Annotated in this window: 48 protein-coding genes, 3 pseudogenes and 1 riboswitch (2 of these 52 only partly in view); of the genes and pseudogenes, 24 read left to right on the top strand and 27 right to left on the bottom strand. The window is 62.4% G+C overall.

Annotated elements, in window-relative coordinates:
- Both HAP54_RS16195 and HAP54_RS16190 read left to right on the top strand, forming a co-directional pair.
- Positions 1–1,011, top strand: the 3' portion of a protein-coding gene (locus HAP54_RS16195) for a L,D-transpeptidase family protein (protein WP_166301609.1). The gene continues 465 nt to the left of window position 1, outside the view; 1,011 of the gene's 1,476 nt are visible here — the last part of the coding sequence; the start codon falls outside the window, past its left edge; its stop codon occupies positions 1,009–1,011.
- A gap of 990 nt (positions 1,012–2,001) precedes the next feature.
- Positions 2,002–2,397 carry a nuclear transport factor 2 family protein gene (locus HAP54_RS16190; protein WP_166301606.1) on the top strand — a complete coding sequence of 132 codons (396 nt, stop codon included), beginning with the start codon at positions 2,002–2,004 and terminating at the stop codon, positions 2,395–2,397.
- Between the two features lie 39 nt (positions 2,398–2,436).
- Here the strand turns inward: HAP54_RS16190 and HAP54_RS16185 are convergent, their stop codons facing one another.
- The 9 genes and pseudogenes from HAP54_RS16185 to HAP54_RS16145 form a co-directional block, all read right to left on the bottom strand.
- Complete coding sequence (locus HAP54_RS16185) at positions 2,437–2,667, bottom strand: hypothetical protein (RefSeq protein WP_166301603.1); 231 nt, start codon at positions 2,665–2,667, stop codon at positions 2,437–2,439.
- A 63-nt stretch (positions 2,668–2,730) separates the two neighbouring features.
- Complete coding sequence (locus tag HAP54_RS16180; protein ID WP_166301600.1) at positions 2,731–3,432, bottom strand: ABC transporter ATP-binding protein; 702 nt, start codon at positions 3,430–3,432, stop codon at positions 2,731–2,733.
- A pseudogene (locus HAP54_RS16175) lies at positions 3,425–4,158 on the bottom strand (ABC transporter ATP-binding protein). The gene HAP54_RS16180 and the pseudogene HAP54_RS16175 overlap by 8 nt, the downstream one beginning before the upstream one ends.
- Positions 4,145–5,263, bottom strand: coding sequence for a branched-chain amino acid ABC transporter permease (locus HAP54_RS16170; protein WP_224741910.1), 1,119 nt, complete (start codon positions 5,261–5,263; stop codon positions 4,145–4,147). Before HAP54_RS16170 ends, HAP54_RS16175 begins: the two are co-directional and overlap by 14 nt.
- A gap of 7 nt (positions 5,264–5,270) precedes the next feature.
- Positions 5,271–6,491: a substrate-binding protein gene (locus HAP54_RS16165; RefSeq protein WP_166301594.1), complete on the bottom strand. Its 1,221-nt coding sequence runs from the start codon at positions 6,489–6,491 to the stop codon at positions 5,271–5,273.
- Between the two features lie 4 nt (positions 6,492–6,495).
- Positions 6,496–7,353: a branched-chain amino acid ABC transporter permease gene (locus HAP54_RS16160; RefSeq protein ID WP_166301591.1), complete on the bottom strand. Its 858-nt coding sequence runs from the start codon at positions 7,351–7,353 to the stop codon at positions 6,496–6,498.
- Positions 7,354–7,395: 42 nt separating this feature from the next.
- The gene (locus tag HAP54_RS16155; protein ID WP_166301588.1) at positions 7,396–8,910 is read right to left on the bottom strand and encodes an amidase; all 1,515 of its coding nucleotides are present in this window, start codon (positions 8,908–8,910) and stop codon (positions 7,396–7,398) included.
- 160 nt (positions 8,911–9,070) lie between these two features.
- On the bottom strand, positions 9,071–10,234 hold the full coding sequence (locus tag HAP54_RS16150) for a substrate-binding domain-containing protein (protein WP_166301585.1): 1,164 nt from the start codon (positions 10,232–10,234) through the stop codon (positions 9,071–9,073).
- A 90-nt stretch (positions 10,235–10,324) separates the two neighbouring features.
- A complete protein-coding gene (locus HAP54_RS16145; RefSeq protein WP_166301583.1) occupies positions 10,325–11,506 on the bottom strand; it encodes a substrate-binding domain-containing protein in 1,182 nt (393 codons plus the stop codon).
- A gap of 178 nt (positions 11,507–11,684) precedes the next feature.
- Between HAP54_RS16145 and HAP54_RS16140 the strand changes: the two genes are divergently transcribed.
- The 3 genes from HAP54_RS16140 (at position 11,685) to HAP54_RS16130 (ending at position 13,349) form a co-directional block, all read left to right on the top strand.
- Positions 11,685–12,128, top strand: a complete 444-nt coding sequence (locus tag HAP54_RS16140) for a MarR family winged helix-turn-helix transcriptional regulator (protein ID WP_016847408.1) — start codon at positions 11,685–11,687, stop codon at positions 12,126–12,128.
- Between the two features lie 203 nt (positions 12,129–12,331).
- Positions 12,332–12,766, top strand: coding sequence for a VOC family protein (locus tag HAP54_RS16135; protein ID WP_166301580.1), 435 nt, complete (start codon positions 12,332–12,334; stop codon positions 12,764–12,766).
- A gap of 202 nt (positions 12,767–12,968) precedes the next feature.
- Positions 12,969–13,349 (top strand): cupin domain-containing protein, encoded by a 381-nt coding sequence (locus HAP54_RS16130; RefSeq protein ID WP_166301577.1) that lies wholly within the window; start codon positions 12,969–12,971, stop codon positions 13,347–13,349.
- Between the two features lie 85 nt (positions 13,350–13,434).
- On the opposite strand, the gene secA is transcribed toward HAP54_RS16130, so the two are convergent.
- Complete coding sequence (gene secA, locus HAP54_RS16125) at positions 13,435–16,299, bottom strand: preprotein translocase subunit SecA (protein ID WP_166301574.1); 2,865 nt, start codon at positions 16,297–16,299, stop codon at positions 13,435–13,437.
- Positions 16,300–16,670: 371 nt separating this feature from the next.
- Here secA and HAP54_RS16120 point away from each other — a divergent pair, with 371 nt between their 5' ends.
- Positions 16,671–17,600, top strand: a complete 930-nt coding sequence (locus HAP54_RS16120; RefSeq protein WP_166212088.1) for a peptidylprolyl isomerase — start codon at positions 16,671–16,673, stop codon at positions 17,598–17,600.
- Positions 17,601–17,750: 150 nt separating this feature from the next.
- Here the strand turns inward: HAP54_RS16120 and HAP54_RS16115 are convergent, their stop codons facing one another.
- Positions 17,751–19,085 carry an IS1182 family transposase gene (locus HAP54_RS16115; protein ID WP_166301571.1) on the bottom strand — a complete coding sequence of 445 codons (1,335 nt, stop codon included), beginning with the start codon at positions 19,083–19,085 and terminating at the stop codon, positions 17,751–17,753.
- Positions 19,086–19,091: 6 nt separating this feature from the next.
- Between HAP54_RS16115 and HAP54_RS16110 the strand changes: the two genes are divergently transcribed.
- Positions 19,092–19,820 (top strand): tyrosine-type recombinase/integrase, encoded by a 729-nt coding sequence (locus HAP54_RS16110; RefSeq protein WP_248114494.1) that lies wholly within the window; start codon positions 19,092–19,094, stop codon positions 19,818–19,820.
- 245 nt (positions 19,821–20,065) lie between these two features.
- Here the strand turns inward: HAP54_RS16110 and HAP54_RS16105 are convergent, their stop codons facing one another.
- Positions 20,066–22,495, bottom strand: coding sequence for a type IA DNA topoisomerase (locus tag HAP54_RS16105; protein ID WP_166301565.1), 2,430 nt, complete (start codon positions 22,493–22,495; stop codon positions 20,066–20,068).
- Between the two features lie 345 nt (positions 22,496–22,840).
- On the opposite strand from HAP54_RS16105, the gene HAP54_RS16100 reads away from it, so the two are divergent.
- Entirely contained in the window at positions 22,841–23,815 is a 975-nt protein-coding gene (locus HAP54_RS16100; protein ID WP_166301562.1) for an AAA family ATPase, read from the top strand.
- 3 nt (positions 23,816–23,818) lie between these two features.
- Positions 23,819–24,361, top strand: coding sequence for a hypothetical protein (locus HAP54_RS16095; protein WP_166301559.1), 543 nt, complete (start codon positions 23,819–23,821; stop codon positions 24,359–24,361).
- 56 nt (positions 24,362–24,417) lie between these two features.
- On the opposite strand, the gene HAP54_RS16090 is transcribed toward HAP54_RS16095, so the two are convergent.
- From HAP54_RS16090 to HAP54_RS16070, 5 genes are all read right to left on the bottom strand, one after another.
- Positions 24,418–27,597, bottom strand: coding sequence for an efflux RND transporter permease subunit (locus HAP54_RS16090; protein WP_166301556.1), 3,180 nt, complete (start codon positions 27,595–27,597; stop codon positions 24,418–24,420).
- A 30-nt stretch (positions 27,598–27,627) separates the two neighbouring features.
- On the bottom strand, positions 27,628–28,605 hold the full coding sequence (gene ihpB / locus HAP54_RS16085) for a divalent metal ion exporter adaptor subunit IhpB (RefSeq protein WP_166301553.1): 978 nt from the start codon (positions 28,603–28,605) through the stop codon (positions 27,628–27,630).
- Complete coding sequence (gene ihpA, locus HAP54_RS16080; protein ID WP_166301550.1) at positions 28,602–29,876, bottom strand: divalent metal ion exporter subunit IhpA; 1,275 nt, start codon at positions 29,874–29,876, stop codon at positions 28,602–28,604. The genes ihpB and ihpA overlap by 4 nt, the downstream gene beginning before the upstream one ends.
- Before the next feature lie 54 nt (positions 29,877–29,930).
- Positions 29,931–30,254 carry a hypothetical protein gene (locus HAP54_RS16075; RefSeq protein WP_029079118.1) on the bottom strand — a complete coding sequence of 108 codons (324 nt, stop codon included), beginning with the start codon at positions 30,252–30,254 and terminating at the stop codon, positions 29,931–29,933.
- A gap of 251 nt (positions 30,255–30,505) precedes the next feature.
- Entirely contained in the window at positions 30,506–31,135 is a 630-nt protein-coding gene (locus HAP54_RS16070; protein WP_414646197.1) for a cation diffusion facilitator family transporter, read from the bottom strand.
- Between the two features lie 16 nt (positions 31,136–31,151).
- On the opposite strand from HAP54_RS16070, the gene HAP54_RS16065 reads away from it, so the two are divergent.
- Positions 31,152–32,588 carry an IS701 family transposase gene (locus tag HAP54_RS16065; protein ID WP_166306603.1) on the top strand — a complete coding sequence of 479 codons (1,437 nt, stop codon included), beginning with the start codon at positions 31,152–31,154 and terminating at the stop codon, positions 32,586–32,588.
- Between the two features lie 205 nt (positions 32,589–32,793).
- Here the strand turns inward: HAP54_RS16065 and HAP54_RS16060 are convergent, their stop codons facing one another.
- Positions 32,794–32,991, bottom strand: a complete 198-nt coding sequence (locus HAP54_RS16060; protein WP_166071913.1) for a hypothetical protein — start codon at positions 32,989–32,991, stop codon at positions 32,794–32,796.
- Between the two features lie 226 nt (positions 32,992–33,217).
- Between HAP54_RS16060 and HAP54_RS16055 the strand changes: the two genes are divergently transcribed.
- The 3 genes from HAP54_RS16055 (at position 33,218) to HAP54_RS16045 (ending at position 37,001) form a co-directional block, all read left to right on the top strand.
- The gene (locus HAP54_RS16055; RefSeq protein ID WP_166301547.1) at positions 33,218–33,421 is read left to right on the top strand and encodes a hypothetical protein; all 204 of its coding nucleotides are present in this window, start codon (positions 33,218–33,220) and stop codon (positions 33,419–33,421) included.
- Positions 33,422–33,674: 253 nt separating this feature from the next.
- Positions 33,675–33,889, top strand: a riboswitch (cobalamin riboswitch).
- A 209-nt stretch (positions 33,890–34,098) separates the two neighbouring features.
- The gene (locus tag HAP54_RS16050) at positions 34,099–35,937 is read left to right on the top strand and encodes a ribonucleoside-diphosphate reductase subunit alpha (RefSeq protein WP_051346844.1); all 1,839 of its coding nucleotides are present in this window, start codon (positions 34,099–34,101) and stop codon (positions 35,935–35,937) included.
- Complete coding sequence (locus HAP54_RS16045; RefSeq protein ID WP_198031293.1) at positions 35,928–37,001, top strand: ribonucleotide-diphosphate reductase subunit beta; 1,074 nt, start codon at positions 35,928–35,930, stop codon at positions 36,999–37,001. Before HAP54_RS16050 ends, HAP54_RS16045 begins: the two co-directional genes overlap by 10 nt.
- A gap of 741 nt (positions 37,002–37,742) precedes the next feature.
- On the opposite strand, the gene HAP54_RS16040 is transcribed toward HAP54_RS16045, so the two are convergent.
- Positions 37,743–39,077, bottom strand: a complete 1,335-nt coding sequence (locus tag HAP54_RS16040) for an IS1182 family transposase (RefSeq protein ID WP_166202952.1) — start codon at positions 39,075–39,077, stop codon at positions 37,743–37,745.
- Positions 39,078–39,411: 334 nt separating this feature from the next.
- Between HAP54_RS16040 and HAP54_RS16035 the strand changes: the two genes are divergently transcribed.
- Both HAP54_RS16035 and HAP54_RS16030 read left to right on the top strand, forming a co-directional pair.
- Entirely contained in the window at positions 39,412–40,206 is a 795-nt protein-coding gene (locus HAP54_RS16035; protein WP_224741914.1) for a helix-turn-helix domain-containing protein, read from the top strand.
- A 26-nt stretch (positions 40,207–40,232) separates the two neighbouring features.
- Positions 40,233–41,297 carry an IS630 family transposase gene (locus tag HAP54_RS16030; protein WP_166204319.1) on the top strand — a complete coding sequence of 355 codons (1,065 nt, stop codon included), beginning with the start codon at positions 40,233–40,235 and terminating at the stop codon, positions 41,295–41,297.
- Positions 41,298–42,213: 916 nt separating this feature from the next.
- Here HAP54_RS16030 and HAP54_RS16025 read toward each other — a convergent pair.
- From HAP54_RS16025 to HAP54_RS16010, 4 genes are all read right to left on the bottom strand, one after another.
- Positions 42,214–44,778: a cation-translocating P-type ATPase gene (locus HAP54_RS16025; protein WP_166301544.1), complete on the bottom strand. Its 2,565-nt coding sequence runs from the start codon at positions 44,776–44,778 to the stop codon at positions 42,214–42,216.
- Between the two features lie 306 nt (positions 44,779–45,084).
- A complete protein-coding gene (locus HAP54_RS16020; protein ID WP_166301541.1) occupies positions 45,085–46,197 on the bottom strand; it encodes an ABC-type transport auxiliary lipoprotein family protein in 1,113 nt (370 codons plus the stop codon).
- 30 nt (positions 46,198–46,227) lie between these two features.
- Complete coding sequence (locus tag HAP54_RS16015; RefSeq protein WP_166301538.1) at positions 46,228–46,971, bottom strand: ABC transporter ATP-binding protein; 744 nt, start codon at positions 46,969–46,971, stop codon at positions 46,228–46,230.
- A 2-nt stretch (positions 46,972–46,973) separates the two neighbouring features.
- Entirely contained in the window at positions 46,974–48,095 is a 1,122-nt protein-coding gene (locus HAP54_RS16010) for an MlaE family ABC transporter permease (RefSeq protein WP_224741915.1), read from the bottom strand.
- Between the two features lie 123 nt (positions 48,096–48,218).
- On the opposite strand from HAP54_RS16010, the gene HAP54_RS16005 reads away from it, so the two are divergent.
- The 5 genes from HAP54_RS16005 to HAP54_RS15985 all read left to right on the top strand — a co-directional run bounded on the left by HAP54_RS16005 (position 48,219) and on the right by HAP54_RS15985 (position 50,765).
- Entirely contained in the window at positions 48,219–48,629 is a 411-nt protein-coding gene (locus HAP54_RS16005; RefSeq protein WP_166301532.1) for a hypothetical protein, read from the top strand.
- Positions 48,630–48,694: 65 nt separating this feature from the next.
- The gene (locus tag HAP54_RS16000) at positions 48,695–49,678 is read left to right on the top strand and encodes a zinc-dependent alcohol dehydrogenase family protein (protein ID WP_166301529.1); all 984 of its coding nucleotides are present in this window, start codon (positions 48,695–48,697) and stop codon (positions 49,676–49,678) included.
- Positions 49,678–50,226 (top strand): hypothetical protein, encoded by a 549-nt coding sequence (locus tag HAP54_RS15995; protein WP_248114495.1) that lies wholly within the window; start codon positions 49,678–49,680, stop codon positions 50,224–50,226. Before HAP54_RS16000 ends, HAP54_RS15995 begins: the two co-directional genes overlap by 1 nt.
- A 267-nt stretch (positions 50,227–50,493) precedes the next feature.
- Entirely contained in the window at positions 50,494–50,637 is a 144-nt protein-coding gene (locus HAP54_RS15990) for a hypothetical protein (protein WP_166293481.1), read from the top strand.
- Complete coding sequence (locus HAP54_RS15985; protein WP_312022833.1) at positions 50,634–50,765, top strand: hypothetical protein; 132 nt, start codon at positions 50,634–50,636, stop codon at positions 50,763–50,765. Before HAP54_RS15990 ends, HAP54_RS15985 begins: the two co-directional genes overlap by 4 nt.
- A 175-nt stretch (positions 50,766–50,940) precedes the next feature.
- On the opposite strand, the pseudogene HAP54_RS15980 reads toward HAP54_RS15985, so the two are convergent.
- Positions 50,941–51,057: pseudogene (locus tag HAP54_RS15980) on the bottom strand (ATP-binding protein); the annotation flags it as partial.
- Between the two features lie 32 nt (positions 51,058–51,089).
- Between HAP54_RS15980 and HAP54_RS15975 the strand changes: the two are divergent.
- Complete coding sequence (locus HAP54_RS15975; protein WP_224741917.1) at positions 51,090–52,400, top strand: recombinase family protein; 1,311 nt, start codon at positions 51,090–51,092, stop codon at positions 52,398–52,400.
- A 78-nt stretch (positions 52,401–52,478) separates the two neighbouring features.
- Here HAP54_RS15975 and HAP54_RS15970 read toward each other — a convergent pair.
- Positions 52,479–53,608, bottom strand: a protein-coding gene (locus HAP54_RS15970) for an IS3-like element ISRj2 family transposase (RefSeq protein WP_166204126.1) whose coding sequence is annotated in 2 segments (ribosomal slippage) — positions 52,479–53,356 and positions 53,356–53,608 — 1,131 coding nt in all. Because the reading frame shifts where the segments join, the coding sequence is not laid out codon by codon here.
- Positions 53,609–53,680: 72 nt separating this feature from the next.
- Here HAP54_RS15970 and HAP54_RS15965 point away from each other — a divergent pair.
- Positions 53,681–55,039 carry a recombinase zinc beta ribbon domain-containing protein gene (locus tag HAP54_RS15965; protein ID WP_175619434.1) on the top strand — a complete coding sequence of 453 codons (1,359 nt, stop codon included), beginning with the start codon at positions 53,681–53,683 and terminating at the stop codon, positions 55,037–55,039.
- 6 nt (positions 55,040–55,045) lie between these two features.
- Here the strand turns inward: HAP54_RS15965 and HAP54_RS15960 are convergent.
- Positions 55,046–55,634: pseudogene (locus HAP54_RS15960) on the bottom strand (ATP-binding protein); the annotation flags it as partial.
- Here HAP54_RS15960 and HAP54_RS15955 point away from each other — a divergent pair.
- Positions 55,578–55,700, top strand: coding sequence for a hypothetical protein (locus HAP54_RS15955; protein ID WP_312022856.1), 123 nt, complete (start codon positions 55,578–55,580; stop codon positions 55,698–55,700). The pseudogene HAP54_RS15960 and the gene HAP54_RS15955 overlap by 57 nt on opposite strands.
- Here HAP54_RS15955 and istA read toward each other — a convergent pair.
- Positions 55,697–57,193 carry an IS21 family transposase gene (istA, locus tag HAP54_RS15950; protein WP_224742069.1) on the bottom strand — a complete coding sequence of 499 codons (1,497 nt, stop codon included), beginning with the start codon at positions 57,191–57,193 and terminating at the stop codon, positions 55,697–55,699. The two genes, HAP54_RS15955 and istA, sit on opposite strands and share 4 nt — an antisense overlap.
- Between istA and HAP54_RS15945 the strand changes: the two genes are divergently transcribed.
- A protein-coding gene (locus HAP54_RS15945) for a hypothetical protein (protein ID WP_224742088.1) crosses the window boundary here: on the top strand, positions 57,084–57,671 show its 5' portion. Its footprint extends 42 nt past the window's final position; only the first 588 of its 630 coding nucleotides appear in the window; the start codon lies at positions 57,084–57,086; its stop codon lies beyond the right edge, outside the window. The genes istA and HAP54_RS15945 overlap by 110 nt on opposite strands.

Here is a 57,671-nt window from a genome sequence, read left to right as displayed (position 1 = left end):
TGTTCGTCGCGCGGCTGCTACGCGATGACCGACGAGCAGATCGCGGAAATCTATTCGCTCGGCCGCGAGTCGTTCTTCGGCGGCCAGAAGGCGTTCCAGCTGCAGGCCTACCCGTTCCGGATGACGCCGGTGAACATGGCCAAGCACCGCAACAATCCGAACATGCCTTTCTGGAAGATGATCAAGGAAGGCTATGATCATTTCGAAGTGACGAAGCACGAGCCGAAGGTCGACTTCTGCGAGAAGAAGTACGTGTTCGACGCGGTCAAGGCACCGAACGCGACACGAGATCCGGTGTTCGATGCCTCCGCGAAGTGCCCGGCCTATGTGATCCCCGACGAGATCGCGAGCGCCGTGCGCGAGAAGGAGCAGCAGGACGCCGCCGAGACCGCCAAGCTCGTCTCCAAGGGCACGCCGGTGGCGCGCCTCAACACCGGCATCGACGGCGGCATGAACGCGATCTTCGCCTCGAAAATTCCGGAAGGAAACACCGGTCTGTCCGAAGGCGGCGACAGCCAGTCGCTGCAGTCGATGTCGCTGGCACGCGCGCCCGGCACGATCCCCGGCACGGTCAATCCGCCGCGGCCCAATCTGGCGGTCCAGCAGGAACAGCCGGTCGTGGCGACGACGTCGTCGACCACGCCATCGCCCACCACCCGTGTTGCTTCGGCCAACGTGTCCGACAAGTCCGAAGGCTTCTTCTCCAGCTTTGCCCGTAAGGTCGGGATCGGCGGCACCGCTGATGCGACCCCGGCAGCCGCGGCCAAGCCGCCGGCTGCAGTCGCTGCCGCGCCGGCCAAGCCGAAGGTCGCCGAGGCCAAGCCGCAATCGGTGGTTCGCGTCGCACCGAAGGCGGAGCCGAAGCAGGCCGCCAAGCCCGCGCCAAAACCGTCGGTCACCGACACTGCCGCAGCCGCGCCGGCCCCCGCAGCCACCGGCGCCCAGCTCGCCGGCTCCGCGCCGGTGGTGCAGTCGAACTCGTTCGACACCCGCTTCTCGGCGGTGAAGTAAGCGCGGCGCGACTGCGTCGCGACGCTGGTCGGTACCGATCAACTTTCCAGACAAGACAGTGTCGTCCCGGCGCAGGCCGGGACCCATAACCACAGGATTGAGTTGGTGAGGAAAGCTGTGGCCCCAGCGTCGCAACAATCACCTTCGGTGGCTATGGGTCCCGGCCTGCGCCGGGACGACACCGAATTTGTTGCGCCACTTGTGGCTCACACATGGCTCACACATCCGCATTCTCGCGACATGATTTGTCCGAGTCGTGCTTTTCGTTCCGCCCTCTCTTGAACAGAGGGCGCAGGGAAAGCCGGGCGACGATCGCACCCATGGGCCCCGTGCAAAGGTAGAAAGCACGGGGGTAGGACCACAGGTGTAACCGGGAACATCCCGGCTTTCCCTGCGCGATGGGTTACGGCTTACTTCGTGCTCTCCCCGGCGAGACTAGGCTTGCTTGTTACCGTCTTCGCGAAAACGCTTGCGCGTCTTGCGAGAGGACACCTGCCACTAGGGCGTCAGGACCACACGACTTCACCGTCCGCTTCAGTCACGTTCGTCAGTTGTGACATCAGCGTCCACCGCATCTCACCACAACACCCGTGACGATGCGCAGCGCCCGTGACGATGCGCAGCGCCCGTCGATCGGGTGAGACGGGCAGACCATACATCGAGTTTAATTTCTGATAAAGCGAAGTATTTTTTCGCGATGGGCTTGCGCCGTCGGGCAACCCAGTGATTGGCGCGTGAGGGAGCCACCGGCAGAAGGGTTCCCTCCCCCCTCTTGTCCGCCGAAGACTCTTGGCGAAGGCGGATGCGGGGGAGGGAGCCCGCGCCGCGTGCTCACCTAATAGTCATTCCGGGTTTTCGCTTCGCGAGCCCCGGAATGACGAAGGAGGCGGCGATTGGCCTCGCATCATCGCCGCCCGCCACCACATTCCTCTTGCCAATCACGCGGCAACGATCGTGAGATGCGGCACGAGGCACAGCCGGGAGGTAGCGATGGATGATCGAGCCGTGCGGGCTGCGCTGCAGCGCCATTGGGAGGCGTCGGACGCGAGCGATTTCGCGCGCGAGCATGAGATCTACCACGAGGATGCAGTGCTCGATTATCCGCAATCGGGCGAGCGGATCCGGGGCCGGCGCAACATTCAGGAGAGCCGCACGGTGCAGCCGAACAGGAAGCGCTTCACGATCCAGCGCATGATCGGCGGCGGTGACCTCTGGGTCACCGAATTCGTGCTGACCTATGACGGCATCCCGTCCTATACGGTGAGCATCATGGAATTCCGCGACGGCCAGGTCGTGCACGAAACGCAGTATTTCGCCGACCGGTTTGAGCCGTCGCCCTCACGCGCACACCTTGTCGAGCACGTCGGCGGAGCACCGTCGCACTAACCTGGCAAGGACATTTGCGACCGCACCGGCCGGTGATCGCTACATGCCGTGGCTTTCAAAGACCTTCTTGCAGCTTGAGCTCAGGCTGGCCCGCTTCATCTGCAGACAGTTTTGCACGGCTCCGTCATTGCCGAGGTCCTTGCGGCAGAAGCGCTGCGCATCGCGCGAGCACGCATTCTGTTCCGCCTTGGTGCCGGAATGCTGCGCCAGCGCGACGCCGCTGCTCATCATGGCAACAGCACTAAGGATTACGATCGAAAGATAACGCATGGATGAACTCCTCCCGCTGCCCAACGGCAGCCGGAGCCGTTCGTTCCTGTGGAACCACGGATTCTACGGCGCCAGATACCGCAGCAATTCCGGATCGTTGCGCACCTCGCCCGCCCCGCCCTGCAGCGCGACGCGGCCGCGGTCCAGCACATAGGCATAATCGGCGACGCGCAGCGCGAGGTCGAGATGCTGCTCGACGATCACGACCGAAATGCTCTTGGCGAGTTCGATCAGCCGCTCGGTGATCTCCTCGATCACGCCGATCCAGACGCCTTCGGTCGGCTCGTCCAGCAGCAGCAGTTTTGGATTGCCGAGCATGGCGCGGCCGATCGCCAGCATCTTGCGCTCGCCGCCGGACAGCGTGCCGGCCGGCTGGTCGAGCCGCTGGCCGAGCTTCGGGAAGATCGCGAGCACGCGATCGACCGCGCTGGCATCCGAATTGGTCAGCGAGCCGACCGCGAGGTTGTCGCGCACCGACAGGCGGGCGAACACCGAATGCTCCTGCGGCACATAGCCGATGCCGGAGCGCACCCGCTCCTCGGTGCGGCGCCGCGTGATGTCGCGGCCGTCGAAGAACAATTCGCCCTGCGAGCTCGCGAGCTCGCCGACGATGGTCTTCATCAGCGTGGTCTTGCCGGCGCCGTTGCGGCCGAGCACCGCGACGCCGCCGCGCCAGGGAATGCCGATGTTGACATCGAACAGAACCTGGCTGCGGCCATAACCGGCATCGAGATGCCTGATATCGAGGAAGGACTGGTCAGGCACGGCGAAGATAAATCTCCTGGACGCTCTTGTTGGCCTGGATTTCCGCGACGGTGCCCGACGCCAGCACCTTGCCCTGGTCGAGCACGGTGAGGCGGTCGCAGATGTCGCGGATGAAATCGAGGTCGTCTTCGACGATGACGAGCGAGCAATGCTGCTTGATCGGCTGCAACAGCTCGCCGGTGACGCGGCGCTCCTCGAGGCTCATGCCGCCGGTCGGCTCATCCAGCAGCAACAGCCGCGGCTTGCCGGCGAGCGCCATCGCGATCTCGAGCCATTGCTGCTGGCCGTGCGACAGCGCCGCGGCCGCGTCATGCGCGCGATCGGCGAGACGGAACTGGGTCAGCATCGTCATCACCTGATCGTGCAGGCTCTTGCGGGTGCGCGAGAGCACCAGATCGAACAGCGAGGACTGCGCCTGCAGCGCCAGCAGGATGTTGTCGTACAGCGTCAGCGTCGGCAGCACCGAGGTGATCTGGAATTCAGGCTCATGCCGGCGCGGGCGCGCTCGGTCGGCGTGAACGCGGTGATGTCGGTGTTGATGAAGGAGACCTTGCCCGTGGTCGGCACCTCGGCGCCGGCGACGCATTTCATCAGCGTGCTCTTGCCCGAGCCGTTGGGGCCGATCAGGCCGTGAAACTCGTTCTCGCCGACGGTCAAGCCTGCGCCGTCCAGCGCGGTGAGCTTGCCGTACACCTTGCTGATGCCTGACGCCTCAAGGAGCGGCATTGCCGGTCTCCTTTGGCGCCTTGTTTGGTCCCTTGCTTGGCCCTTTGCCGAAACTGCCGACCCGCTCGCGCTCGCCGAGCACGAAGGAGATCAGCCCGAGCGGACGGAACATGATCACGAGCAGTAGCAGCACGCCGAGGATGATCGGCCAGACGTCGCGGTAATTGTCCGACAGCCAGAAGCTGACGCCCTCGATGATCACGGTGCCGATCACGGCGCCGATCAGCGTGCCGGAGCCACCGAACAAGACGTAAAGCACGACCTGGGTCGAGAACACGACGCCCAGCATGTTGGGCCAGACGAACCCCTCGTGGAAGGCATAGAGGCTGCCGGCCAGACCGGCGATGGTGCCGCCGACCGCGAAGATGATCGCCTTCAGGTGCTGCGCCTTGTAGCCGAAGAAGGCGATGCGCTGCTCGTTCTCGCGCAGGCCCGCCAGCGCCAGCCCGAATTGCGAACGGACCAGGAAGCGGCTGAGCAGGTAGACGACGACCAGGATGCCGAGCACCATGTAGTAGTAGACCGGCCCCTCCTCGAACTCGTAGCTGCCGAGTGTGAGAGGCGGGATCGACGGGATGCCGTTCTGGCCGCCGAGATAGTACCAGCCGCGCGCCAGCCGGTCCGCGGCATAGGAGCCGGTCAGGGTGCCGAGCGAGACGAAGATCACGCTCGAGGGATAGCGTCCGAGCAGGAGGAAGCCGCCGAGCAGCAGCGACGCGGTGAGCCCAATCAGCGCGCCCGCCGGCAGGATCAGCAGGATCGACGTGACGTTGAGGTCGCGCGCCGTCAGCGCCACGCCGTAGCCGGCGGCACCAAAGAACAGCGCCTGGCCGAAGCTCATGATGCCGGCATAGCCCCACACCAGGTCGAACGACAGCGCGAACAGCGCAAGGATCACCACGCGGGTGGCGAACACCGTGAGATAATCCTGAAGCACCCACGGCAGGACCAGTGCGATCAAAAGCACCAGCCCTTCCACGATCGGCAGGACCTTCCATCCTGCCGATGCCTGTCCCGGCGGCGCGCCTGCGGCCGGTGCACCCTCACCCGTCACGACATCTGGCTCCTCGCCGAGGCGTGCGACGGCCTGCTTTGCTCTACTCATCGATCGCTCAGCATTCCTTGGGATCAACGAGACCGTTGCTGCGCGCCACGATCTCATAGTTCCCGCCTTTGGCAACAGCCGTGTACATTTTCATCTTGCAGTGACGCTTGCCGGGAACCATCTCGGCGGGGCCGCCGGGCCCTTCGGCGATCTTGGCGTGGTCGAGGGCGGCCGCGACCGAATCGCGGTCGACCTTGCCGGCTTCCTTGACCGCCGCTTCCCACAGCTTGAGGCCGCGATAGGTTCCGGTCGCGGCGCTGCCGGCGGCGAACAGGATGTTGCCGGGAAACTCCTTATCATAGGCCGCCTGGAGCTTGGCGTTGAACGGATCGTCCTTGGTCAGCACCTTGAAATAGTCGAGGCAACTCGCCAGCCCCTCGATCTCGTTGGCCTGATTGATGTTGAGCGTGTTCTCGTCATAGTAGACGCAGGCGAGCCGCCCGCCATTCTTCAGGAAGCCGGCTTCATAGAGCTGCTTGAAGAACGGGCCGACGCCCGGCGGGATCACGGTGTTGAAGACGACATCGACCTTGTTGGAGACGATGCGGTTGACGGTCGACGAGAAGTCGACCTGGTCGAGCGGGTAGTATTCCTCGAACACGACCTCGCCGCCGTTCTGTTCGATCACCTTGCGGGCGTAGACGTTCAGCGTATGCGGCCAGACGTAGTTGGCGCTCGGCAGCGCGAACTTCTTGCCGCCGTTCTTGATCAGCCAGGGAATGAACTCGTCGCATTGCTGCGCCGGCGTCGGCCCGGTGCAGAACAGATAGGGCGTGCACTCCTTGCCCTCGTAGAGCTGCGGATAGATGTAGAGCGTCTTGCCGCGCGCCACGATCGGATCCTTGATCGCGTTGCGCATCGACGAGGTGATGCCGCCCAGCACCATGTCGACCTTGTCGCGCTGGATCAGCTTGCGGACATTGTCGACCGCGACCGATTCGTTCGAGGCGGTGTCCTCGATATAGAGCTCGAGCGGCCGGCCAAGCAGGCCGCCGCCGGCGTTGATCTCCTTGATCACCATCTTGGCGACGTTGGCGTCGGCGTTGCCGGCATAGGCGATCGGGCCGGTCAAATCGGTCGCGATGCCGACCTTGATCGGGCCGTCGGCGGCGTTGGCCCAGTCGGGCCTGACCACCCAGCTGCCGACGCCGGTTGCGAGCGCGCCGGTCGCGAAGGCAAAGTTGCCCATGAAGCGGCGGCGCGTGAGATTGGTGCGGTCGATGGACATCTGTCTAAACCCCTTTTCCAGCAATGAGGCCCTGCGGCCGAAATTTGATGAAGGCAATCGCGAGCACGAAGACGAGGACGTCGGCGACGACGGGCGACATCACCCATGGCAGCGCCGCGCTGAGCGTGCCGATCAGACCGGCGCCGGCGACCGGACCGATGAAGGAGCCGACCCCGCCGACCATCACGGCGACGAAACCCTGGATCAGGAATCGTATGCCGAGATCGGCAAAGAGGCTGAACACCGGCACGATCAGCGCGCCGGCAAGCCCGGCCAGCGCCGCGCCGAACGCGAAGGTCGCGCCGTAGATCAGGGGCGTCGAGATGCCCGAGGCGCGCGCCAGCGCCGGGTTCTCCAACGTGGCGCGGACCCGCAGCCCGAAGCTGGTGCGCGCCAGCAAGAGATAGCAGCCGCCCATCACCAGGAGCGTGATCACAATGATGGTGAAGCGCCAGGCCGAGATGTGGATCGAGCCGAGGTCGATCGAACCGCCGATCGGCTCCGGCACCGTGAGATAGAAGCCGCCGATCAGGCCGCGCACGCTTTCGCGGATGATCAGACCAAGCGCATAGGTGCCAAGCATCGCCACGATCGGCGCCGCATAGAACCGCCGGATGATCAGCGCCTCCAGCACGAAGCCGAGCGCACCGACCACAAAGGGCGCGGCGATCATGCCGGCCCAGACCGACGCCCCGTGGGCGTAGGCCAGATAGGTCACATAGGCTCCGAGCAGGACGAATTCGCCCTGCGCGAAGTTGAAGATGCCCATCATGCTGGCGATGATGCCGAGCCCGAGCACGACCAGGACGATGATCGCGCCGAAGCTGATGATCTCGAACGCCGCGGCGAAGCTAGTGGCCATGGCGTCCGATCCGTACCCTGTGCGTCTGCGACAAGCGGCGCCTCACATCTTCTTCCAGTCGCCGGCCTGCTCGAAGGCGTGCGCGGCGCGGTAGATGGTCTGCTCCTCGAACATCCGGCCGACCAGCATCAGGCCGACCGGCAGCCCGTCGACCATGCCGCAGGGCAGCGACATCGCCGGGTGATGGGTGATGTCGAACGGCGCGGTGTTGGAGATCATCTCGAGCGCGCGGGCGACATATTCCTCGCGGCTGGCATTGGCCTCGGGCAACTTCGTCGCCTTCATCGGCGTGGTCGGCATCAGCAGCAGATCGTAGTCCTTGAACGCCCTGTCGTAGGCCGCGGCCAGCCGGCGGGAGATGTTGAGCGCCTTGCCGTAGAAGCGCGGACCGAAACTGTTGTTGATGTAGGTGCCGAGCATCATGAACAGCTTCGTGGTCTCGGACAGGGAATCCGCCTGACGGCGCCAGCCGCGATGGAAATCCATCAGCGAGGTCGAATAGAGGTCGGAGCGGCTGAGGCCGTAGCCGTCGCCGAACATCATGGTCTGGGTCAGGCCTTCGGTGCCGATCGGGGTCCAGATCGCGCCGCCGGCCATGTGCATCGGGATCGACACGGTCTCGACCGACGCGCCGAGATCCTTGAAGCGCTTGGCCGCCTCGCGGACGCTTTCGTTGACCGCGGCCTCGGCGGTCGGCTGCTCAAAGCCTTCCTTGAGGATGCCGATCTTCATGCCCTTGACGCCGGCCCCCAACGCCTTGGTGTATTGCTCGACCTTCGGCGCCTTGATGCGCGGGTCGTAGCCGTCGTCGCCGGCGATCACTTCCAGCAGCAGCGCATTGTCTTCCACCGTCGCGGTCATCGGGCCGGTGTGGTCGACGTAGATCTCGATCGGCATGATGCCGGTATAGGGCACGAGGCCCCAGGTCGGCTTCATGCCGTAGGTGCCGCAGAACGAGGACGGCATGCGGATCGAGCCGCCCTGGTCGCCGCCGATCGCCATGTCGACCTCGCCGAGCGCGACCACGACGCCGGAACCCGACGACGAGCCGCCGGCCGAATAGCCCATCTTGTGCGGATTGTGCACCGGCCCGTAGGAGCCGGTGTGGCTGCCGCCGGACAGGCAGAAATGTTCGCAGTGCACCTTGCCGGCGATCTCGGCGCCGGCGTCGAGCATGCGCGTGACGATGGTGGCGTCGAAATCGGGCATATAGCCTTCCAGCGTCGACGAACCGTTGGTCATCGGCACGCCGGCCAGCATGATATTGTCCTTCAGCGCCACCGTCTTGCCCTTGAGCTTGCCGGAACTCGCGCCCTTCACGGTCGACTTGCGGTACCAGGCGTTGCGCGGGTTTTCCTCCGGGCTCGGGCGATAGCCCGGCGTGCGCGGATATTTCACCACCGGCAGTTCGTCCGGCATCGCGGCCACGACGTTGTAGGCGTCGATCGAGCCCTGCATCAGGCCGCGGAACGAGCCCACGTCCTCATCGGTCAGGGACAGGCCACACTGCTCAGCGACGGCACGAAGTTGCGTTGGCGTGGGAAGGACGACGGTCACGGCGCTCTCCTGAAGCTTTTGATCTTTGGAATTGATCCAAGGGCAGCAGCGTCGCGTTGGCACGCGAACTGCTCACCCCGTCGCTGTATTCAAAACGGAAATATTTTCCTTTTAAAGTATTATTTCGCAAAACTGTCTGACGAGGCTGCCGCACCCCGCCTCAGATCGCCCTGACCACCCTGAAGTCGAGGCCGTCGGCTTCGGCAAGATACATCGGCATCCTGGCATGGCCACTGCGAACCGTCACGGGCCCGCGCGGGCCGCGATAGACGGGGTTATCAGCTGCCGCGAGCAGCGGCCGCATCTCCAGCGTGCCGGCGCGGCTGGCGGCCGCCTCGAGCAGGCAGAATCCTTCATAGGCGGACTCGCTGCACGACCCGACCGGCGGCGCGAACGGACCGAACATCGCGCGATAGCGGTCCCTGAAATCGTCGCCGGCCTGCGAGCCGACGCCGGGGAAATAGCCGGAGGCGCAGAACAGGTTCTCGGTCTTGTCGGCGCCGATGCCGAGCAGCGCCGTTTCGTCGAAACAGGTGGCAAAGCGCAACGTGGTGGCGGCGAGCCCGGCATCGGCGAAGGCGCGGTTGAAGGTCACGCTGTCGGTGCCGATCAGCGAGATCAGCACCACATCGGGCTTCGCCGCACGGATGCGCGCCAGATGCGCCTCGTGATTGTCCTCGCCGACCGGCACGAACTCCTCGCCGACAACCTCGCCGCCGGTCTCCTTGATGTAGCGCTTCACCGCGCGATGCGACTGCCACGGCCAGACATAATCGCTGCCGATCAGGTACCAGCGCGAGGCGCGCTTCGCCTCGGCCAGCCAGTGGATCGACGGCCGGCTCTGCCAGCGCGGCGTCTCGCCGATCGCGATGACGCCCGGCGTCCGCTCGCCGCCTTCATAGACCGGCGTGTAGATGTAGGGGATCCGGCTGCTTGTGATGAGGTCGCGCAACGCGACCCGCACCGCACTGGTGTGCAAGCCCATGATGAGATCGACTTCGTCGGACGCGATCGCCTGCTCGGCGCGGTCGAGCACGTCGTCGAGCGGCCCGCCGGCGTCGTAGACCGAGAACTCGATCTCGCGGCCGAGGATGCCGCCGCGCCGGTTGATGTCGGCGACCGCAAGCTGCGCGATCGAGGTGGCAGCTGGACCCCACATCCCGGGCGAGCCGGTGCAGCAGACGAAGCCGCCGATCCGCAGCCGGTTCCGCGCACCGCGCGGACCGAAACCACCGCGATCCATCGGCGAAAATACCCGATCGGACGCCGACGCCAGGTTCCTGAACAGCAGGGATGGCGGGAACGGGAGGCGGCCATAGGCCATGACACTGGGCGTCGAATGCACACCTGCTCCTGTCTGGCACCGGCCCGCCGCGGCGAGCGCGGCATCGCCCTCACCGGCGACGGTACCATTCTAGATCGTCTTGATCACATTGAAGTCGAGACCGTCGGCTTCGGCAAGATAGATCGGCATTTCGGCGCGGCCGTCGCGAATGGTCACCGTGCCGCGCGCGCCGCTGTAGACGAGGTTGCGCCCGGCGGCGAGCAAGGGCCCCAGCGACAGCGAGCGGGCGCGGCTGGCCGCCGCCTCGAGGAAGCGCATGCCCTCGTAATTGGACTGCCCGACCGAGCCGATCGGCGGCGCGTGCGCCCCGAACATCGCACGGTAGCTGGTCCGGAAGTCGTCATTGGCGCGCGAATCGACGCAGCCGAAATAACCGGAGGCGCAGAACAGGTTCTCGGTCGCGTCAGGGCCGATGCCGAGCATCACGGTCTCGTCCATCGCGCCCGCATAGCGCAGCGTGGTGGCGGCGAGCCCGGCATCGGCAAAGGCGCGGTTGAAGGTGATGCTGTCGGTCCCGATCAGGGTGATCAGCACGACGTCAGGCCTGGCGGCGCGGATCCGCGCCAGATGCGGCTCGTGATTGTCCTCGCCGAGCGGAACGAATTCCTCACCGACCACCTGGCCGCCGGCTTCCTTGATGTAACGCTTCACCGCGCGATGCGACTGCCAGGGCCAGACATAGTCGCTGCCGATCAGGTACCAGCGCTGCGCCTTCTTGACCTCGGTGAGCCAGTGGATCGCCGGCCGGCTTTCGGCGCGCGGCGTCTCGCCGATCGCCATCACGCCGTGCGTCCGCTCGCCGCCCTCATAGACCGGCGTGTAGACATAGGGGATGCGGCCGCGTGTGACCTTGCGCAGCGCGAGGCGGACGGCGCTGATATGCGAGCCCATGATGACGTCGATCTCGTCGAAGGCGATCGCGCGCTCGGCGCGGCGCACCACGTCCTCGATCGGACCGCCGGCGTCGTACATCGACAATTCGACCTCGCGGCCGCGGATGCCGCCGCGCTTGTTGATCTCGGCGATCGCCAGCATGACACTGTTGGCCGAGATCGGTCCCCAAATCCCGGGCGCGCCCGAGAAGGTGATGAAATTGCCGATTCTGAGCTTGCCGTCGGTGCCGCGCCGGCGCGAGGAGCCCGGCCGAACGGTCAAAGCAAGATCGGCCGCGCTGGATGACGGGCTGCGAAACAGGTGCGGCGGCGCGACGGGCAAGCCGCCATACGCCTGGAAAGAGACCGTCGAGAGCACGCCAACTCCTGTCTGGGAAGCAGTACGCAACGCAGCCAGCGGGCGGTCGCGGCATCCGCCCCTTGGTTGGGGGAATATTCTAGGGGAAAATATTGAATATTCAACAATTGAAGTGCATATAGAAACGGCATGCGTTGCCGGACATTCATTCACCGGGTCAGGAACCAGGTCTCACGCCGTGGCTAAACCGCCGAAAGAAAATTCCCCGATCACCGAACATCTCGCCTACCTGCTGGCGCAGGCCAACCGGGAGATCAACCGGCAGTTGGAGACGCGGCTCGCCAAGGAAGGCGTGCCGGTCGAGCAGTGGCGCATCCTTAAAGTTCTGTCCGACGGCAACGGCCACTCGATGGGCGAGCTTGCCGACGCGGTGCTGCTCAACCATCCGACGCTAACCAAGATGATCGACCGCATGGTGTCGGACGCCCTGGTCTATCGCGTGCAGGATCCCAAGGATCGCCGGAAGGTGCTGATGTTCGTCTCAGACCGTGGCAAGGCGCTGTGCCGGCGGCTGAACTCGCTCGCGGTGAGCCAAGAAGAGCACATCGTCGAGAGCTATGGCGACAAGTCGACCACCGAGCTCAAGCGCCTGCTGGAAAGCCTGATCGGCAGCGCCAACTGACGCCGCGCCGGGCCTGATGCGCCGGCGGGGCGCGCTGATTTGGCGTGGTGATTTGGCGCGCCGCTGTCGAACCCTCAAAAAAGACCGGCTGCAGATGTCGGGACGCGGCCATTTGCTGCGTCCTTTGGGCGCGCCCGTGGCGCGGCCTTCGCGCCCGAGCGTTTGAGGTCCACCCGATCCACAGATAGCGAGGACACCCCGTCATGCCTTCGATCACGCCGTTCCTCTGGCTCGACAACAACGTCCGCGATGCGGTCGCGTTCTACAAATCGGTGTTTCCGAACGCTGAGATCGAGACCGTCAGCGATTTCATGGCGAGTTTTGAGCTCGAAGGGCAGCGGTTCTACGCGCTCAATGGCGGGCCGCAGCACAAGTTCAACGAGGCGGTGTCGTTCTTCCTCAGCGTCGAGACCCAGCAGCAGGTGGATTATTTCTGGGAGAAGCTCACCGACGGCGGCCAGGAATCACGCTGCGGCTGGCTCAAGGACCGCTTCGGCCTGTCCTGGCAAGTGATCCCGTCAGCGCTGAGCCGCTACCTCAGCGATCCCGACCGCATCAGGGCCGACCGGGTCATGCAGGCGATGCTGAAGATGCAGAAGATCGTGATCGCCGACCTCGACAAGGCCTACGCGGGCTGAGGGCAATACGCGTTCGACGGGCGGGCCGATCGCCCGCCGCGCCGTCTGGGGCGGCTGGGCGCACCGGGTTTCCTCCGATGGAAGCACGCTGCGCTTGCGGAGCGGGACGTACCCGGCCACGCCAACAACCTTGCCGGCATGCGAAATTTCCAAGAAGCTGGGTGGCGATACTTAGCGCTATTTCCAGGGAGGCACGATTTCCATGAAAGCGATCATCGGAATTGCTTTGGCTGCAATGCTGGTCACGTCGGCGAGTGCGCAGGAGTCACCGTTTCGAAAAGAGCTGAAGCGAGGCGACCTGACCGGGACGAACATGGAAGTCGTCACGAGCATTAGCGAGTTCAAGCCCGGTGACACCCCAACGCTTCACATCCATCACGGTGAGGAATCCTATTACTTCCTCGAAGGTGGCACCATCGAATTGCCGGACGGAAAGCAGGTGCCCCTCCCGACTGGCGCCGTCGGCTTGAATGTGAGGGATACACCACACGGCGCTTTCAAGGTCGTCGGTGACAAGACGATCAAGCTGCTGACCGTTCATATTGTCGACAAGGGCAAGCCGCTTTACGACACCCCGAAATAGCATCGTTCAACGGCCATCGGGCGAACAGCAGGCGTGACGGACTGCGGGCGCCCGCCATATACGCCCAACCCACTGAAGTCGCTTCTTACGCGTACCGCCCGTGGCAGTGCTTGTACTTCTTGCCGCTGCCGCAGGGGCAGTCCTCGTTGCGGCCGACCTTGCCCCAGCTTGTGGGGTTGTTCGGATCGCGGTCGGCGGCGGACATTGCCGGCGCCAGCGAGGCCTGGGCGTAGGTGGCTTCGGTCAGGCGGGCCTGGGCGAACTCGTCCTCGCCGGTGTTGGGATCGAGCTTGTGCGCTTCCATCGGCGGCAGCGGCAGCGGCGGCTCCTCCGGCGGAACGATCTCGACCCGCATCAATTGCGCGGTGACCGCCTCGCGCAGATGCGCGCTCATCTCCTGGAACAGGTTGAAGGCCTCGGTCTTGTACTCCTGCAGCGGATCGCGCTGGCCGTAGCCGCGCAGGCCGATCACCTGGCGCAGATGGTCGAGCATGATCAGGTGCTCGCGCCAGAGATGGTCAAGCGTCTGCAACAGGATGGTCTTCTCGACGTAGCGCATCACGTCGGGGCCCCATTGCGCGACCTTGGCCGCCATGCGCTCGTCGACATGGTTCTCGATGCGGTTGAGCAGCTCCTCGTCGGCGATGCCTTCTTCCTTGGCCCATTCGTCGACCGGCAGGTCGACATCGAGCACGCGCTTCAACTCTTCCTTGAGGCCCGCGGTGTCCCACTGCTCGGCATAGGCATGCTCGGGGATGTGCTTGGCGACCACGTCCTCGACGAAGGCATGGCGCATGTCGGTCACGGTCTCGACCACGCTGTCGTCCTTCATCAGGTCGATGCGCTGGTCGAAGATCACCTTGCGCTGGTCGTTCTGGACGTTGTCGAACTTCAGCAGGTTCTTGCGGATGTCGAAGTTGCGCGCCTCGACCTTCTGCTGCGCCTTCTCGAGCGCTTTGTTGATCCAGGGATGGATGATGGCCTCGCCTTCCTGCAGGCCGAGCCGCTGCAGCATGCTGTCGAGCCGGTCGGAGCCGAAGATGCGCATCAGATCGTCTTCCAGCGACAGGAAGAACTTTGAGCGGCCAGGATCGCCCTGACGGCCGGAACGGCCGCGCAGCTGGTTGTCGATGCGCCGGGATTCGTGACGCTCGGAGCCGATGATGTAAAGGCCGCCCGGCTTCTTCACGGTCTTGGCGGGCTTGTTGCCCTTGGCGGGCTCGACCTCGAAATCCTCTTCCGCCTTCAGCACGAGCTCGCGGAAGCGTTCGATGTCGGCCTTGATCAGCTCGATCTTCTTGGCCTTCTCGGCCTCGTCGGTGATTCCTACGGTCTCCTGCTGGATCCGCATCTCGAGCGAGCCGCCGAGCTTGATGTCGGTGCCGCGGCCGGCCATGTTGGTCGCGATCGTGATCGCGCCCGGCACGCCGGCTTCCGCGACGATATAGGCCTCCTGCTCGTGGAAGCGCGCGTTCAGCACCGCGAACAGTTTTGCCGGCTTGCCCGCGCGCGCCGCGGCGTAAAGCTTCTCCATGCCGGATTCGGCGCCGAAGTCGATCTGCTTGTAGCCGTGCTTCTTGAGATACTCGGCCAGCACTTCTGATTTTTCGATCGACGCCGTACCGACCAGCACCGGCTGCAGCCGCTTGTTGGCGCGCTCGATCTCGGCAAGGATCGCGGCGTATTTCTCGTTCTGGGTGCGGTAGACCTCGTCGTCCTCGTCGAGGCGCGCCACCGGCAGGTTGGTCGGGATCTCGACGACCTCGAGCTTGTAGATGTCGAACAGTTCGTCGGCTTCGGTCAGCGCCGTGCCGGTCATGCCGGACAGCTTCTGGTACATCCGGAAATAGTTCTGGAAGGTGATCGAGGCCAGCGTCTGGTTCTCGGGCTGGACCGTGACGTGCTCCTTGGCCTCCAGCGCCTGGTGCAGGCCTTCCGAATAGCGGCGGCCCTGCATCATGCGTCCGGTGAACTCGTCGATGATGACGACCTCGTCGTCGCGGACGATGTAGTCCTTGTCGCGGGTGAACAGCGTATGCGCACGCAGCGCCTGGTTGACGTGATGCACGACGGAGACGTTCTCGACGTCGTACAGCGACTCGCCCTTGAGCTGGCCGGCGTCGCGCAGCAAGTTCTCGAGCTTCTCCATGCCGCCTTCGGTCAGCGTCACCGTGCGCTGCTTCTCGTCGACCTCGAAGTCGGCGACCTTGGTCAGCTGCGGCATGAAGGTGTCGATGGTGTTGTAGAAATCCGACCGGTCGTCGAGCGGTCCGGAGATGATCAGCGGCGTGCGCGCTTCGTCGATCAGGATGGAGTCGACTTCGTCGACGATCGCGTAGAAGTGCTCGCGCTGGACCATATCCTCCAGGCGGTACTTCATGTTGTCGCGCAGATAGTCGAAGCCGTATTCGTTGTTGGTGCCGTAGGTGATGTCGCAGGCATAGGCCGCCTTGCGCTCGGCATCGTCGAGGCCGTGCACGATCACGCCGGTGGTCAGCCCCAGGAACGAGTAGATCTGGCCCATCCAGCCGGAGTCGCGGCGGGCGAGGTAGTCGTTGACGGTGACGACATGGACGCCCTTGCCGGCGAGCGCGTTGAGGTAGACCGCGAGGGTTGCGACCAGCGTCTTGCCTTCACCGGTCTTCATCTCAGCGATGTCGCCCTCGTGCAGCACCATGCCGCCGATCAGCTGAACATCGAAATGGCGCTGGCCGAGCGTCCGCTTGGCCGCCTCCCGCACCGTGGCGAAGGCCGGAACCAGGAGGTCGTCGAGCGTCTTGCCGCCGGCGAGCTGCTGCTTGAATTCGGCGGTGCGCGCCTTGAGCTCATCGTCGGTGAGTTTGACCAACTCGGGCTCGAGCGCGTTGATGGCGTTGACGCGGGACTGATACCCCTTGACCCGACGGTCGTTGGATGAGCCGAAAAACTTGCGGGCGAGCGCGCCGATCATGCGAAATTCCTGTTCTTCGGTCTTGAGTTAGGTCTCGAATTTAGTTCTTGGATTACAGCCTGAGATGGTCCGCCAGATCGCCTATCAACTCACCGTGACGCGCTCCGGTTCGAGCCCGACCCGGGGCTCCTCCGCCAATTGAGTGGGAAACAGGCCATCCTGGGTTCAACGGCGAAAAACGCAGCAAAATAAGCGCTCTCACCGCCGACACGGTTGGCCAGAGATATGGCCCGCTTGGGGGGTTGTCAACGCTGGCAAGATGTCAAGGAATTCATCATTTTGACAAGACTTTCGCGTTGCCAATGTAACACGATTGGGCGAGTGTCCGCCCCGCTCGAGCTCCCCCCCCCCCCTTGAGACAAGGATTTTGCATGACCACCTCGCCTCCGGAAACCAAAACCGGCCTGCGCCTCGGCCTCGCCACCCTGGCCGCCACGGGCTGTCTTGTCGCAGTGCTGGCTGCCGGCCTTCCGGTCCGCGCCGCGGAATCCGACCCGGTGCTGGCGAAGGTGAACGGTTCCGAGATCCATGCCAGCGACGTGGCGCTCGCCGAGGAGGAACTCGGCCCGAGCCTGGCCCAGATGGACCCCGCGACCAAGAAGGACAACGTGCTGTCGTTCCTGATCGACATGAAGATCGTGTCCAAGGCCGCCGAGGACAAGAAGATCGAGAACAATGACGACTTCAAGAAGCGCCTCGCCTTTACCCGCAACCGCCTGTTGATGGACAGCCTGCTTGCCAGCGAGGGCAAGGCGGCGACTACCGACGACGCCATGAAGAAGGTCTATGACGAGGCCGCCAAGCAGATCACCGGCGAGCAGGAGGTGCGCGCCCGCCACATCCTGGTCGAGACCGAGGACGAGGCCAAGGCGATCAAGGCCGAGCTCGACAAGGGCGCCGACTTCGCCGAGCTCGCCAAGAAGAAGTCCAAGGACCCCGGCGCCTCCGACGGCGGCGACCTCGGCTTCTTCACCAAGGAGCAGATGGTGCCGGAATTCTCCGCGGTCGCCTTCTCGCTCGAGCCGGGCAAGATCTCCGATCCGGTCAAGTCGCAGTTCGGCTGGCACATCATCAAGGTCGAGGAAAAGCGCAGCCGCAAGGCGCCCGACTTCGAGCAGGTGAAGGCCCAGATCGAGACCTATGTGACCCGCAAGGCCCAGGCCGACTACGTCGCCAAGCTGCGCGAGGCCGCCAAGGTCGAGCGCCTGGACAAGCCGGCCGACGCGGCGACCCCGCCGGCCGATGCGGCCAAGGATGCGCCGAAGCCCGCCGACAACAAGATGGCGCCGGCGAAGAAGTAAGCTTCGCTAAGCCGACAGTTTCAACGTGCGATGGCCGGGCATGTCCCGGCCATTTGCGTTTTGGGATGCACTCGGCTGATCGCGTCGTCCCGGGCTAGGAGCCCGTCCAGATATGTTTTCGTGACGGGCATTTGTTGTAGAGTAGCAGGCTCAGGCTGCGTTTGCGAGGTTGAACAGCTTGAGGAGGTTATGGACGGTGCAGATCATTGTCCACTCGGCGCGCACTTTCTCGATGCCCCGCAACAGGAACTGGCGGAAGCCTCTTGCCTGTTTGATCTGCCCGAACACCGGCTCCACCACTTGCTTTCGCAATCGGTAGGGTGTTTCGAAGCCGCCATCGTCGATCTTCTTTCGCATGGCCTGTGTCAGCGGGCCGCCGACTTTTCCGTTCGCTACTGTCGGGTGCTTGGCGCGTCCGGGCGCGACATAGCCATCGATGCTGCGTGTGTCGAGCGCTTCGAGATTGGCTTCGCTGCAGTAGCCGGAATCCGCTGAGGCCTGCCGCGGCTTGCGGCCAAGATTGCTCTCGATGGCCTCGATCAGGGGCACCAACTGGCCCTGATCGCTGCCGTGCTGGGTCAGTTCTTGCGCGACAATGATCTGGGCATGTGCATCGACGGCCGCCTGGGCATTATAGGCCTGAACGAAGCCATCCTTCGACTTCATGATGCAGCTTTCCGGATCGGTGAAGTTGCGTTGCGCCTTGGGATTGGGTTCCTCCGATGGCAGCGCCGCCGGTTTGCCCGGCTTCTTGCGGCCTTCGGCCTGGCGCTGCTGTTCCTTTTCGGCCTCGATGCGGCGCTCTTCCTCCGCCGCCAGTTTGGCGTCCGCTTCCAGCGCCGCCATCGCTTGCTGGATCTTCGCCAGCCGTTTCTGCTTGTCGACGGTCCAGTCCGGCAGTTCGTCGCTGTTGCCGAAAGTCTCATCCTCCGAGGCATCCGCCGCCTCGGCGGCCGCCAGCATGCGAGCGACCTCGGCCTTCAATTCCGCCTCGCGCTTCTTCATGCGCTCATAACTCATCGCCTTGTGTTTCGACGCGTTCGCCTTGATCTTCGTACCATCCAGCGCGACATGACCGAGCTTGACCAGCCCGGCCGTCTCGCACAACTTCAGAACCTGCACGAATAGCGCGCCGAGCGCCTTCAAATGTCGCTTGCGAAAGTCGCTGATCGTCCGAAAATCCGGCGCATCCAGCGCCACGATCATCACAAAATCGTTCCGCTCCCGGCAGGCCTTGGCAATCCGACGCGACGAATACAGCCCACTCGCATAGCTATGCAGCAGCAGCGCCACCATCATCCGCGGATCAAACGGCGGCTGCCCAAGCCCGCTCACATAGCTGCCCATGATCTCCCTGAGATCGAGGCTCTCCCGCACCAGATCAACCATAAACCGCGAGACATGGCCTTTCGGCACGAAGTCCTGCACATTCGGCGGCAGAAGCAGCGTCTGATCGATGTTCCAAGGCCGAAAATACTTGCTCATCGCCCAATGTTGAATCAGACCCGACCAGATTTGAACAGCGACTATCCAGACAAGCTCCTAGCGTTCCCAGAAGCCGCCAACGGACGCGTGAAGGCCATCAGGCAGGTGTTCAAGTTCGGCGTTCGGAAGAAGCACGCGCCATTCAATCCCGCGCGCGATGTACCGTATATCAAGACGGGATCAATCGGCTTCCACACTTGGTCGGTTGAAGAGGTTCGGCAGTTTGAAGAGCGTCACCCGGTCGGAACGAAAGCGCGGCTTGCGCTAGCGCTGTTGATGTTCACAGGGCAGCGCCGTTCAGACATTGTTCGGTTTGGAAAGCAGCATGCGAAAAGCGGCAGGCTCGCATTCACGCAACACAAGGGGCGGAAACGGAAGCCGAAGCAGCTAACGCTTCCAATACTGCCCGCGCTCCGCTCGATTATCGACGCGTCGCCCTGTGGCGAACTGACGTACCTAATCAACGATCTTGGCCGCCCCTTCACCGCTGCCGGGTTCGGAAATAAGTTCCGCGATTGGTGCGACCAAGCCGGGCTCGCGCATTGTAGCGCGCATGGTGTACGCAAAGCGGGCGCAACTATCGCGGCCGAGAACGGCGCGACATCGAGGCAGCTTATGGCGGTCTTCGGTTGGGACACGCTAAAGGAAGCCGAGCGGTACACGCGGGCCGCCGATCAAAAGCGCATGGCCGCCGATGCAATGCATTTGATCGAGGCGCGCGACGCTAAAGCGTGAACGCAACATGTCCCACCGAAAGCCGCAGTGGGACTTTTTCGAATTTTTATATTGGGATATCAGATACTTAGTTTGGAGATGGTGCCCAGGGGCGGGATCGAACCACCGACACTGCGATTTTCAGGCTCATTTTTCACCAATAGATTCAGTGTGATGGAGAATCTTTAGATGTCTAATCCGCCCACGAGGATCAATGAGTTATCCCAGATTCGTCTAACCTTGTCCGGTCATCTCGGTCCCGCCACCTAAACCAGCCACCCCCGTTCGTCGAAGGCAGAAAGATCAGTCCCGGGTGGGGCATACCATCCCCCTGATCCATAGCGGGCACCGAGCTTCAGAGCGATTTCCTTGTTGCCATATGGAATCCGCAGCGGCGTCCTGCTTGAGTTTGCTGACACGGGAGCCGTCGAATAGGCATCGGCGTCAACGTTTTGCTTTCGAGACCTCTTCAGCGGCGCAGCCTGGGATGCAACCGACCCTGCCGCTCTGTTGAAGGTCTTGCGACTGGGCTTGCGGCGTTTTTTGCCTCGATTCATTTCAATCCATGCGGACATCGCGACCGAGTTGGACCTCGCATCATCGGGGATAATGAGACCTTTCCCCTGCGCCAGCTTCTTGGCGTACAACAATTGTGCAGGGCTTACCGGTTTGGGGTCGAGCTTACCGGCCGTTTCGCCGTCTGACCTTTTAGACGCGTGTTCGCTAAGGAATTTGCGGCAGATCGATATCGACGTCTTATAGCCGAGCGGTGGTTTGATGCCCTTTTGCCAGACGAGGCTGTCAGCAAAGCGTTTCATCGCAGGCGTCGGTGGATACGTTCCTGTGCCATTGTCCCCTGCACTGCCAAGCAAGGGAGGTCCCACCGCGGTAGCCCCCTCCTTCATCTTGCTGATAATGCGCTCGGCGACATCGCATACGGCGTCAATCGCGCCGACCATCTCCTGTTTGCCTACAACGACGTCGTCGAGCAGGCATTCAAGTTGCGCCGTCACACCAGGATCGACTAGCGCCGGATCGGCTTGTTTGAGAACGCCGAACAACGACAGACCAGTCTCGGTCGGCACGATATTCTTCCCCTGGGGAGTCAGAAAACCCTGCTTCTTCAGACCTCCGATAATCTCGGCTCGGGTTGCAGGAGTGCCAATACCCTTGGCTTCCTTCAGACGATCTCGCAGAACCTCGTCATCAACAAACCGCCATGCGTTCTGCATCGCTTCGATCAGAGTGCCTTCGTTGTAACGCGGGGGGGGCCGGGTCTCCTTGTTCTCGATTTTTGGATCTTGCAACTCCCCCATCTCGCCGTCGCGCAGCGGCGGCAGCATTTGCGCCTCATCACCCTTTTCGTCGGCGGGTTGCCACTCCGGGAATGCGGCACGCCAACCGAGATCAATGGGCTGGCGACCGGCTGCGCGGAATTCAAAGCCGTGCACATCGAGCGTTGCGGTTGTCTGCCGATAACGAAAGTCGGGCATCAGGGCGGCCATATATGCCCGCGCGATAACGTCAAAGAGTTTCTTCTCGTCAGACGACAGACGAGGCCAGACCTCAGGTAGTTTGTCGATGGCGTTGACATTGGGAATGACGGCATGGTGGCTCGCGCCCTCCAGCCCCTTGTCGTAAAAGGTGCCGCTCGCGCCTCTACGAATCACCGGCGGCTCGGGTACAGGGATCGCGCTGAACGATTGGCCCGCCCGTAGTCCGGCTACGATTCGCGGCACGTCCGACATCAAGTTTTGCGGCAGATAGCGAACCTCTGCACGAGGATAGGTGATGATCTTCTTGCCTTGGCCGTCATACAGCTCCTGCGCCACTTCGAGCGTTTTGCTGGCTGACCAGCCGAAGCGCGAGCCGCAGAGTTTCTGCAACGACGGCAAATCATGCAGCTTGGGTGGCACTTGCCGCTTATCCTCGACGCGCACGGTAAGCGCGCCCTCGAAGCCTTCAGCCGCTTTGACTACGTCCTGGGCTATCTTGCGCTTAACAATTCGGTCCTGCGGCGCGTGCCGCATCTGGAATTGCCCACCCGCCACTTTCGCGGTGGCGACAATCTCAAAATAGGACAGCGGCACGAAGTTTCGGATTTCCAATTCACGCTTGCATACAATGGCTAATGTCGGCGTCTTTACACGACCAACTCCAATCACTCTTCGCGCGCCTTGTCCAAGGATGACGGTTGCGGTGCGAGTGAGCGACAGGTTGTAAATCTGATCGGCCTGTCGGCGCGCAACCGCGGCGGCGTATAGGCGAGAGTATTCGGTATTGGGTTTTGCGCGACCGAATGCGTCGCGGATGGTCTGCGAATCCTGCGCGGTGAACAGCACTCGCATCACCTGGCCGCGATAATCGTAATGCTCAAGAATTTCCTGACCGATCAGCTGACCCTCGCGGTCGCAATCGGTTGCAAGCCAAACGCGCTTGGCAGTGCGCAACGCCTCGCGAATGGCCTTGAGCTTGGCCGCTTTGTTACCGCCCTCTGCCGGGCAGGTACCGTAAAGACCTTCAGGCCGTAAAAGTATCGGCGACCATCGCTTCCAGGCCGGAACAACATCCTCCGGTTCGAGGAGATCGAACAAATGGCCCTCAGCTGGAAGAACATCACCGTAGCGAGAACCAATTGCGGCGCGGACGTCTTTGGCCTGGCTGGTTTTCTCCGTGATGACGATCTGATCTGCCATGACGGCCTAATTGGGAGGGTGCATTTAACGCCTGGAACATACCATGAACACACAGAAGCGCAAGCTACAATTAATCCAACTCCTGATAGTGCCCTGCTCGGAGGTTATTTACGGCGCGTGTCGGCGGACGGCATCCAGGGGGACTGCTTGCGCTCGTTCTTCACAACCGAACGCGAAGACAACGGCGATGAAGCGGTCCAGCATCGCCGTCTGTATAACGCCCTTAACCGCAGGTCATACACAACGGAGGATGACGCATCAAAAAAGCGTTCGCGGATGGGCGCGGCTGTAGTACGATTCGTGTAGAGAGGATCTATCGCGTCGAGCGCCAAGCAGATTCTAGCTATGTTGAGAAGCCGAGCTGAGGGTGATGAAGATGGGTTCTTTTCCATCGCGCTTCAGATCGCAGCTTCAGAAGCTCGGCAAGGCCGGCGCGACACCGCACAAGAGATGCGAACTGAAATCGACAAAGCGCGCTCGCGCAATTCGCGGGGGGCGTCGGTCGCGATTCCGTTTGCAAGTCCGCGTGGCAGTCTAGAGGGGCTGCTTGAAATGCGCGACCCACGTTACAAGCTGAAGGATGTTGTTTTAGGCGACCGCCTGCTGGGCCGCCTTAGCGATGTTTTACGTCAGCAGCGCAAACGTGACTGGTTGCGCGAACATGGCAAAACTCCTAATCGGCGCGTCCTGTTTGTGGGGCCACCCGGCTCAGGGAAGACGATGTCTGCCGAGGCTTTGGCGGGTGAGCTTCACCTTCCGCTGTTCATTATCCGCCTTGAAGGGATGATAACGCGTTATATGGGTGAGACGGCCGCGAAGCTGCGCTTTATTTTTGATGAGACTGCCAAGCGCCGCGGTGTTTACCTGTTCGACGAGTTTGATGCGGTCGGCGGTCAACGAACGGCCACGAATGACGTAGCCGAAATGCGACGCGTTCTGAATTCTTTCCTTCAGTTTATGGAGGAAGGTAACTCGACCGATAGCGTTATCATTTGCTCGACCAATCATCCGTCACTCCTCGACCGGGCCTTGTTGCGCCGTTACGACCAAGTTCTGGAGTTTGACGCGCCGACCTCAGCACAGATCAAAACGCTCATCACGGCCAACGTCATTCCGATGAAAGTGGTCCGTCCGGCGTGGAAACACATCATTCATGCGGCTGAGGGCTTAAGCCAATCAGAAATTGTCAGAGCGGCAGACGATGCTGTGAAGACGGCGATATTGGATGAGCGAAAGCAGCTCACCACGGAAGACCTTGTTGACCGTCTCCAAGAGCGTCACGCCATGCGAACGGCCTTTATGGACACAGAAGGTTCGTAATGTATGCCGTCGCGTTTCAACCTACCCCACATTGACATAATCGCATTTGCGACTTCGCAAGGCTATGTCGGCGAGCAAGGAGGCGGTTCAGGTGCTGTTCGTGAACGTGCCGCGCATGGTCAACGTGTTCAAAATGAACTGCGTGTTGCACTCGCGGCAGCTGACGCCGTCAAACCGACGGATACGCGCCTAGAGCCGCCCACCGGCACATTCGTCGAAGTTGAATTGAAGCGCGGCACGCCGCCTGACGTGCTCGACATGAAAACGCAAGATATACGCACCGGCGCGGTCAAAACGACCGAAGCAAATGACCGCGTGATCGCGCTGTATATTCCTGATCATGCACCTCCGGTTCTTGAAGAAATTCTCAACGACTATCTAAGCGGGCCGCTGAGCAAAGTAGGAAACAATCCTCCGAACAAAAAGAAGGTGGAGTCTATCGAGGCTATTCGCACAGCGCAATTCCGGAGGAAGGGCGTCGATTCGGGCCGGGCTCCATACCTCGCGATCGGCGGACATCGAAGCGAGTGCTACCGCCTGCGTTGAGCCGATGGCGAGCGCAGCGAACAGCAAGGCCGCGCAGAAAAGAACGAAGCGTGTCATCACAAGCTTTCCTTGCTCGCCGCTTCTCTCCGGAAGAGAGCGTACAGCGCTGGTAGAACCAGAAGGGTGAGTATCGTCGACGAAATGATGCCGCCAATCACTACGGTTGCCAGCGGCCGCTGAACTTCTGCGCCGGCGCCCGTCGCAATAGCCATCGGCACGAAGCCGAGCGACGCGACGAGCGCGGTCATGAGGACGGGTCTCAACCGCGCGGCGGCGCCATGCTCTACCGCCTCGAGCAGCGATCTGCCTTCGGAGCGGAGACGATCAATGAACGCGATGATCACAAGGCCGTTGAGTACAGCCACCCCTGACAAGGCGATGAATCCGACGCCGGCGCTAATCGACAGTGGGATTCCACGCAGCAACAGCGCGGCGATACCGCCGGTCAAGGCGAGCGGTACGCCGCTGAACACGAGCAGCGCATCTGCCACCGATCCCATGCTCATGAACAGCAGCAGGAAAACAAGCAGAAGCGCAATGGGTACGACGATCGTCAGCCGCTTGGTCGCGGAGACGAGCTGTTCGAACTGTCCTCCCCATACGATCCAGTAGCCGGACGGCAGCTTGACCTTCTCGGTAACCGCCTGCTGCGACTCCGAAACGAACGACCCCAGATCGCGGTCGCGAACGTTCGCCGTCACGACAATCCTTCGCTTTCCGTTTTCCCGGCTGATCTGGTTCGGCCCCGGAGCTGCATCGATTGTGGCCACCGATGAAAGCGGCACGTACCGCATTTGACCGGCGGCAGGACTCATCAAGGACGTTCGAATTGCGCCTTGGAGTGCGTCTTCCACGGGAGGGAGTGGAATCGGTATCGCCCGGATGGCCTCGAGATTGCCACGCAGGTGTTCGGGCAGACGCACCATGATGTTGAAGCGGCGGTCTCCCTCGAACAGCTTCCCGACGCTTTTTCCTCCGATGGCGATCTCCACGAGGTTTTGGACGTCGCCGACGCTGAGCCCGTAGCGCGACAGCGCCTGCCGGTCGAGCTTGACGGTCAGCACCGGCAGTCCGCCGCTCTGCTCGGTCTTCACGTCGGTGGCGCCGGGAATGTTCTGGACCGCGGCCTGCACCTGGCGGGCCGACTGCAGCAGGGTCTCCAGATCGTCTCCAAAGATCTTGATGCCGACGTCGCTTCTCACGCCCGAGATCAGCTCGTTGACCCGCATCTGGATCGGCTGCGAAAACTCGTAGTTGCTGCCGGGTATCTCCTGTGCGGCGCGCTCGATCTCGTCGACCAATTTGGACTTCGGCTTGGACGGATCAGGCCACTCCGCGCGCGGCTTCAGCATCACAAAACCATCCGATGTCGAAGGGGGCATCGGGTCGGTCGCTACCTCGGCGGTGCCGGTGCGCGTGAAGAAGGTTTCCACTTCCGGTATCTGCTTCACGCGGCGCTCGAGCGCTGCTTGCATGTCCAGCGACTGCGTCAGGCTCGTTCCGGGAATCCGGGTAGCGGTGATGGCGAGGTCGCCCTCGTCGAGGCTTGGAATGAATTCGAATCCCATCCGCGTCGCCGCAGCCCCGCTCGCGATAACGATGACAACGGCAACGAGCGCAACCGTCCGGCGGAACCGGATTGCCCCGGCCAGCAGCGGTAGGTAGATCCGCTTTGCTATGCGCATGAAGGCGTTTTCATGCTCAGAGACCTTTCCGGTCACCACCAGGGCGACTGCTGCCGGGACAAACGTGACCGAAAGCAACGCCGCTCCCGCAAGCGCCATCAACACGGTCAGCGCCATGGGCGTGAACATCTTGCCCTCCACGCCGGTCAGCGTCAGGACCGGCAGGTAGACGACCGCGATGATCATGGTGCCGAACAGACTGGGTTTGATGACTTCGTGCGAGCCTTCCCTGATCGCCGTCAACCTCTCCGGGAGGGACAGCAGTCGTCCGCGCCTGTGCTGTTCCTCGGCGAGAAGCCGCAGGCAGTTCTCCACGATGATGACCGCTCCATCAATGATGATGCCGAAGTCAATGGCGCCGAGACTCATCAGATTCGCGCTGATTTTCGCCTCGACCATGCCGGTGATCGTCATCAGCATCGCGAGCGGGATGACACACGCGGTGACGATCGCAGCGCGGAGGTTGCCCAGGATCAGGAAGAGTACGACGACGACCAGAATCGCCCCTTCGATGAGATTTTTCTCGACGGTTGCGACCGTCGCCTCGACGAGCTTGGTCCGGTCGTAGACTGTCCGCGCAATGATCCCCTCGGGAAGCAGTTTCGACACTTCGGCCAGTTTCGCCGCGACGCGCTGCGCGACGGTCTGGCTGTTTTCCCCGGCCAGAAGCAGCGTCGTGCCGAGCACCGTTTCCTCGCCGTCGACCGTAGCCGCACCCGTGCGGAGGTTGGGGCCTTCCTTCACTTCCGCGACGTCTCGGATGCGGACGGGAATGCCTCCGCGGGAGCCGATCACGATGTCGCGGATCTCCTCCTTGTTGGCGACCTGACCCGGCGTGCGGACGAGATACTGCTCGCCGTTCCGCTCGATGTAACCGGCACCGACGTTGGCGTTGTTTTCCGCCAGCGCTCTCATCACATCCCTGAAGCCGAGCTTATAGGCGATCAGCCGCCCCGGATCCGGAAGCACGTGAAACTGACGGTCGAAACCGCCGACCGAGTTGACCTCGATGACGCCCGGCACCGTCCGCATCTGCGGTTTGATGACCCAGTCCTGAACCGTCCGCAATTCGGTCGCGGTGTATTCTCGCCCATCCGGCGCGCGGGCGCCCGGTTTCGCCTCCACGGTGTAGCTGTAGATCTCGCCCAAGCCGGTGGAAATCGGCCCCATCGTCGTATCGACGCCCGCCGGAAGCTGGTCCTTCACCTGCTGTATGCGTTCATTGACAAGCTGTCGCGCGAAGTAGATGTCGGTGCCCTCGTTGAAGACCACGATCACCTGACTGAGCCCATAGCGCGACGTTGAGCGCGTATACTCGAGCTTGGGCAGGCCGCCCATCGCCGTCTCCACTGGAAACGTGATGCGTTGCTCGGTCTCCAGCGGCGAATACCCGGGAGCACTCGTGTTGATCTGGACCTGGACGTTGGTGATGTCCGGGACCGCATCGATCGGGAGGTTCGTGAACTTCCAGACTCCGAGCGCGACCAGCCCGAAGACAAAGAGCATCACGAGCCAACGATGTCTGAGGGAGAACGATAGAACCAAGTTCATCTCAGGTCACCTCGTTGCATGACGATACACTTACTCACCGGCAGCTCCACCCTTGTACATTTCGGCCTTCGCGACGAAGCTGTTCTCGGCCACGTATCGTTCGCCCTCGGAAAGTCCTGATTTCACCTCGGCATGTTGAGCATCGGACTCGCCGATCAGCACCGGCCGGGCTTCGATCTTGTCACCTTCGCGCACGAACACGATTGTCTTGCTCTCGAGCGTTTGGATCGCGCCGACGCGGACGGCTACCGGTGCATTGCGTTTCGCCAAGACGAGTCGCGCCGTCACGAACAGCCCCGGCCGGAGCCGGCCGTCCGGATTGGTGAGGACGGCGCGCGCGAGGGCGGTCTGTGTGTCACTCGCGCCGACCGGTGAGACGTAAGAGATCGTCGCCTTTATATTCTCCCCACCATCATCCGGATCAATCAGGACTTCATCGCCGATACGGACGCGCTTGAAATCGTGACGGTACACCGAAAGATCCACCCAGATCGTCGACAGGTCCGCGACCACGAAAGCCGGCTTCTGCTCGGATGCGTACTCGCCGAGCGATATTTGCCTCTCAATGATCGTGCCGCTGATGGGCGCCTTGAGATCATATGCGGTAAGACTCTGGTTGCTCTCGATCGAGGCGAGTTGGTCGCCCTTGACCACGGCGTCGCCGATTCGCTTGCGGATGTCGCGCACGACGCCAGGAAACCGAGGTGTGACCTGCACGACGGATTCCTGGTTCGCCCGCAGAATGCCGTTGAGGTGCAGCGTCTCGCTGAGCACGGCACTTCCCGCGGCGCCCAAGGCTACGCCGCCCGCGGCCAATTTGGCGTCACTGATGAAGACGCGGTCCGCGCCGTGCTCATCCGGCTCCGCACGCCCCTCTGCCATCCTCGTCCTTTGGTCCGGCGTCTTCGCCAAGCCAGTCTTGGCGGCTGGCGAAAGCACCTTGAATCCGACAAAACCGAAGACGGCGACCGACAGGCCGACGGTCAAAATTCTAAAAGTCTTTTTCATCGTGCGCTCTCCCGCGCGAGTGCGAATGGATTGCCGACAAGCCCCTCAATAGTGGCGACGGCGATGTGGAAGTTTTGCTGCGCTTCCTGCTCTCGCAGTCGCGCCTGCGCTACGCTGGCCTGCGCGTCGAGGACCTCCAGCAGGCTGAAGCGTCCTTGCGCATATCCTTCGAAGATTGCATCCGCCGCCTGGCGCGATTTCGGGATCGTGGAATCGCGCAGGATCGCAAGTTCGCGCTGCGCACCCTGCAGCGAATCGTAGGCGCGGCCGGCAAGAACGATCAATGCGGCGCGGTTTGCTTCTCGTTCTGCACGGGTCTTCTCCAGGCTCTGTTCGGCGGAGATGACGTTGCCCTGGTTTTGGTCGAACACCGGGATGGGGATCGAAACGCCCAAGCGCACGGCGTCGTCGCCGGCGTCGTTGAAATGCCGCCAGCCGGCGCTCAGCCGCACGTCCGGATAGGGCCTGAGGCGCGCCATCAGAAGTTCAGCGTTGCGTTGCGCGTACACCGCGGTCCATCGCACCAATTGAGGGTTGGCGTCGATCGCGGCGACGACAGACTGGAACGACGACGGCCGTCCCACAGCCTCAAGCCTTCCGGATACGGCGGAGTATTTGGGCGATGTGTCGCCCATGATCACCGCGAGTTCGCGGCGCGCACTCGCGAGCACTGCGCGGACCCGCTCCCGGTCGGCTTTCACCAAATCGGAAGCGACCTGAGCCCGGCCGGTCTCGGCCGGCGAGGATGCGCCGGCGTCGACCCGTCGCTGCAGCAACGGCGTCAGCCGGTCGATAGCGGTGACGTGCTCGTCGAGGATTTGAATGCGACGTTGAATACCGAGCACGCCCAGGAATGCGATGGCCGTTTCGGAGAGAACTTCCAGCCGCACCGCCTTGCGCTGGATGGTGGCCGTGTCAAGCGCCGCTCTGCCAGCGGCGATGCGCGCATCACGCTTGCCGAACAGTTCGAAGAGCTGACTGATCTGCAGTGTCGTCTCCGCCGATCGCGTACCGCGGTAACGACCTGAACCAAAGGAATTGTCCTGTTCGTACGACAGTTCCGGATTGATGAGCGCGCCGGCCTGGATACTCTGGCCGGATGCGATGCCGACGTCGCGCTCCGCCGCGGTCAGCCGAGGGTTCGCGGCCAACGCGCGCTGCAGCGCCGTCTGAAGGGATAACGACTGGGAATGGGACATGCCCGTCAGCCAGGGGCCAACAAGCAATACCGACGCGCACGCGAACCGCGTGGCGGCACGAATCAACAACATGGAGACAACCTGATGAACGACAACATACGGGCCCGAAAGCCCGGCGAAGTGTGGTCAGGTCAGGTATCTTGGCGGAGGGGTTTCGATCGCAGCCAGCGAGTCCGGGTGAGAAGTCCGCGGCTCCCTAAGCAAAATCGATGGAGGCTTGACGAGAGCCAACACAAACATCTGCTCAAGCGTTTTCACGGAGAAACTATCGTCTTTGTCATGCTCCGCGACGACGTTTGCTCGGGATATCTCGATCTTTCCCGAGGAGCCGATGTTTGTGATCAACGATTCCACAGCGGTCGGCCGAACCATTGCCTCATTCACTTGGAGATCGCGCAACTGATGCAACGCCCCCGCCAGAAGACAGACGAGCGCAATAAGAAATGCCACGACAGCGCCAGAGCTGCGCGGATGCAGATTTCTGAACTGGCTCGATCTGGATTTCACTTTGCGGGGGACTCACGAAGTCGGTGTCTAAGAGTAACATGCGCAATCGATGGCGTCGACCGCGCTGCAGCATAACGAGGACGCCGACGATTAGCAGTGATCCCACACCAACGCCATCCCTTTCGAAGCGAGACCACACTCCAATATGAATTGTTTCACTCGAACGTGCGAACGATTTTCATTTGCGAGGACCTTCAAAAGGTCATGACGCCAGAATGCTCAGCCTTGTTGCCGGGTTCAACGTGAATGGTTATCAGCGATTCGCCAATTTCCTCCTTAATCGCCTTTTCAAGCCGATCGCAAATGTCATGCGCGGTTGAAACAGTGGTGCTGCCGTCGACGACAAGATGGAAGTCAACAAACGTCATGCGGCCGGCATGTCGGGTCCGTAGATCATGTGCTTCAATCGCGCCCTTCGCCTCGGCCAAAATGATCTCTCTAATTCGTACCAATGTCTCGGGTGCGACTGCTTCATCCATTAACCCGCTGACCGACTCCCTCATGAGACCCCAGCCGGACCACAAAATATTCAAGGCAACCGCCGCTGCCAGCGCAGGATCAAGAACGGCCCAACCGGAAATCGCCGCAATCCCTACTCCACCCAGCACCCCAACCGAAGAAAGCACGTCCGTGAAAAGATGGCGCCCATCGGCGACGAGAGCCGGTGATCTAAGCTGCCGCCCTCGACGGATCAAAAGCCATGACCATCCAGCGTTGATGAAACCCGCCACGCCGTTCACCGCAAGGCCCACCCAAGGCGCCTCTAGTCTGACTGAGTCACAAAACCGCCGGCCAGAATCAGCGATGGATGAAGCACGGACCATCAGTCGAGAGGCCGACATGAGCGGGCGTGGCACCAAGACGAGCGAGAAGCGATTTGCGACGTATTTGGAAGGGCTTGCCAGTGTCATCGGTCATGCTGATCGGAAGGCGCCGCTGCGCGACTATTGCGTCGGCCTGATGGCCTGTGGCGGTCGCAAGAGCGTGGAGTCGATGGCGGCGGTGACAGCTCCGGAACGGACGGCCGCCCAGCATCAATCGCTGCTGCATTTCGTCGGCAGCGGCGCCTGGTCGGATGAGAAGGTGCTGGGCAAGGTACGTGAGATGGTCCTGCCGGCGATTGAACGCCAGGGCCCCATCGAAGCCTGGATCATCGACGATACCGGATTTCCCAAGCAGGGCCGACATTCAGTTGGAGTTGCACGGCAATATTGCGGGCAGCTCGGCAAGCAGGATAATTGTCAGGTGGCGGTGTCACTGTCGATTGCCAACCACCACGCCAGCCTGCCTGTCGCTTATCGCCTTTATCTTCCGAAGGAATGGACTGAGGACTGCGATCGGCGGCGCAAGGTGGGCATTCCTGCCGAAGTTGGCTTCCGGACCAAGCCGGAGATCGCGCTGGAGCAGTTGCGGTGGGCCTGCGCGAGCGGCCTTCCACGCGGTGTCGTACTGATGGACGCGGGCTATGGCAATAACAGCGACCTGCGCACGGAGATCACGGCGCTGGGATTGACCTATGTGGCGGGTCTTCTGTCGAGCACAACGGTATGGGCGCCCGGTACCGGTCCCTTGCCGCCGAAGCCATGGTCGGGCCGCGGCCGTCCACCGAAACTGATGCGCCGCAACCGTCAGCATCAGCCGGCCGCCGTCAAGGCGCTCGCGATCGGCCTGCCGGCCAAAGCTTGGCGCACCATCACGTGGCGGCAAGGAACGAACGAAAAGCTGACCTCGCGCTTTGCCCGCGTGCGGGTCCGTGCCGCGCATCGTGATTATTGGCAAACCACCCGGCGATTGGAGGAATGGTTGCTGATCGAATGGCCAAAAGGCGAGGACCAGCCTACCAAATACTGGCTCTCGACATTGCCGGAGGATGTGGCATTCCGGACTCTCGTTGAGACGGCTAAATTGCGCTGGCGCATCGAACGCGACTATCAGGAACTCAAGCAGGAGGTCGGGCTCGGCCACTTCGAGGGACGCGGCTGGCGCGGCTTTCATCATCACGCAACAATGTGCATCGCAGCCTACGGATTCCTGATCTCCGAGCGGGAGACGATTCCCCCCTCAGGCACTCGGCACGCCCGGCCGATCCTGCTCGATCGCATTCCCGCAGATTACAGACCCCGCGGATTTGCCGCTGCGGACCCAACGTCACATTCCAAATTCGATCGCGACGATGCGACGGCGCCTCGAACATGGGCTCGTCCGAACGCTGTCGAGATGTCCTTGTTGTGCGATCAAGTTCGACCACTAGACAGATCATCGTTTGTGACGCAGTAGGACTAGGCTAGGGACGTTAAAAGGAAATCGCAGCAGCCCGCTGCCAAAAAGATCCAGGTGCATTCGGATTCGCGGACCCGCTCGCAGCTCGGATCTGAGATCATTGAATGCGCATCTAACTGGTGGCATGTGCCAAGTCTCACTTGGCACGTCTTCGATTCGATCACCACGCGGGCTGTATCTCTATGTGGCGCCGAGCATCGGCTCACCCATCATCAAGCTCGCTCATGGCCTCATCCATATCCGACTGGGAATCGCTTATGACTTGCGTGGCGACGGAAACGAGAGCCTTTTCGAATGCTCGGCGCAGTAGCGCTGCACGCGTGTCATCGCCGCCGCTCTCGGCGGTATCGGAGGGGGCGCCAACCTGCGGCGCTGTTGCATTAATATCGGCTGCGTTCATGTCGTAACACCCGGATAGCGGCGTCGCCGCGAGATGACCTATCCGCTTCATGCTAGCAGGGGCAGCTTGCGAAAAGCTGACTAAGATCGAGCCTCCTTGGCGGCTTCATCCATGACCACGCAAGTGAGGACAACCGCTGTGCCGGCAAGGTCATTACTGCGATCGGAGCTCTGGTAAATCATGGCGCCAAAACACTTGGCCACGTCAGCAAGCGCGACGGCGACTGTTGCGCGTTGAAGGCTCAGTGGTACCACAAGCATTTGTGGAGCTATCGTGCTCGATCTGGCGCGCGCGGCAAGCCACCGAGATCGCACGATCATGGCAGGGACGCACCTCACGCCAGTTCCACAAGAAGAGCAACACCTTGCTGGCGCAGCTCGATCGCATTCTCGACCGCTTTGAATTGCAAGCCAAACGTTGCGCGTCATGAGATTATCCCTCGCCAGCATCGCCCAGAACCTTCGCCGAACGGATTCCTATCCAACGCGGGCTCGCATAGGCACCCGTCATCGCGACGGAGCATCGAAATCAAAATGCTGCCACTCTTTTCACGGAATGGGCCGAAGCAGGGGGGGGGGCATTTGCTCGAACAGAGCGTTGCGGGCCCGGACCCGGAGCGGACGTGGCGTCCTGCGTCTCGACTCCCCTGGCACAAGCCTTGACGAATCTCGACGCGCGGCGTCTGTATGTAGATCTGCCACGGTCTTCCATTCTGCATCTAGTAGGATGGAAGCTAAGAGGGAACCCGGTGCGCCGGTAACGGCTATTCCGGGGCTGCCCCCCGCAACTGTAAGCGGCGAGCGGTTGTCATAATGGTCACTGGCCGCGACAGCACCGGGAAGGCCGACAGCCGCAGCGACCCGCGAGCCAGGAGACCTGCCGCGACAGAATAGAACGTCCTCGGGCGGGGTGCCCCGTGCGTCGCTTGCAGCCTGGGACGTTTGACCCGTCTCCTCGCAAGTCGTGCGCGTGGCTTCACCCCCTAACATCGCGGGGTTGCCGATGTCGCCGTCTTACGATTTCAATCAGCATGGTCATCTAATTGAGTGGCCGAGTGTGCGGCCGTGGCCGGCGCGGCCAAAGTCTGCCGCGCCTCAGCGGTGTGTTGTGCCGCCGCCGTCATCGGCTCCGCTGCCGCGGCCTCTCGCGCCATTGCCAAAGCCGTCCGATCTCACGCTCGATCGATCGCGCGACGGCCTGCTGACCGCGTTCGGCAAGCTAACGCTGACCGATCGCTATCTGCTCGTCGGCGAAAGCATCCAGGACATGTTCGCGCGGGTGTCCTGTGCCTTCGCGGACGATGTTGCGCACGCCCAACGTCTCTATGACGCGATGTCTCGGCTGTGGTTCATGCCAGCCACGCCGGTGCTGTCCAATGGCGGCACCACGCGCGGCCTGCCAATCTCGTGCTTCCTTAACTCGGTGTCGGACTCGCTCGAAGGAATCGTTGGCACCTGGGACGAAAACGTGTGGCTTGCCTCCAACGGGGGCGGTATCGGCACGTACTGGGGCAATGTTCGCTCGATCGGAGAGAAGGTGAAGGGCGGCGTCAGCTCAGGCGTCATCCCGTTCATCCACGTCATGGACGGCCTGACGCTGGCGATCAGCCAGGGCTCGTTGCGGCGCGGCTCGGCGGCGGTCTATCTCGATATCCAGCATCCCGAGATCGAGGAGTTTCTCGAGATCCGCAAGGCGTCCGGCGACTTCAACCGCAAGAGCCTCAACCTGCATCACGGCATCAACCTCACCGACGAGTTCATGCGTGCCGTGGGCGCCGGCACCGCGTTCGCTCTGCGCAGCCCGAAGACGAACGAGGTCGTCCGCGAGATCGACGCGCGACAGCTATGGCAACGCATTCTTGAGAACCGGTTGCAGACAGGCGAGCCTTATCTCTTGTTCATCGACACCGTGAATCGCGCGCTTCCCAAGCACCAGCGCGAGCTCGGTCTCAAGGTCTCGACCTCCAACCTGTGCAGCGAGATTACGCTCCCGACCGGCATCGACCATCGCGGCGAGGAGCGCACCGCGGTGTGCTGTCTGTCATCGCTCAACCTCGAGACCTGGGACCAATGGAATGAGGAACCCGGCTTCATCGAGGACGTCATGCGCTTCCTTGACAACGTGCTCACCCACTTCATCACGACGGCGCCGGAGGGTATGAAGCGGGCCCGCTACGCCGCCCTGCGCGAGCGCTCCGTCGGACTTGGCGTGATGGGCTTCCACTCGTTCCTCCAGGCGAATGGCATTCCAATGGAGAGTGGCTTGGCGAAATCATTCAATCTAAAGATGTTTCGGAAGATCCGGGGTGATGCCGACGCGGCATCCGTCGCCCTTGCTCGCGAGCGTGGCCCGTGCCCGGATGCCCTGGAACGTGGCGTGATGGAGCGCTTCAGCCAGAAGATCGCGATCGCGCCGACTGCTTCGATCAGCATCATCTGCGGCGGCACCAGCGCATGCATCGAGCCGATCCCGGCCAACATCTACACCCACAAGACGTTGTCTGGTGCCATCTCGGTACGTAATCCTCATCTGACCAGGGTACTGATCGCCAAGGGCGCCGACACCCCGGTGACCTGGCAGTCGATCATTGCGCAGGAGGGTTCGGTCGCCCATCTCGACATTCTGTCGGAACACGAGAAAGCGGTGTTTCGCACCGCCTTCGAGGTCGACCAGCGCTGGATCGTCGAGCTTGCAGGCGACCGGGCCGCATTCATCTGCCAGAGCCAGTCAATCAACCTCTATCTGCCGGCCGAGGTCGATAAGTGGGACCTCCACATGCTGCACTGGACGGCGTGGAAGCGTGGGGTGAAGAGCCTTTATTACTGCCGTTCAAAATCGATCTCGCGCGCGGCGTTCGCCGGCAAGATCGTCGACGATGACGAGGCCGCGCCGCGGCAGCCGCCTGCGCAGCGCGCCGATTATGAGGAGTGCCTCGCATGTCAATGATCGATCTCTCGTCTGTCGATCCGCGCACGCTGATCGGCAAGGGGCGCGTTGGTCTCCTTGACTCGACGGGCAGCTATGACGTTGATCGCTACGCTTGGGCCTACGAGTTCTGGAAGCGTCAGCAGCAGACGCATTGGATGGCCGAGGAGGTGCCGCTCGGCAACGACCTCAAGGACTGGGCGTCGGACCGCGTCACCGCCAGCGAGCGCGCGCTGCTCACCCAGATCTTTCGCTTCTTTACTCAGTCGGACATCGAGGTCGGTGACAATTATCTCAAGCGATACATCCCGATTTTCCAGCCGCTCACCGTCCAGATGATGATGGCGGCCTTCACGAACATGGAGACGGTCCACATCGACGCCTATGCGCTGCTGCTCAAGACGCTCGGCATGCCCAAGACCGAGTTCGAGGCATTTCGCAGCTATGCGCAAATGCGCGCCAAGGCGGACTACATGCACGAGTTCGGCGTTGACACCGTGGCCGATGTCGCGCGCACCCTGGCTATGTTCGGCGCCTTTACCGAAGGCATGGCTTTGTTCGCGAGCTTCGCTATGCTGCTCAATTTTCCGCGCCACAACAAGATGAACGGCATGGGACAGATCGTAAGCTGGTCGGTGCGCGACGAGAGTCTCCACTGCGAGGGCGTCATCAAGCTGTTTCACGAATGGCACCGCGAGACCGGCGCCGTGACGCGCTCGGTCCGTGACGACATCGTCGATGTCGCCAGAACGATGGTAAAGCTGGAGGAGAACTTCGTCGATCTCGCCTTTGGCCTGGGCAAGATCGAGGGCATGCGTCCTGAGCAGATCCACGCCTACGTCCGTTATGTCGCCGACTGGCGACTGACCCAACTCCGGATTGCCCCGGTTTTCGGCTTCTTCAAGGCCGAGGAGGATGGGTTCACGCAGCTCAAGCCGCATCCGCTGCCTTGGCTCGTCGAGATTCTCAATGGGGTCGAGCACGCCAATTTCTTCGAGCAGCGCGCCACGGAGTACTCCAAGGCGGCGAGCCGAGGCAGCTGGGACGGCGAGGACGGGGTGTGGGCGGCTTTCGGCCGTATGTAGGCAACCGGAACAGCATGCGTCCATTCATACATCTTGGAGGTTCGCGGAAGTCCTCTGCTGCGGCTTCCGGCGGCACAGCGGACTCAAGCGGCATCATCCACGCCGCTCGAAAATCATAACGGGGGAACACCCGCCCACGGGGCCGATGTACCAAAGTGAAGTCTGATCTTGTGCTGAGTTGCTTCGGTGCGGCAGACTTCGAAAAGGCGATCACAATCGTTGCAATTTGCAGGACCAAGCGCGGGCATTGGTCGGCGATCTTTGAGGCGCGCTCGCCTTGCGGGAAAGTCGGCGTGACCTCATCGATGCGGACCAATGGAACCGGTTTATGCACACCTGCACAAAAGGGCGGCGAAAGCCTGAGTGGAAGCCGCCAGTCTGTTCAGGGCGACCGTGCATGCGATGACGGCGCTTGATGATCAGGGTCATCGACGCGGCCGTCTCCATACAGCAAACGGCCGGGAGGCGAGTAGAGTGAGGAGGCCAGTTGGTGATCGCTCCTCTTCAGCCGTACAGCTAGACAATTTCGATCAGGTTTCCGCATATCGAGTGGACGCCTTGAAAGGAACTTGGCCGGCGGAGTATCCGCCAGCCAAGAGCGATCGTCATCACGTGCTCCTGCTGTTGGCGGAGACAATCTATCAACCTTCGCACATGGCCCTTGTCGCGGCTAAAGCTATGGGCACTAGGAGCCCGTCCAGATATGTTTTCGTGACGGGCATTTGTTGTAGAGTAGCAGGCTCAGGCTGCGTTTGCGAGGTTGAACAGCTTGAGGAGGTTATGGACGGTGCAGATCATTGTCCACTCGGCGCGCACTTTCTCGATGCCCCGCAACAGGAACTGGCGGAAGCCTCTTGCCTGTTTGATCTGCCCGAACACCGGCTCCACCACTTGCTTTCGCAATCGGTAGGGTGTTTCGAAGCCGCCATCGTCGATCTTCTTTCGCATGGCCTGTGTCAGCGGGCCGCCGACTTTTCCGTTCGCTACTGTCGGGTGCTTGGCGCGTCCGGGCGCGACATAGCCATCGATGCTGCGTGTGTCGAGCGCTTCGAGATTGGCTTCGCTGCAGTAGCCGGAATCCGCTGAGGCCTGCCGCGGCTTGCGGCCAAGATTGCTCTCGATGGCCTCGATCAGGGGCACCAACTGGCCCTGATCGCTGCCGTGCTGGGTCAGTTCTTGCGCGACAATGATCTGGGCATGTGCATCGACGGCCGCCTGGGCATTATAGGCCTGAACGAAGCCATCCTTCGACTTCATGATGCGGCTTTCCGGATCGGTGAAGTTGCGTTGCGCCTTGGGATTGGGTTCCTCCGATGGCAGCGCCGCCGGTTTGCCCGGCTTCTTGCGGCCTTCGGCCTGGCGCTGCTGTTCCTTTTCGGCCTCGATGCGGCGCTCTTCCTCCGCCGCCAGTTTGGCGTCCGCTTCCAGCGCCGCCATCGCTTGCTGGATCTTCGCCAGCCGTTTCTGCTTGTCGACGGTCCAGTCCGGCAGTTCGTCGCTGTTGCCGAAAGTCTCATCCTCCGAGGCATCCGCCGCCTCGGCGGCCGCCAGCATGCGAGCGACCTCGGCCTTCAATTCCGCCTCGCGCTTCTTCATGCGCTCATAACTCATCGCCTTGTGTTTCGACGCGTTCGCCTTGATCTTCGTACCATCCAGCGCGACATGACCGAGCTTGACCAGCCCGGCCGTCTCGCACAACTTCAGAACCTGCACGAATAGCGCGCCGAGCGCCTTCAAATGTCGCTTGCGAAAGTCGCTGATCGTCCGAAAATCCGGCGCATCCAGCGCCACGATCATCACAAAATCGTTCCGCTCCCGGCAGGCCTTGGCAATCCGACGCGACGAATACAGCCCACTCGCATAGCTATGCAGCAGCAGCGCCACCATCATCCGCGGATCAAACGGCGGCTGCCCAAGCCCGCTCACATAGCTGCCCATGATCTCCCTGAGATCGAGGCTCTCCCGCACCAGATCAACCATAAACCGCGAGACATGGCCTTTCGGCACGAAGTCCTGCACATTCGGCGGCAGAAGCAGCGTCTGATCGATGTTCCAAGGCCGAAAATACTTGCTCATCGCCCAATGTTGAATCAGACCCGACCAGATTTGAACAGCGACTATCCAGACAAGCTCCTAGCGGAGAGCGCCATTCCCGCAAAATCAAAGAGATAGCCCCAGATTTGGGGAAATCGTCCGGCATTGAAATTCAAAGGGTTTCTAAGGGCTGCCCCAAACGGCAATTCGATCCGCTGGAGCATTCCGTCTACTCCGGCCGGCAGCGACTAGGCGGTTACAGGCGGATCTCCGCGAAGCGCTATGCCGCCTTCGATGCGAACAACCGACTGCTTGGCAGCTTTGGCAAGCGAAGGGATGCTTGGGCGGCTATCAGCCAGGCCGCGGAGATTCGCTCGTGAGCGAGATTTCTGCCGCGGCGGCGGCCATCTATGAGCGCATCAATGCCGCGACTGGGCCGGCTGAACTTGACGAACTGCTGACGTCGATTTGGCGCCATTACTGGCCGGGCGGAGCGATCAGCGACGCGGATGCCCAATTCCTGGCAGAGGCAATTGAGCACCGCAAACCGCATCAACGGCGTGCTTTTGTCGCCCAAATGCCTATTGCCAAACTGCACGGCCGAGTTTCGTCCCTGTTCAAGACCCGGCAGCGGCCACGCTCACCGGATCGGCAGGCCTCCCGCGAGCGTCGGCGGACGCTTGGAAGCTCGTCCGGCATGCCGCCTGCGATGAGGGCGAAGTTCACCGAAGGGCAACGAGCCGTGCTCGCCATCGTTGCCGGCGAGGTCAAGCATCACGGCGAATGCGATCTGCCTTACGATAAGATTGCCGCGCTCGCGGGCGTGTGTCGCACGACCGTGCAAACCACGCTGCACGAAGCCCGTCGGTTAGGCTTCATTCACATCACTGAGCGTCCCCAGCGCGGCCGGAAGAACCTCACGAACCTGGTCCGTATTGTCTCTCGCGATTGGGTGACGTGGATCAAGCGCGGGCCTGCAGCTCACCGACCAGCCGACTACCAAGTACCCGAAGATGGTCGGATAGGGTCCAAAGCGGTGAAAATGGCGAGCCCCACGAAGAGCACAGATTTAATCAAGAAAGAGGCCTTCCGAGAAATTCGTTGGAATGGCGGGTCAAAAAACGCCAGATCGCAATCACGTAGGCAGGGTTCTAGTACCTACTGTTCTTAAAGCGTGAGTCGTGATTCAAGGTCGGGATGATACCCGAAGCAAGAGAAGTCCACCTTTCGAGGAAAGATCGCAAGGTGCTTGAGGCGTGTTGCCGCTCCCCGGTGACGTTGCAGCGCGATTTGAAGCGGGCGCGGATAGTTCTGTTGGCGGCGGATGGACGCAGCACTCGGTCGATCGCCAAGGAAGTTGGGGTCCAGCCGCGGATTGTCAGCCTTTGGCGGCATCGCTATGCCGACCAAGGCCTTGAAGGGCTGCAAGACAAGCCGCGACCGGGCAAGCAGCCAATCTATACGAAGGCCACCGACAAGCGGATTCTGAAGCTGCTGGACAAGCCGCCGCCGGACGGGTTCGCACGCTGGACCGGGCCCCTGCTGGCCGGGGCGCTGGGCGATGTTGACGTCCAATATGTCTGGCGGTTCCTGCGCAGCCACAAGATTGACCTCGCGGCTCGTAAGTCCTGGTGTGAGAGCAACGACCCGAACTTTACGGCCAAAGCCGCCGATGTTGTCGGCCTCTATGTCGCCCCGCCCGCGAAGGCCATTGTGCTGTGCGTGGACGAGAAGCCCTCGATCCAGGCTTTGGAGCGAGCGCAGGGTTATCTGAAGTTGCCCAATGGCCGCGCCTTGACCGGCCAGAGCCACGATTACAAGCGGCATGGCACCACAACATTGTTTGCGGCGCTCGAAGTCGCCACCGGAAAGATCATCGCGGCGCATTCAAAACGCCGACGCCGCGTCGAGTTTCTCGACTTCATGAACAGCGTCACCGCGGCTTTTCCGAACCGGAAGCTTCACGTCATCCTCGACAACCTCAACACCCACAAGAAGAACGAGCATTGGCTCAAGGCCCACCCCAACGTGCAATTTCATTTCACGCCGACAAGTGCGTCTTGGCTCAATCAGGTCGAGGTATGGTTTTCGATCTTGCAGGGGCAGTCGCTCAGCGGCACCTCCTTCACAAGCCTCACGCAGCTTCAGGAGCACATCGATGCCTACGTCAACGCATACAACGACAGAGCCGAGCCCTTCGTCTGGACCAAGAAAAAGGTCCGTCAACGCCGTTTCAAAGGCCGCCGTATCACTCAGCTCTGATTCTGGGTACTAGGTAGCTGGGACATCTCATTGAGACAATATTCCGACGCAGGACCAACCGGAATCTCGAATGCTGTCCAATCGCTACGTAAGTTCAAAGCACTGCCACTCGCTCGGGAACACTCCGACCTCTCAAGGGATTCGCGTGGGCTCCGTTATGCCTGGTTGCGGCAAGCGCGCCGCGTCGATCAATCAAACCAAGTGCGGCGTTTGCTTGGGACGTTGTTCGCGACCTTAGACCCGGGGGGTGGGCGAAAGTCTGGAGGATGAATCGTGCCGACCGGTGTGGGTGGTTCGCACGCAAAAAGTTCAGAAATAAAAACAAAAAACCCACCTAGACGAAGGGATGACCTTGAAAACGAAAGTGATCGGATTTCTAGGTATGACTTTCAATTGGACCCGGTCCATGAGTTCGTAGGCATGACAGGTCGTCTTGTAAAAGGTGATTATGTCCGCTGGAGGGGGACCAACACAACCGGGGCATCGTGACTGAGATCAATCGCTTTGGTGTTACGATCAGCGGGTCGGGTCCAGCCCATTCTTCAACGACATGAGGCGTGTCACTCTGACCGATAGGGATGGACACTCGACCCGTTGAGGCGGCGGGCTTCGAGTGGGGGTGGTCAAATCCTCTGGAGTTAGTTGCTCGCGGACCGGCGTCACTCTCACCCAACGATTTTTTTCTGCGCCAACGTAGATTTAGCCCTGAGAAGTAGGTGTCCTGTCCTCCCCGCTAAAAATGTGCGTGCAATTCAGGCGCTTGTCAAAGCGTGCAGCCAGCGCTCACGTGCCGAGCGAAGATTATTTTTCCGTGAGAGTAATTAAGTGTTGAAAGGAGGCGACCTCTCCCGGCCAAGCTTCATTTGTCACGGGCCCTGAGGAGCCGCGAATGGACCGGGACTTGGCCCGCCGTCATCTACGAACGAAGTATCACCGCCCAAATCGGTTTAAGCGATTCAAGGAGGATTAGCAGAGCCACTCCTGAGCCGACCGTGACCGCCAGGTCATTAAGATGTAACGGCCCAAACCGAAACAAACTGGACGCTGGGGGCCAGAGCAACGTCGTTGCGAGAAGGACGATGACTGCAAGCAGGATACAGCCCAACGCCTGGTTTGGACGAAGCAATGCGGACGCGTAGGACGAGCTGAAAGATCGGTTGGCGAGGACCAGGCCGACGATACACACAACGAGGGAGAAGAAGCCGAGCGCTCGTGCCTCGTCCGGCGGCATGCCGTTGTTAAGCGCAAGAACAAACACGAGCGTCACCAAAACCAAGGCCAGTCCTCCTTGGAAGACACTCCAGCAGATGAGAGCCCAGGTGAACAAGGGGCTATCGGTCCGCCTTGGCGGACGGCTCATGACGTCACGCTCTTCCCGCTCCGCTTCAAACACGAGCGAGCAGACGGGATCGATGATCAACTCCAGAAAGGCGATGTGAACGGGACTGAAGATCAAAGGCAAGCCGAAGACCAGCGGCAGCAGCGCAAGGCCGGCGATCGGAACGTGCACGGCGAAGACGAACGCCATTGCCTTGCGCAGATTGTCGTAGATGCGCCGGCCGAGGCGAATGGCTGACACGATCGATCCGAAGTCATCATCCAGCAGCACGATCGAGGAGGCTTCCCGCGCCACGTCCGTTCCGCGTCCGCCCATCGCGATGCCGATGTGAGCAGCTTTCAAGGACGGCGCATCGTTCACGCCGTCACCGGTCATCGCGACAATCTCGCCATTGGCCTTCATCGCCTGGACGATCCGGAGCTTCTGATCCGGCGTGATGCGCGCAAACACGTCCACGCGCCTTGCAGCCGGCGCTAGCGCGAGATCGTCCATCGCGGTGATCTGCTCGCCGCTGACGACGTTGCAGGCATCGAGCCCGGCCTGCCCCGCGATTGCAGCCGCAGTCGCCGGATAGTCGCCGGTGATCATGACGATGCGAATTCCGGCGGCACGGCATTCGCGCACCGCATCCGGCACGCTTGGACGAAGCGGGTCGGCAAGTCCGATCAATCCGAGGAACCGAAAGTCGAAGCCTTCCTGCGAGCACGGGAGTGTCGCGCCCTCGTGTACCGCGGTGGCGATCCCGAGCACGCGCAGTCCATTTTGGGCCATTAGATCGACTGCCTGCTTTATGGACGCGCGATCGGACGTGCCCAGCTTGCAGAGTCGGGCGATGGCCTCAGGCGCTCCTTTTGCGGCGACCAATGTTTCGGCATCGGCCCCGCGCCAGACCTGCGTCATGGCCAACAGATCGGGCCGCAGGCCATAGCTATGCATCATCTTCCAATCGCCCGCTGGCCTGCCAGCTTCCGGCAGCGCGTCGCGCGCAAAAGCATGAAATGCCTGCTCCATGGGATCGAACGGCTCCGGCGCGCTTGCCAGGACGCTGCAGCGCACCACTTCCACGAATTCCGGTCCGATATGACCCGGCTTCACCAGCGTAGCCTGGATACATGCGCCGCCGAGGAGCCTTAGTTCTGCCACCGACATCCGGTTCTGCGTCAAAGTCCCGGTCTTGTCGGTGCACAGGACGGTAGCAGAGCCGAGCGTCTCGATGGTCGCGGCGCGCCGCGTCAGCACGCGAGCCTTCGAGATCCGCCACGCGCCCATCGCCATGAAGACGGTGAGGATCACCGGAAACTCTTCCGGAAGCATCGACATGCCGATCGCAATGCCGCCGAGCAACGCCTGAAGCCAGTCACCGCGCAGGCTGCCGTAAAGCAGGACGGCGGCAAGGCTGACCGCGGCGCCACCGATGCCGCAAAATCGCACCAGCCTCGCCGTTTGCTGCTGCAGCCGAGGCGGCTCGGGCTGCATGGCATTGAGCGACTGCCCTATTTTCCCGATCTCGCTGCGCAGGCCCGTCGCGGTGACCGACGCAAGGCCCCAGCCTCGGACGACCAGCGAGCCGGAGTACACGACCGGCTGATCGTCGCCACCCGGCCGGGAATTGGCCAAGGTGGGCTTCTCGGCAGCCTGTTTGCGAACCGGCACCGACTCACCCGTCAGCAGGGATTCGTCGACCGCAAGATCGCGCCCGTCGATCAGCATCGCATCGGCAGGAATGCGATCCCCCTCGCCGAGAACGACGAGATCTCCACGCACGACATCCCGGCCCGCGATACGGCGACGCTCGCCGTCACGAATGACGAGCGCGCGCGGACTGGTCAAATCGCGCAGGGCCTCCAGCACACGCTCGGTGCGCGCCTCCTGCACGACCGTGATCACGATCGACATGGCCCCGAAGGCAAGCAGCAGCAGCGCCTCTCCGAGATCGCCGAGCAACAAGTAAATCAGACCGCCGCAGACCAGCAGCGCGAGCATGGGCTCTCGCAAGACCTCGACGACAATCCGCAGCCAGGTTCGGCGCTCAGAGCGAGGCAACTCGTTATAGCCCTCCGCCCGGAGACGGGCCGCGGCCGCGGCACTGGTCAATCCCGCCGACGAGCGGACTGCGCTCACGTTTTCTGTCGAAGCGCCCATAGGCTTCCAGCCGCCAGTACAATGAGCGCGAGCACGACAGCGACCCAGGTCTGGACGAGCTCGAAGTTCAAGGCGTCACGCGCGACGAAAAGCGCGGTGAGCAATCCCGCAACCACAAAGACGAGGCGAAGTATAAGGCTCATGGCTCGATCTCCCTGACAGTCGAGTTGCAATTCTGTTGCATCGGGGCACAAACCGGCGTCAGCCCAATAAAAACGTAGCGGCTCCAGGAATTCTGGAGTTGAGCCACGTCAAGCTCTCGGCGCGGCAGATTCGATTGAGTCCCTGTTCCGATCGGCATTCGCGTTATCGTGCGGAATGGCCAACCCAGGCGATGAGCTTGGTCGCAAGCGCCTCGAATGCCCCGTCGAACGCGGCTGCCGCGGTGGCGGGCGCGAGCTTGTCGATGGCGCGGGTCTCCTCGAAGATATTGGCAGCCTGTTGACGTCCATTGGCGTCGATAATCCGCACCGATAAGCTAATCACCGCCTGTGGCTGCGCTCCAAGCATGATCTCGAAACGTCTGAGGTCGATGAGCAGGCGCGACGTTCCTTCGAAACCGCTGTCGTGACGCAACGGCGCATGCGCAATGTCGGCGTTCTCGAAGCTTTGCACCAAACGCGTTTGCACCAGGATCGGCAGGCTCTCGCTCCACCGGGCGTCGGCAAAGTCGTGATCCTGCCGGTCCGGCGTGAGCAGGAAACGCTGGGTCTGCAGCCGGGTGATCGCCGTCGGCTCGGCCATGACCAGAGGGGCGGGCAACGTCAGGCTTTGTCCCGGCTCGAACCGGTCGACCGCGTGGAGGTCGTAGACCAGCTTGCGCGGCTCCGGCGATCCACCTCCGGTCATGCGCTCGAGCCCGGCGACGATGCCGTCGAGCTTCGGCGTGTTGCGCGCCAATCCGTCCGCGAAGGTCGAGAGGTTGCTGATGGTGTCGTGCAGCGGTGCAGCATTCTCGGACAGGACGGTATCCACCCGGCGCAACGCATCGCGCGCAGCCTGGGTCATACTTTGCCCTGCCCCCTTTTCGGCATTAAGCGGCCCGCGCGGCGCCGGCGCAGCGGGATTGTCACCGCCTTCGAGTGTTACCACGGGAACGCCCGTCAAACCCTGAAAGTCGAGGCCGACGCGGGTATCGTCGCGAACCGGCGTCCGCTCGGCCACCGAGATGGTGACGCGAACGTCGCGCGGATGATCCTGCACCAGGTCGAGCGCGGTCACCTCGCCCACCCGGATGCCGTTGAACAGCACGCCGGCACCGACCAGGAGCCCCGGCACGGGACCGTTGAAGACCAGCTGGTAGGTCTCGCGCTTGCCGATGCTGCCGACATTGTTGAGCCAGTAGACGAAGCCGAACACGGCGATGATCGCCGACAAGACGAACGATCCGACGATGACATAGGGCGCGCGAATTTCCATCTGTATCTCTCTTGGTCTATCGACCTTGCTCTATCGGCCAAGGCCCAGCATCTGCGCGCGAGCGCCGTGAAAATAGGCTTTGACCCACGGATGCTCGGACGCGAGCACGGCTGACAGCGGCCCGATCGCTGCGATCCTGCCGTCGGCAAGCGCCGCCACGCGGTCGCAAACCGCCTGCAGGCTGTTCAAATCGTGCGTCACCATGAACACGGTGAACCGCAAGGTCCGATGCAATGTCCGGATCAGCGCGTCGAACTCGCCGGCAGCGATCGGATCGAGGCCCGAGGTCGGCTCATCCAGGAACAGCAACGCGGGATCGAGCGCCAGCGCCCGGGCGAGTGCGACGCGCTTGGTCATGCCGCCGGACAGCTCGGAGGGAAACTTGTTGCCGTCGTCACGCGTCAAGCCGACCATCTCAAGCTTGGCGTCGGCGATCTCGTCGAGCAGTTGCGGCGAAAGGCGCGCCTTCTCCCGCAGCGGCAGCTGGATGTTCTGGCGCGCGGTGAGCGCGGAGAACAGCGCGCCCTGCTGGAACAGGATGCCCCAGCGCCGGTCGTCTCTGCCGTCATCATCGGCGGCAAACGCGATCTCGCCGCTGCGCTTCGGCAAGAGCCCGACCAGCGTCCGCATCAGAACCGATTTGCCGCCGCCGGACGCGCCCACGAGGCCCAGGATTTCGCCTTGCCGGACATCGAGATCGAGTTGGTCGAGGATGGTCTTCTTGCCGAAGCCGACCACGAGCTCACTAATATGGATCGCCGGAGCATCGGCCATGGCTACATTCCGATCGAGGCGAAGAAAACGGCAAACAGGCCGTCGAGCACAATGACGAGGAAGATCGACTTCACCACCGAGGACGTGGTCTGCTGTCCGAGCGACTCCGCGCTGCCCTTGACGCTCAACCCCTGCGCAGCGGCGACCAGCCCGATGACGACGGCCATGAACGGCGCCTTGATGATGCCGACCTCGAAATGCGTCACCGAGACCGCCTCGTGCAGCCGCGCGATGAAGATCGCGGGACTCATGCCGCCGTAGAGCCAGGCAACCAGCCCGCCGCCATAGAGCGCGGCGAGCGAGCCGAGAAAGGCCAGGATCGGCAGGGCGACGACGAGCGCCAGGATCCGCGGCAGGATCAGCACCGCGATGGGGTCGAGGCCCATGGTGCTGAGCGCATCGATCTCCTCGCGCATCTTCATCGCGCCGATCTCGGCGGTGTAGGCGCTGCCGGACCGTCCGGCCACCATGATGGCCACGATCAGCACGCCGATCTCACGCAACACGAGGATGCCGACCATGTCGACGACGTAGGACTCCGCGCCGAAGCGGCGAAAGTGGAAGATACCCTGCTGGGCGATGATGGCGCCGATCAGGAAGGTGATCAGCACCATGATCGGCACGGCCTGCCAGCCGACCCGGCCGAGCTGATAGACCGTCGAGGTCAGGCGGAACGACCGCGGATGCCTGATGGCGCCGAACAGGGCCAGGGCGAAGGCACCGAACATGTGCAGGAAGGCCGCGGCTTCGGACACCAGTCGCCGGCTGCCGCGGCCGAGCTGGTCGAGCCTCTCGAGGACGGGATTGACGGATGCCGGGCCGACAGAACGGCCGCGGTTGAGCCGCTGCACCTCCCGCATCAGATCGCCGTGCGGGCCATCAACGCCGGTCAGGAGGGCCCGCGTCGACTGCGCGGCGTCGCCACGCGCGATTTTCTCCAGGAGCCAGGCGCCGATCGTGTCGAGCGCCGTCACGCGACGCAAATCGATCGACCTAACCTCGGCGCGTGCCGCCTGCGCGCACAGGCGCTCCAGCGCCTCGGCGTTGGCCAGATTCCAGGCTCCGCCTGCGCGCAATGCGTGCGGATCGCCGACGCTCGCCTGCAAAGTCGGGGCGTTGCTCAAGGGGGCCACTCCGGGTTCGACCGCGATCCTAGCAACCGGCGTGATCTCGTGCTTGACGCATATCAAGGGCATGGCGGACCAGGCCGCTAACATCGCGTCGTCCGAGCCATCCAGGAGACCGCGATGAACCGCCCCGCCTTCACTCCCCTGCAGAATACGTCATTGCCACATTCGTTCAGGCAAATCCGGCTGGAACGGGCGCGCGAGCACGATCACCCCGAGGGCCTATCCGCGATCGCCTATGTCGTGATCGCGCCGCTCGACATGGTGTCGCGGATCGATGCCAATGTCTGGAAGGATCACAAGGAGGCGTGCCACGTGGTCCGGCAGCGGCCCGGCGAGCCCGACCAGCTGGGCCATCTCGTGCATGGTCCCGGCGGGAGCTGGCGTTTCCACTACGATGTTTCGGGTGTGGTCGCAGACGAGGCCGGATATCATTTCGGCGACGAATGTTTCCGGCTCGGCGAATATGTGTCGGTTCGCGAATCCGACGGCACGCATCCCTATCGTGTCGTCACCGTGACGCCACTCTGATCCGCTAACATCGCAGTTTTGCGTCTCGCATCACCGACGACGCAATCGTCCTGTGAGTTTTGCGCATGTACGCCATGATCCTGCCCGCACGCGGCGCCTCGTTGCAACGCGTAGAACGCCCGGATCCGGTGCCCGGTCCCGGCGAGGTTCGCGTCAGGATCAGCGCCTGCGGCGTTTGCCGCACCGATCTTCATGTCGTCGATGGCGACTTGCCCGGGATCGCCTACCCCATCGTTCCCGGTCATGAGGTCGTCGGCCTGATCGATGCAATCGGCGACGGCGTCGGTGACCTGCGCCTCGGTGCGCGGGTCGGCGTTCCCTGGCTCGGCTCGACCTGCGGCCGATGTGCGTATTGCCGGGACGACATGGAAAATCTCTGCGATGCGCCAAAATTCACCGGCTATACGCGGGATGGCGGCTTCGCCAGTCATCTCGTGGCAGATGCGCGTTACTGCTTTCCACTCGGCGAAGACGATGAGGACAGCGAGCTCGCGCCGCTGCTGTGCGCCGGCCTGATCGGCTGGCGGTCCCTGGTGATGGCCGGCGACGGTCGCAGGCTCGGCATCTACGGCTTCGGCGCGGCGGGGCATATCATTGCGCAAGTGGCGCGCTGGCAGGGACACGAGGTCTACGCCTTCACGCGCGCCGGCGACACCGACGCGCAGCAGATGGCGCTGTCGCTCGGCGCATGCTGGGCCGGCGCATCCGAGGACCGGCCGCCGGTCGAGCTCGATGCCGCGATCATCTACGCGCCGATCGGCCCACTGGTGCCGCTGGCACTCCGCGCGCTGCGCAAGGGCGGACGCGTGGTCTGCGCCGGCATTCACATGACGGACATCCCGAGCTTTCCCTACAGCATTCTCTGGGGCGAACGGCAGATCGTCTCGGTTGCCAACCTGACCCGTCAGGACGGCGTCGATTTTCTCAAGGTCGCGGCAAAGGTCGGGATCGAAACGCATGTGACCGTGTTTCCCCTGGAGCAGGCCAACGAGGCCTTGTCGCGGCTGCGCGATGGCCGCCTCGTGGGCGCCGCTGTCTTGAAGCCATGATGACGGAACCGCCATCCATCGCGGACGATCAGGCCGCCGTGCTCGCTTTTCTCGGCAGATCGCCCGACGCTGCGGTGCAGAGGGTCGATACCCATTGCTCGATCGTCTTCCTCGGGCCTGACCGCGTGCTCAAGATCAAGCGTGCGGTTAAGCTGCCCTATCTCGATTTCTCGACACTGGAGAACCGGCGGCGCGCCTGCGAGGCAGAGATTGCCGTCAACAGGCCGCACGCGCCTGCCATCTATCGGAAGGTCGTTCCAATCACCCGCGAAAGCGACGGTCTTGCGATCGGCGGGCGCGGAATTGTCGTCGAGTGGGCCGTCGAAATGGCCCGCTTCGACGAAACCAGGACACTCGACCATCTGCCGCACAGGGCTACGCCAGACCTCGGCGAAGCGCTGGCCGCTGCCTTGCTCGACTCACATCGTGGCGCGCCCCTTGGCGATGGATCGAACTGGCTGGCCTCATTGCCCGTCATCATCGACCGCAACACGGAGCAGTTTCGCGGCCAATTTGCCGCGCCAGCGTCGATACGCCGCACGAATTGAGCCGCCGGGCGTTTGAGCAAAATCGTGATCTCTTGCGACGCCGCGCAGCCGCGGGCCAGATCCGGCGGTGCCACGGCGATACGCATCTGGGCAACATCGTCCTGATCGATGACAAACCTGTCCTGTTCGATGCCATCGAGTTCGACCCCGATATTTGTGTTTCGGCATGGAATAAGGACCCCGTTTTCGGGGTGATCGGCATCCAATCGGGCCCCCGGGATAAGGGTCCACAGTGGCTTCCATCGAGTCATGGAAGCCGAGGTTGGGATGCTGGTGGTGGAGACGATTGGTAAGATCCGTCGCGCCTACTTTGTTGATGGTCGTCCGATCAAGGCGATCTGCCGAGAACTTGGCGTATCGCGGAAGGTGGTCGGCGCCTCCACGTTCTGCTCAAGCGGGAGGGCTATGTGATCAACCACAAGAAGCTGTTCCGGCTCTACCGGGAAGAGAAGCTTGCGGATTCCGATGATCTCGCCCGGGTGTACCGATTTGATCTCGCCCAGGATTCCGAGATGATCTCGCCCACCATTCCGATTTGATGTCGCCCGGGGCGCGAGGCGTTCTGGCTGTCTGGTTTCTGGCATCGGCGAAGCCGCGTGGTCAATCTTGAATCGCGGTTCGACGGGTTGGTTTTTTCTGTTGCTCCTCCTGTGGGCATGTGGGCAACGCTCTTGCGTTGTCCAAGCGTAGCGGCATGTCCACAGCGCCACAGGCTCAGGCCTTTCGGTCGGGTTTGCGGGTTCGCCGCATGCTTTCGCCGTTCAGATCGATCCGGTGGGCGTTATGGACCAGGCGGTCGAGGACGGCGTCGGCGTAGGTGGGATCACCGAACACGTCGAAGTACCCCTATTCTCGAGCGGGTCGTGTCTCACGTTACGATCACTGACCCGCATCATTTTCTTTTTGGGCACCGGGTTGAGGTGCTGAAGGAGCGGTCGGGGCGCGGTCCCGCCTATGTCGTTGTCGCGCTGCCGGACGGCCGGCCGCGGGCGGTTCGCATCGCGTCGACCGATCTTGCCGAGACAATAACTTCTGGTCCGAACGCCGCCGATCTGCCGCGCATCAGCGCACGTACGCTGATCCCATTGATGCAACATTTGAGCGCGAGTCTGAGCCTTCTTGACGAGAAGGTGATTCGCGATGACCCACGCGACCGCTTCCAGGTCGCGTTGCGTATCGACCCATGCCGACGTTGGCAAATCCACCCGGCCGTCCGACGGACGACATTCCGCGCCTGTGGCCGAATCTGTCGACCGCGACGCAAACCCAGATCGCTCAAATCCTCGCCACGCTGCTCCGGCGGATGCAAGCGGTTCCCGGCACGCCCGGAAGGGGACTGGGTCGTGCTGATCAGCTTGAACGTCGCTGACGAGCGGCTCACGACTGCGCACCGAGCCAAGTTGGCCTATGTCTACGTACGGCAGTCATCCGTGAACCAGGTGCGCCAGCATCAGGAGAGCACGGAGCTGCAGTACCGCCTCGTCGATCGCGCCATCGGTCTGGGCTGGCCGCCGGAGCGCGTCCAGGTCATTGACGAGGATCTGGGCAAATCCGGTGCTGGCGGTGTGGATCGTCATGGCTTCCAGAAGCTCATTGCCGAGATCGGCCTTGGCAACGCCGGTCTTGTGGTGAGCCTCGACGCTTCGCGCTTGGCCCGCAACAACCGGGACTGGCATCAGTTGCTCGAACTGTGCTCGGTGTTCGGTGTGCTCATTGCGGATGGCGAGCGGCTTTACGATCCGCGCGCCTACCACGACCGCCTGCTGTTGGGCTTGTCCGGCATCATGAGCGAGGCGGAGTTGCATCAGCTTCGGATGCGCCTTCACCAAGGGGAACGCCAGAAGGCGGCGCGGGGCGAACTGCGGCTGCCCCTGCCAGCCGGGCTCGCCTATGATCGCGCCGGCACAATTATTCTCAATCCTGATGAGGAGGTGCAGGCCCGTCTTCATCTCGTTTTTGCCAAATTCCAGGAATTGCAAAGCGCCCGCCGTGTGATGCGTTACTTGGACAGGAACGGACTGTCCTTGCCGGTTCGACCGCTGCTTGGACCATCTCCACATGAGATCGTCTGGCGGGCGCCAGATAGTGCACGCGTCCTTAGCGTCCAGAGCTGGCGCCGGTTGTTTGGACAGCGCCCCGCGGGATTTAAGTGGATTCCTGCCGGGTTATGCTGAACGCGGGGCCTTACGATTTTGTCGTTGCGTCGGGAGGGCGTAGCCCGACCAGAGCGACGACAAAATCGTCGGCGACGGTCATGCGGCCATCACCATAGCTTGCGTGCCGAAGTAAGCCTCGTCGGGCGTGCGCCCGTCAAGGCTCGAGTGAGGGCGTCCCTGATTGTAGAAGGCCAGATACTTGGCAATTGACGCTCGCGCCTCGGACACGCTGTCGTAGGCGCGGAGATAAACTTCTTCGTATTTGACCGTGCGCCAGAGCCGCTCGACAAACACGTTGTCGCGCCAGGCGCCCTTGCCGTCCATGCTGATGGCGATCTTCGCGTCCAGCAGCACATCGGTGAACTCGAGGCTGGTGAACTGGCTGCCCTGGTCCGTGTTGAAAATCTCGGGCCTGCCGTGCTTCGCCAACGCCTCCTGGACCGCTTCGACGCAGAAGGCCGCCTCCATTGTGATCGAGACGCGATGGGCCAGGACCCGTCGGCTGAACACATCGACGACCGCCGCGAGATAGACGAAGCCACGCCGCATCGGAATGTAGGTGATGTCCATTGCCCACGCCTGGTCGGGCCGCTCGATCTTCAATCCGCGCAACAGGTACGGGTAGATCTTGTGACCCGGTGCCGGCTTACTCGTGTTCGGGCGACGATAGACCGCCTCGATCCCCATGCGCTTCATCAGCGTCGCGATGTGGCGGCGACCGGCGTATACGCCCTCCCGCCGCAGCAACGATCGCTGCATACGCGCTCCCGCGAAGGGATAATCGAGATGCAGCTCATCGAGCCGACGCATCAAGGCAAGGTCCTCGGCCGAAACTGGCCGAGGTTCATAGTAGACCGTGCTGCGAGCCAGCTTCAGGACCTTCGCCTGGCGCACGATAGAAAGATCATGACCGCGGTCGATCATCGCTTTGCGCTCAGCAGGCCCGCCTTGGTGAGCGCGCCGGACAAAAAATCGTTTTCCAACGCCAGCTCGCCGATCTTGGCATGTAACGCCTTCAAATCGACCGGCGTCTCGGCCGACGCCTTGTCATGCCCAAACACGCCGGCGGCGCCTTCCAGGAGCTGGTTTTTCCAGATCGTGATCTGGTTCGGATGAACATCAAACAGTTGCGCCAGCTCCGCCAGCGTCTTGTCGCCTTTGACCGCAGCCAAAGCAACCTTCGCCTTGAATGCCGGAGAATGCATCCGGCGGCTCTTCTTCGTCATCTTCGCTCCTGATTCGCGGCAAGAATCCTCGCCGCTGTCAGGCAGAAAATCCACTCAAGCTACTGTCCGAATTTGCGGAGCCAGCTCTTCCTTCAAAATCCGGCCTATGCTGGGGCGTACGTTTATGGCCGACGGCAAAAGGATCCGAGCCGATGCCGGCCGGGATCGCTGACGGGAACGGTCAAGGTGGCGATCGCCGACTGGGCGGTTTGCCTCCGCTCTGCTCACCCGGGTTATATCAGCTGGGAGGAGTTCATGGCCAACCAGCGGCGACTGGCAGATAACGTCGCCCACTTTGAGGCAGGACACGCTGGCGTGCCACGCAAGGGGGCAGCCCTGTTACAAGGAATTGCGGTCTGCGGTCGTTGTGGACGGCGCATGAGCATGCGCTACACGGGCCCGAATGCCGACTATCCGGTCTATTGCTGCCGGTCGGATCGGGATCAGGAAGGCAGTGCACTGTGCCAGGAAGTCCGGGCCTTAGCGGTTGATGCCTTGGTCCAACGGGTAGTCCTCGACGCCCTGGTGCCGGATCAGATTGAGATCGCACTCGCAGCCGCGGGCCAACTGGAGCAGGAGAGCCGTCAGCTCGAGCGCCAGTGGGCGCTTCGCGTGGAGCGCGCCCGCTACGAGGCCGAGCGCGCTCGGCGCCAGTATGACGCCGTAGAGCCCGAGAACCGTCTTGTGGCGCGCTCACTTGAGCGGGCTTGGGAAGAGAGGCTGCGTGTCGCAGAGGCGGTCGAGCAGGAGCATGCGCGTTGGCGCGGGCAAGAGCCGCTTCTGATTGGCCCGGCGGAATGCGCAGGGCTACAAGCGCTCGGCGAGAACCTGCCGCGGATTTGGAACGCGGCCACCACGTCGGCAGCCGATCGCAAGCGCATTCTGCGATTTGTGATCCGCGAAGTCGTTCTTGATCAGAAGCGGACCCGAGGTCAGGTGTGGCTCAAGATCGTCTGGCAGACCGGTGCAACCAGCGAGCATCACGTGCAACGGCGCGTTCACACCTACCGCAATTACATCGACATTGATCGGTTGCGGCAACGGATCGTCGAGCTGAATGCTGAACAAAAAATGGATGCCGAGATCGCGGCAATACTCAATCAAGAAGGCTTCGTCGCGGCCCGAGGCTGCGCCTTCAAAGGCGAGAATGTCTGGCTGTTGCGCACCCGCTGGGGCATTCCCACCGTCAAGATCAACGGCGTGGACAAGAATCCCAGGCGCTGGCCCGACGGCAGCTTCTCGATTCAGGGGGCAGCGGCTGAGCTTGGATTAACCCCGCAAACAGTTTTCGATTATCTTGCGCGCGGATTGCTGGCAGGTCGTCAGTTAGCCAAAGGTCAGCCATGGCAGATCGAGCTCTCAGACGAACAAATCAGTCAGCTGCGCAATCGGGTACGACGCACCAAGCATTCGAAGAAGGAGGCATCATGAAGTCATCGGCTCGCCGATCAGCGCGTGCCATTGATCGACCGGGAGCTGGCTGGTGACGATGGTGGAGCGGCGGCCGTAGCGGTCCTCGAGGATCTCCAGGAGGTCGTGGCGGGCCGCGGCGTCAAGCGGCTCGAGGCCCCAGTCGTCGAAGATGAGGAGATCGACGCGGCCAAGCGCGCGCAGCAGGCGGGAGTGGCGGCCGTCGCCGCGCGCCAAAGCGAGATCGGTGAACAGCCGCGGGACGCGCTGGTAGAGCACGGAGCGATTGTCGCGGCAGGCCTTGTTGCCGAGCGCTGAGGCGAGCCAGCTTTTGCCGACGCCGGAGGGCCCCGCAGATCAGCAGGTTGGCGTGGTCATCGATCCAGCGGCCTTCGACCAGCATCGTCAGCAGGCTGCGGTCGAGGCCGCGTGGGGTGCGGTAGTCGATGTCTTCGACGCAGGCCTCCTGGCGCAGCTTGGCGTATTGCAGCCGCTTCGACAGCCGCTTGTCGCGTCGCAATGACGCTTCGCGTTCGAGCCGCAGCGCAAGCCATTCGGCGTGGCCGAGGCTTGCGGCCTCGCCGCCGGCTTCGATGTCGGCGAAGGCCTTGGCCATGCCGTGAAGGCCGAGCGCGTAGAGTTGATCGAGGGTCGGATGCGTGAGCAAGACGTGATCTCCTAATTGTAGTAGCGCGGCCCGCGGATGTTGGGATGAAGGATCGGCGCGTCGTCCGCGGAGCGCTTGGGTGAAGGACGCCGATCGAGATTGTTGGCGAGAATCGACTTGACCGAGCCGTAGGTGCGCGCGCCGATATCGATCGCCCGCATGGCGGCGGCATCGAGCCGCTCGTGCCCGTAGGATCGGGCGAGCCGGATGATGCCGAGACAGGCGCGGAAGCCCTGTTCTGGATGCGCGCGCTCGTCGAGGATCAGGTCACACAGCGCCGCGGTGGCCGGCCCGATCGAGGCTGCGTCCTTACGGATGCGCTCGATGGTCCAGCCAGCGTAGCGCCGATGACTGGACGCCATGTGCTCCGGCACGGTCGTGTGCTTGTGGTTGCCGCTCATGCGCTGATGCGCGGCGATCCGCTCACCCTTGTGGAAGATCTCGACGGTGCGAGCCGTGAAGCGCACCTCCACCTCGGCGCGGACGAAGCGATGCGGAACGCTGTAATAATGCGCCTCGACCTCGACGTGATAATCGATGCTGACCCGGCAGATCCGCCACTCGGCGAACACGTAAGGGTTCTCCGGCAAGGCCTTGAGCGCCGGCCGGTCGATCTCCTCCAATAGCTTGCGGCGGGTGACGCCGAGCCGCCGGATCGGCCGCTCCTCGTTGAGCCGGGTGAGCAACTCGGCGATCGCCGCATTGACCTCGGCGAGGCTGTGGAAGGTGCGGTGGCGCAGCCGCCCGAGCAGCCAGCGCTCGACCATGAGGACCGCCTGCTCGACCTTTGCCTTGTCTCGTGGTCGTCGCGGCCTGGCCGGCAGAATGGCCGAGCCGTAATGCGCCGCCATGTCGGCGTAGCTGCGGTTGATCTGTGGATCGTAGAGGCAGGCCTTGATCACCGCGACTTTGGTGTTGTCCGGCACCAGCAGCGCCGGCACGCCGTTGATCGCCTCGAAGGCGCCGACGTGGCCGTTGATCCAATCGGCGACCCCCTGCGTCCAGGTCGCCTGCGCGTAGGTGAAGCTGGAAGCGCCGAGCACCGCGACGAAGATCTGCGCGGCGCGCCGCTCGCCGCTGAGCCGGTCGATCACGACCGGCACGCCGTCACCGGCATAATCGACGAACAGCTTGTCGCCGGCCGCATGCGACTGGCGCATCGTCACCGACAGCCGGCCTTCCCAGGCGCGGTAGAGCTCGCAGAAACGCGAATAGCGATACCCGCCGGGCTCGCTTGCGATGTACTCCTCCCACAGGATCGACAGCGTCACATGCTTGCGCCGGAGTTCGCGGTGCACCGCCGCCCAGTCCGGCTCCGCCTGCCGGCGATGGCCCCGCCGCGTGCCGGAACCCGCACCGGCGCTGGCGAACAGCCGGGCCTCCAGATCAGTGTCGGTGATGTCGTCAGACAACGGCCAGCTCAGCCCCGCCGCCTCAAAACGGCGGATCGTCAACCGCACCGTCGAAGGCGCCGTCCCCAACCGCCGCGCAATCTCGCGGGTCGGCATCCCAGCCGACTTCAATCTGATCACTTCGCGCACATGGCGCATCGCAAGCCTCTCCGTCGGCATCCAGGTCCCCCTTCGCAAAGCCGAAAGGCGGGACCGTATCGGAGCCAGAAGAGGCCTCGTCACCCCGGGCGACATCATCCCGGAATGGTGGGCGAGATCATCTCGGAATGGTGGGCGACATCAAATCGGAACGGTGGGCGAGATCATTCCGGAACGGTGGGCGACATCGAGCGGAATCAGCAAAGCGGTGATCAAACACTTTAGTGACAGTCAAGACCTCAAGTATGTTTGGCACACAGTGTTCGCACTGCGTAACCTGGAAGACCAAATTATTGAAGACTTGATCGGCAGCGATGGCGAGGTGACAACCAGCACCGTCAGAAGTTGTGTTCTGGAAAACCTAGTACGTTGGGACGAAAACATCCTCGGGGGTGTAGTAGGGAGATTGAAGGAAGCGACCGAACCCGACTGGAAG

The sequence above is a fragment of the Bradyrhizobium sp. 2S1 genome, from assembly GCF_011516625.5.
In the GTDB taxonomy this organism is placed as follows: Bacteria; Pseudomonadota; Alphaproteobacteria; order Rhizobiales; family Xanthobacteraceae; genus Bradyrhizobium; species Bradyrhizobium septentrionale.
Note: the sequence above shows the minus strand (reverse complement) of the source record. Positions and strands in the feature narration are given on the sequence as shown.

Bases quoted from the DNA above. Each gene is read 5' to 3' on its own strand.
- HAP54_RS16185 (WP_166301603.1), bottom strand. From the start codon at position 2,667: ATGCGTTATCTTTCGATCGTAATCCTTAGTGCTGTTGCCATGATGAGC.
- HAP54_RS16020 (WP_166301541.1), bottom strand. From the start codon at position 46,197: ATGGAAATTCGCGCGCCCTATGTCATCGTCGGATCGTTCGTCTTGTCG.
- HAP54_RS16130 (WP_166301577.1), top strand. From the start codon at position 12,969: ATGAAAGCGATCATCGGAATTGCTTTGGCTGCAATGCTGGTCACGTCG.
- HAP54_RS16000 (WP_166301529.1), top strand. From the start codon at position 48,695: ATGTACGCCATGATCCTGCCCGCACGCGGCGCCTCGTTGCAACGCGTA.
- HAP54_RS16090 (WP_166301556.1), bottom strand. From the start codon at position 27,597: ATGAACTTGGTTCTATCGTTCTCCCTCAGACATCGTTGGCTCGTGATG.
- HAP54_RS15990 (WP_166293481.1), top strand. From the start codon at position 50,494: ATGCTGGTGGTGGAGACGATTGGTAAGATCCGTCGCGCCTACTTTGTT.
- HAP54_RS16150 (WP_166301585.1), bottom strand. From the start codon at position 10,234: ATGGCCTATGGCCGCCTCCCGTTCCCGCCATCCCTGCTGTTCAGGAAC.
- HAP54_RS16040 (WP_166202952.1), bottom strand. From the start codon at position 39,077: ATGAGCAAGTATTTTCGGCCTTGGAACATCGATCAGACGCTGCTTCTG.
- ihpA (WP_166301550.1), bottom strand. From the start codon at position 29,876: ATGTTGTTGATTCGTGCCGCCACGCGGTTCGCGTGCGCGTCGGTATTG.
- HAP54_RS16110 (WP_248114494.1), top strand. From the start codon at position 19,092: ATGTTGAATCAGACCCGACCAGATTTGAACAGCGACTATCCAGACAAG.
- HAP54_RS16190 (WP_166301606.1), top strand. From the start codon at position 2,002: ATGGATGATCGAGCCGTGCGGGCTGCGCTGCAGCGCCATTGGGAGGCG.
- HAP54_RS16100 (WP_166301562.1), top strand. From the start codon at position 22,841: ATGTTGAGAAGCCGAGCTGAGGGTGATGAAGATGGGTTCTTTTCCATC.
- ihpB (WP_166301553.1), bottom strand. From the start codon at position 28,605: ATGAAAAAGACTTTTAGAATTTTGACCGTCGGCCTGTCGGTCGCCGTC.
- HAP54_RS16160 (WP_166301591.1), bottom strand. From the start codon at position 7,353: ATGGCCACTAGCTTCGCCGCGGCGTTCGAGATCATCAGCTTCGGCGCG.
- HAP54_RS16065 (WP_166306603.1), top strand. From the start codon at position 31,152: ATGAGCGGGCGTGGCACCAAGACGAGCGAGAAGCGATTTGCGACGTAT.
- HAP54_RS16115 (WP_166301571.1), bottom strand. From the start codon at position 19,085: ATGAGCAAGTATTTTCGGCCTTGGAACATCGATCAGACGCTGCTTCTG.
- HAP54_RS16170 (WP_224741910.1), bottom strand. From the start codon at position 5,263: ATGAGTAGAGCAAAGCAGGCCGTCGCACGCCTCGGCGAGGAGCCAGAT.
- HAP54_RS16165 (WP_166301594.1), bottom strand. From the start codon at position 6,491: ATGTCCATCGACCGCACCAATCTCACGCGCCGCCGCTTCATGGGCAAC.
- istA (WP_224742069.1), bottom strand. From the start codon at position 57,193: ATGCCGACCCGCGAGATTGCGCGGCGGTTGGGGACGGCGCCTTCGACG.
- HAP54_RS16120 (WP_166212088.1), top strand. From the start codon at position 16,671: ATGACCACCTCGCCTCCGGAAACCAAAACCGGCCTGCGCCTCGGCCTC.
- HAP54_RS16005 (WP_166301532.1), top strand. From the start codon at position 48,219: ATGAACCGCCCCGCCTTCACTCCCCTGCAGAATACGTCATTGCCACAT.
- HAP54_RS16135 (WP_166301580.1), top strand. From the start codon at position 12,332: ATGCCTTCGATCACGCCGTTCCTCTGGCTCGACAACAACGTCCGCGAT.
- HAP54_RS16105 (WP_166301565.1), bottom strand. From the start codon at position 22,495: ATGGCAGATCAGATCGTCATCACGGAGAAAACCAGCCAGGCCAAAGAC.
- HAP54_RS16060 (WP_166071913.1), bottom strand. From the start codon at position 32,991: ATGAACGCAGCCGATATTAATGCAACAGCGCCGCAGGTTGGCGCCCCC.
- HAP54_RS15995 (WP_248114495.1), top strand. From the start codon at position 49,678: ATGACGGAACCGCCATCCATCGCGGACGATCAGGCCGCCGTGCTCGCT.
- HAP54_RS16095 (WP_166301559.1), top strand. From the start codon at position 23,819: ATGCCGTCGCGTTTCAACCTACCCCACATTGACATAATCGCATTTGCG.
- HAP54_RS16030 (WP_166204319.1), top strand. From the start codon at position 40,233: ATGATACCCGAAGCAAGAGAAGTCCACCTTTCGAGGAAAGATCGCAAG.
- HAP54_RS16015 (WP_166301538.1), bottom strand. From the start codon at position 46,971: ATGGCCGATGCTCCGGCGATCCATATTAGTGAGCTCGTGGTCGGCTTC.
- HAP54_RS16070 (WP_414646197.1), bottom strand. From the start codon at position 31,135: ATGGTCCGTGCTTCATCCATCGCTGATTCTGGCCGGCGGTTTTGTGAC.
- secA (WP_166301574.1), bottom strand. From the start codon at position 16,299: ATGATCGGCGCGCTCGCCCGCAAGTTTTTCGGCTCATCCAACGACCGT.
- HAP54_RS16045 (WP_198031293.1), top strand. From the start codon at position 35,928: ATGTCAATGATCGATCTCTCGTCTGTCGATCCGCGCACGCTGATCGGC.
- HAP54_RS16025 (WP_166301544.1), bottom strand. From the start codon at position 44,778: ATGGGCGCTTCGACAGAAAACGTGAGCGCAGTCCGCTCGTCGGCGGGA.